We start from the raw sequence: 57,671 nt of genomic DNA, 5'->3' as shown, positions 1-57,671 counted from the left end.
GGTCGGCCGGGCTGCGCTGGGAGAAGAAGGTGACCGGCAGCCGCAGCAGATGGCGCAGGAAGCGGGCGCTGGAGAGGGTGGAGGAGATGATGCGGCCGTGCAGCAGGTTCGCCTGCTGCAGCCAGGTCAGCACGAGGGTGAGCAGCACGGACGCGCCCATCGCCGCGAACAGCACGCCCAGCAGGGACGTCTGACCGCCGATCAGGAACATGTCGATGTACTGCCGGCTCAGCGCGGGCACCGTGGCGCCGACCACCACCAGCAGCAGGCTCGCCAGCACCGCGGCCGGCATGGTGCCCGCGGTGCCGCGCAGCCGGGCCGGCATCGCGCCCAGCACGCCCGGCTTGCGCCCGCCCTTGGTGAAGCCCTCGCCGGGCTCCATGACCAGGACGACGCCGGTGAAGCTGCCGTCGAAGTCCTCCATCGGTACGAAGCGGCGGCCCTTGCCGGGGTCGTTGATGTACACCCCGCGACGGCCGAAGCGGCGGCCCATGCCGTCGTAGACGACGTAGTGGTTGAACTCCCAGAACAGCACGGCCGGCGTCCGCACCTCGGCGAGGGCGGCCGTGTCCATCTGCATGCCCTTGGCGGTCAGTCCGTAACTGCGGGCCGCCTTCAGCAGGTTGCTGGCCCGCGAGCCGTCCCGGGAGACACCGCAGGCGATGCGCAGCTCCTCCAGCGGCACGTGCCTGCCGTAGTGGCCGAGCACCATCGCCAGGGAGGCGGCGCCGCACTCGACGGCCTCCATCTGGAGCACGGTGGGCGTACGGACCGTCTTGACCCTGCCCTTGGGGACCGGTCGCTTGGGCGGGGCGGCCCGGCGCCTGCTTCTGGTGTCCTGGGCGGCGCTCACGGCAGCAGCCAATCGACGGGACGCTGGTCCGCCAGCCGGATCGAAGCGTCGGCCATGGTCATGGAGGTGAGGGAGAACGGCGGACCATCAGCCGAGGACCAGCGGTAACCGCTCTTCGTGCCGGCCGACTTGTCCAGCCTGACCAGCACGGCCACCGGCCGGCCGTCCTTGGTGAACTGCTCGCCGAACTGGCTGTCCCCGAGGAACGCGGAGATCTGCTGCGCCGACTGGGCGGAGCGGTCCACCGACTTCACATGGCCGCGCAGCACGCCGTACTCCTGCGTGGGCACCGACTGCACGGTCAGGTCCACGGCGGCGTTCTCGGGGATGGAGGCGGCGTTCTCGGCGGGGACGTACACCGTCGCGTACAGCGGGTCCGTGGCACGGGCGACCTTCTCGACGGCGGCGACGTTCGCGCCGGTCTGGATGATCTGGCCGATGGTGGCGGCGAGCGCGGTGATCCGGCCCGCGGCGACGGTACGGACGACGGTGTCACCCTCGGCCGTACGGACCTTCAGCACGGGGGAGTTGGCGGGCAGCCTGGCGCCCTCGTCGGCGACGACCGCGGTGACCTGCCCCGCGACCGGGCTCTGCAGGATGTAGCTGCCCTCGCCGTGGGTGAGGATCGCGGGCGCGCCGACCGTGGAGGCCACCGAGCCGGTCACCGCCCACACGGACGCGGCGGCCATCACGACCACGGTCACGGACAGGACGAGCCAGCCCTGGGGGCGGGCGAAACGCACCGGGAGGTCGAGCTCCTCCGGCGACTGGAGCTTGGCGAGGGCCTGTTGGCGGAACTGCACGGAACTTCCCTCACCTGTGGGAGAGATCTTTTACGGCACCCGAGAATCCCGGAGCCGGGATCCGGCTCCGGGACTCGAAGATCACGAAAGTGCGATCAGATACCGGCGACCAGGCTGGTGACCGGGGCGGTGTTCAGGCCGGTCGCACCCTCGACGGTGCCGACGGCCGTGTTGACCAGGCCGGAAACCGGGGCAATGCCGTCCACCAGGCCGGTGACGGTGCCCAGAGCGTTCACGGACAGACCGCCGGAGACGTTGTCGAGCTCGGCGTCGGAGATCTCGACGGTCGCAACCTGGGGGGTGGAGTTCATGATGGAACTTCCCTTCATATGGGTATTCACAAGGGGGGAGCGGCCCCCTCTGGGGGACAGACGGACGGCCGCGACCGCAGGCGCCGGACACCCGTTTCCGGAAAGCCCTTGGCGGCCCCTGCGGTGCGATGGATCAAAGCACGCAGCGGGTCCGGGCTTCCAATCAACCACCTGTCCCACCAGGGCATTTGTGCCTCATGAGTACCCGACGGTGCAGGATTGCGCACTACTTGGTGGCGACTTCTTCACACCTGGCACGCCGATGTGCCAGTACGGGCCCTTGCCCTCGCCGCCGCGAATCCGACACTCCGCGCCAATGACGTGAGGGGCACCTCGACTTGTGCAGATCCTTCGCGCGCGGTGACCTCGTTGGGCATTCGATGTGCAGATTCCCTGAAGCAAGGATTCGGCCCGGTGTTCACAACCGACCGTTGCCGACCAGTTGCCGAACGTGTCAGCCCAGCAGTGCGTAGACCGTGCTCGCCCGCGCCGCGATCCGACCGGACTCCTCGTCGGTCATCGTGATGTCGGCGAACGCCGTGCGGCGGCCGAGCTTGGTGACGACCGCTTCGATCAGGACATCCGAACCGGTCACCGCCCGCTGGAAGGACGTGGACTGCTGCACCGTCGTCATCGGTCCGTAGGCGCCCCGGGCGGACGACAACGCGATCACGGTCGCCGTGTCGGCGGCGGCCATCAGGGCCTGCCCGGACAGCCCGCCGCCCTCCCGGGACAGGCGGTCCGACCAGGGAAGACGCAGGGTCGCCCGGTCGTCTCCCAAGGCCTCGACCCGCAGGCCCAGTTCGAGAACCCAAGGGGCGAAGTTGTCGGTGAGGATCTTGTCGGCTTCGGCGGTGGTCATCGTCATATGGGGGATTGTTCCCGGCGCCGGGCCGCCGGGTGCGGGCCGTGGCCGATTCGGTGTTTCGCGCGGGGCGCACGGAAACGGAATTGAACGCCCCGTGCGCACCGTGCGTACCCACTGCCATCCAGGCGCCCTTAACAACTGCCGGACAGGCAGCAGACTCCGGTCCCTCAGGAGGTCGAGAAGTTTGAGTCACAAGCGAATTCCGAAGCGCAAGGTCGCGATAGCGGCGGGCAGTGTGGTCGCGCTCGGAGCGGCGGCGATCCTCTTGCCCAACGCCAACGCCTCCCAGGACGGCTCGTCGAACGACACCGCCGCCGCGCCCAGAACCCTCAAGGCGGGGGATGCCTCGGATCTCGCCTCGCAACTGGCCGGGCTGCTCGGTGACGCGTTCGCCGGTTCCTACTACGACTCCGACAGTCAGCAACTGGTCGTCAACGTCATCCCGGGCGACAACAACAACGTGATCGTCCAGGCGGAGAAGGCGGGCGCGAAGGTCCGCGAGGTCGAGAACAGCATCCGCGAACTCGAGGCCGGCGCCCAGACCCTCAAGACCGAGGCGACCATCCCGGGCACCGCGTGGGCCGTGGACCCCAGGACCAACAAGATCCTGGTCACCGCCGACAGCACGGTCACCGGCGCCAAGTGGGACACCCTGGAGTCGACCGTCGACAGCCTCGGCTCCGGCATGGCCACCATCAAGAAGTCGGCCGGCACCTTCAAGACGTTCCTCTCCGGCGGCGACGCCATCTTCGGAGGCGGCGCACGCTGCTCGGCCGGCTTCAACGTCACCGCGGGCGACGGCAGCCCCGCCTTCCTGACCGCCGGTCACTGCGGGGTCGCGGAGGCCGCGTGGTCCGACACGCAGGACGGCGAGCCGATCGCCACCGTCGACCAGGCGACCTTCCCGGGCGACGGCGACTTCGCGCTCGTCAAGTACGACGACCCCGCGACCGAGGCGCCCAGCGACGTCAACGTCGGCGGCGGTCAGACCGTCGCGATCTCCCAGGCCGCGGAGGCCACGGTCGGCCTCGAGGTGGCCCGGATGGGCAGCACCACCGGGCTGAACGACGGCCAGGTCCTCGGACTCGACGCCACCGTGAACTACCCGGAGGGCACCGTCACCGGGCTGATCCAGACGAACGTGTGCGCCGAACCCGGCGACAGCGGCGGCTCGCTGTTCACCCAGGACGGCCTCGCGATCGGCCTGACCTCGGGCGGCAGCGGTGACTGCACGGTCGGCGGCGAGACCTTCTTCCAGCCGGTCACCACCGCACTGGCGGCGGTCGGCGCGACCCTCGGCGCGGGCGACGCCGCGGGCGGCGGGGAAGCCGGCGCGGGCGAAGAGGCCGGAGCCGGTGAAGAGGCCGGGGCTGGCGAGGAGGCCGGGGCCGGTGAAGTCGGCGGCGAGGAAGCCGGAGCCGGTGAGGAAGCCGGCGCGGGTGAAGAGGCCGGCGCCGGCGAGGAGGCCGGCGCGGGTGAAGAGGTCGGCGGTGAGGAAGCCGGTGCCGGTGAGGAGACCGGGACGGGCGCCGAGGACGGCTCCGGCCTGACCGAGACCCACTGATCTCCGCGTCGAGAGCGGTTCGCCCCCACTGAGCCGCTCTCGACGCGGAACGACACGGACCGGTCCGGCCCCCCGGCGGGAGGGCCGGGCCGGTCCGTTGTGTCCCTGCGGCCCCGCGCCCTACGACGAGATGGACGCGGACGACCTGCGCATCGCGATCCTCCATGTCCTGGCCGCCCCCGGCAGCGGATGAGTGAGCCGCGCGGGGAGGCGCCGGCCGGGCAGGGGCCGGCCAAGTCCCTGGCCCGGCTGGGCCGCGACCGCGCCGAGACGGCGGCCGAACCGGCGCTTCTGACGCGCGTGTTGTCACCGGTGAGGCCGACGAGCTCCTCCTCGACGACGGCACCGTGGAGGAGCCGCGCGCTCGGCTCGAGAGACCGGTCACCGGATCGCTCAGGCCGATGCGACCGCGTCGTCAGCCCCCGGCCCGCGCCCTCAGCAGCAGCAGCGCCACGTCGTCGATCCGCTCCCGCGTGACCAGGCTGTGCCGGACGAGTTCGTCGGCCAGCTCGTCCAGGGGCAGGTCCCCGGCCTCGGCCAGCTGCCGACCGAGCGCGGCGAGCGCGTCCTCGATGTCGACGCCGGGCGACTCGATCAACCCGTCGGTGTAGAGGACGAGCACGGAGCCGGGAGCGAGGTCCACCTCCGTCGTCGGATACGTGGCCGAGTCGGCGATGCCCAGCAGCGGACCGCCGGCCAGGTCCAGCACCCGCACCCGCCCGTCGGGCCGGCGCAGCAGGGGTGGCGGATGCCCCGCCCGCGCCATCACGGCCCGCCCCCGGTCCGGATCGAGCCGCAGATACAGACAGCTCGCGAAGAGGTCCGAACCGAGGTCGATCAGCAGCCGGTTGGTGCTGCGCATGACCTCCCCGGGCGGCTGCCCGACGGTCGTGTACGCGCGGACGGCGGTACGGATCTGCCCCATCAGCCCGGCCGCGGTCACGTTGTGCCCCTGCACGTCCCCGATGACCGCCGCCGCCGGCCCCCGCATCGGCACCAGGTCGTAGAAGTCGCCGCCGATCTCCATGCCCTGGGTGGCCGGCAGATAGCGCGCGGCCGCCTCGATACCCGACAGCACCGGCAGCGAGTGCGGCAGCAGGGCTTCCTGCAGGCCGTGCGCCAGCTGGTGCTTGGCGTCGTAGAGCACCGCCCGCTCCAGGGCCTGGGCGATCAGGCTGCCCAGGCTCGTCAGCACCGCCCGCTCGTCCGCGGGGAAGGGGTGCGGTTCGGCGTAGGCGAGCACGCAGGTGCCCACCGGGCGGCCGGAGGCGATCAGCGGCAGATACGCCCAGGACGCGAAGCCGTCGGGTGTCGGGTGCTGCGCCGGATACAGCCGCTCCAACTGCTCCCGGGAGTCGAAGAACGCGGGCACCCCGCTGGTCAGGACGTGCGTGCCCGGGGTCTGTTCGGTCAGCGGCAGCCCGTCGAAGCGCTCCACGAGGTGCGGGTCCGGGTAGCCGCGGTGGCCCAGGACGTGCAGCCGGCCGGCCCGGGAACCGAGGACGACCAGGGCCTGGCCGCCCACGGCCGGGGCGATCTCGTCCGCGACCAGCTGCACCACGTCCTGCACGCTCACCGCCTCGGTGAGCGCCCCGGCCAGACTCAGCACCTGGGAGATGGTCACGAGCCGGGAAGGGGCGTCACCGGGCTGCGGTCCGGCCCGTCGCATCTCCGACACCGCCCGCGCCCGGCTGATCCGCACGCTCAGCCCGGTCGTGCTCGGATACAGGCGGAAGGAGAGCCAGTCGCCGGGCGGGCGCATCGCCACGAACGACGTGGTGTGCTGGCTGAGCAGCGCGGCCCGGTAGCGGTCCTCGTACGCCGGGTCGTTGAGCCAGGGAACCGCCGCCCACAGCTGGGAGCCGAGCAACTCGCTCACGGCCACCCCCATCAGCTCGGCTGCGGCCGCGTTGGCGAAGCCGATCCGCCCGTGCAGATCCAGTGAGCACAGCCCGTACGGCAGCCGGGCCACCATCCGCGCCGCCTCCACCGTGCCGAGCGTGCCGGCCACGCCGCCCACCGTCGGCGCGGCGAGCAGATCGGGTTCGGTGTGCAGCGGGACGCTCTCCTCGACCGCCCGCTCCAGCCGCAGCGCCAGCCGGTCGCAGGCCGCGGTGAGATGGTCGCGCTCCCGGTCGGACAGCTCCGGCGGATGCGATCCGGGCCAGGTCAGGAAGACCGCACCGTACTCGGCGGACTCGGTGGCGACGGGCACCGCCGCCATCGCGAAGGGATAGGGCAGCACGACCGCGATCCGTGGATAGCGGCGCGCCATCTCCTCCTCGCCGCCCACCCAGACCAGCCGTCGTTCGCGCACCGCCTCGGCCACCGGGATGGGCGCGCTCAGACCCACCCGCTCCCAGGGCGCCGCGAACGCCCGGGGCAGCCCCGCCATCACCGCCATCTCCAGCACCGACGCGTCGTCCGCCAGCAGGTAGACGGCACCGGCGTGCGCGTGCACCTCGTCCATCATCGACGCCAGAGCCAGCGACAGCAGGGGGCGGCCGACGCGGGTCCTGGCGGTCACCGGCGTCTTCGCGGACGTCTGCCCGTCGGACACGCCGACCACCTCCTCGCCCGGCCGCGGGACGGGTCCCTGGGGTCAAATCTCTCTCGTGACGGCCCACCGCGCACGGCGAGCGCCCGGACGGCGCCGACGCCGGCTCGCGTGCGGGCACACGAATGCCCGCGTCACGGTGAAGTCGACCGGGTACCCCGTGCGCCCCGGGTCATGCCCCCACAGTCGAAGCGCGCGGCGGCGTAAAGGCGCCGCGCGTGCGCCCCCGCGCATCCCGATGGCCGGTTCTCCGCGCCCGCGAACGGTCACGGGCGCGAACAATGGGGCACGCGTCAACAGACGGAATCGGCGTACGGCGAGCTGACAAGGGGTGGCAGTGATCCGGGTGCTTCTGGTCCACGACGAGTGTCTGGTCCGATCGGTCCTGGCGGAGTGGCTCCGCCGGGAACCCGACCTGATGGTGGACGACACCTCCTGGCGCGGGGCGCCCGGACGCGTGGGATCCGTACGGCCGGACGTCTGCGCGGCCGACCTGGAGTGCGCGGACGCCTACGGCATCCCGCCGCTCGGCGAACTGTGCGCGCGCGGCCCGGACCCGGCGCGGCCCCGGCTGCTGGTGTTAGCCGGCGCGAACAGGCCCGGCCTGCTGAAACGTGCCGTCGAGGCGGGGGCGCTCGGCTACGTCGCCAAGGAGGGCCCGCCGCAGAACCTGGTGCGCGCAATCCGCCGCGTCGCCGAGGGGGAACGTTTCGTCGACGACTCACTCGGCTTCGGTTTCCTCAAGGCCGCGCAGATGCCGCTGACCCGCAGAGAGCTCAGCGTGTTATCCCTGGCCGCCGAGGGGGCCTCCGTCGCCGAGATCGCCGGGAGCCTGCACCTGTCCCACGGGACCGTGCGCAACTACATGGCGGCCATCACCCGCAAGACCGGGGCCCGCAACCGCGTCGACGCGATCCGCATCTCGCAGGGCGAGGGCTGGCTCTGACCGCCCGGAGGGTACGGGCGTCCAGCCGCCGACGAGTTCGCGGTAGGGCGCGAAGCCCCGCACCAGCTCCTCGTGCGTGCCGTACGCCGTTCGCCTGCCGTCCATGACCAGCACCCGGTCGGCCCGCCGCGCCGAGCTGATCCGGTGGGCGACGACGACCAGCGTGCCACCCGGCCGGGCCGCGAAAGCCCGCTCGGCGCGTTCCTCCGCCGCCGGGTCCAGGTGACAGGTCGCCTCGTCGAGCAGGGCGAGCGGGGCATGGGACAGATACGCCCGCGTCAGCGCGATCAGCTGCCGCTCGCCCGCGGAGAGCGCCGCCGGATCCACCCGGGTGGCGGGCCCGCCCAGCGCTTCGAGCAGCGGGGTGAGCCCGACCGCCTCCGCCGCGGCGAGCAACTCCGGCTCGGGCACCGGGTCGGGCCGAAGATGCCCGAGGTTCTCGGCGAGCGTGCCGGTGAAGACGTACGCCTCCTGCGGGATGACCACGCGCCGGGCGGCGGCGCTTGTCACGGGCGTCCCGCCCACCCTGATCGTGCCGCTCCCCGGCTGGAGCATCCCCGCGACCAGCGCGGTGAGCGTGGACTTGCCGATGCCGCTGGGACCCACGACGGCGAGGTGGGTGCCGGCCGGGACGGTGAGGTCGAGGTGGTCGATGACGGGGGCGGCGGTGGGGCCGTAGGCGAAGGTGACGGCGGTGAGGGAGAGAGCGGGAGCGTCGGCGGTCGGTTCCGGGCCGGGCCGCGTGAGCGGCGCGACGGCCGGGGAGCCGGCCGGCTCGCGGACCAGGCGGCGCAGCACCACGACCAGTCGTGAGCCGCTCGTGCCCAGGCCGTGGACCAGGTTGCGCAGGGCGGGGAGCAGGGACTGGGTGACGTAGGCGAGGGCTCCGACCAGGGCGCCCGTGGTGACGCCGTGGGCGAGGAGCCAGGGCGCGGCGGCGAGCAGCAGCACGATCGGGAGCTGGCCGCCGACGGCGAGGGAGGCCCCCCGCACGACGCTCCAGCGGGCGAGGGTGCGGGCGGTCTGGAACTCCGCGTCGATCCGGCGCCCGGTGTCGGCGGCGACCCGTTCCTCCGCGCCGGCGGCGGTGATGTCCCGCAGTCCCGGGCAGACGGCGCCCAGGTCGTCGGCCAGGGCCTCGTCGGCGACGAGGAACTCCTCCTGCCGGCGGGCCAGCGGGCGCAGCGTCGCCGCGAACAGTGCCACGCCGGCGAGCAGCGGGGGACCCACGACGAGCAGGAGCAGCGGGTCCAGCGAGAACAGGCCGACCAGGGCGCCGACGGCGGTGAACAGGAACGAGCGCGACACCATCACCAGTCCGGCGAACGTGTCCCGGGCGATCTCCACCTGCTGGGTGAGCCCGGACAGCGCCCCGCCGTCCGCCTCCCGCACCCCGCGTGCGACGACCCTGGCGACGAGCCGGTCCCTGAGCGGTTCCACCAGCGCCGCCACGGCGGCGTACACGCGGGCGGTGCCGTACGCGCCGACGACCACCCCCAGCCCGGCCACCCCGAGCCACCCGAGCCCGGCTTCGGGGCGCCCGGCCAGAAACCCCTCGTCCAGGGCGCGGGCGGGCGCGTACCCGGTGAGGAAGGTCTGCCCGGTCTCCAACACCGACCAGCCGCCGAGCCGCACCAGCACCCGCCACCGCTCCCGCAGAAAACGGACCCCGAGCCGACCGATCCCCCCCTCCACGTCACCGACCCCCTCGGTCACGACCGCCCTCCTCCCCGGTGGACACTTCGGGTCCAACGGGTCCACCGGGTCCACCACCGGGCTCAGCGAATCCGCCGAATCCGCCGGGGCCACCGGACTTGCCGGATCCACGGGATCCACCTCCGGGCTCACCGGGTGCACCGGGCGCACCGGGTCCTCTCGGGCTACTGGGCCGACCCGGTCCTTGGGGACCACCGGGTGCACCGGACCCACCTCCGGGCTCACCGGGTCCTTCGGGGCCGTCGGGATTACCAGGCGGGTCGGATCCACCGGATCCGCCACCGGGCTTACTCGGTCCACCGAGTCCTCTGGGGCCATTGGGCTTACGGGACTTGCCGGATCCCGCGGATCCTTCCCCGGTCTCGCGCGGCCCGGTGGGCCCACCGGCCCCACCAGACGTACCGGGCTCCCCGAGCGCCGCCCGGTATCGCGCGTCGCGCCACAGCTCCTCGTGGGATCCCACCGCCCGGACCCGGCCCCCGTCCAGCCACGCCACCGCGTCCGCGCGGGCCGCTGTGGCCGCTCGGTGGGCGATCAGTAGCCGGGTGCTGCCCGAAGCGCCGCTCACCAGTGCGTCGGTGATGTGTGCCTCCGTCACCGTGTCGAGGCTGGAGAGGGCGTCGTCGAGGATCAGCAGCCGGCCGCCGTGGGCGAATGCCCGTGCCAGGCCCAGGCGTTGGGACTCGCCGCCGGAGCGGGGGGCGTCGGCGCACGGGGTGTCGTAGCCGTGGGGCAGCCGGCGGACGAAGTCGTCCGCGCGGGCCGTCCGGGCGGCAGCCCTGATGCGGGCGGGGGAGGGGGACGGCAGGCCGAGGCCGATCGCGTCCTCGACCGTGCCGGTCAGCAGGGCGGGGCGTTCGAAGGCGTGGGCGACGGCGCGGCGCAGCTCGTCGTGGGTCAGTTCGCGCAACGGCACTCCGTCGAGGAGCACCTCCCCGGCGTCCGGGTCGGCGAGCCGCCCGGCGACCGCGGCGAGCAGCGACTTGCCCGCTCCGGACCGGCCGACCACCGCGAGCGTCGTCCCGCCGGGTACGACGAGGTCGATGCCGTCGAGCACGGCCCGCCCGCCGCGCCGGGCGGTCACCCCGCGCAGGTCCAGCCGGCCTGGGCCGGGAGGCAGCCGGCGCGGGCCGTAGGCGGGGACGGGCTCGGTGAGGACCTCGCCGAGGCGTCCGGCGGCCGCCCGGGCCCGGGCGAGGCCCGCGAGCTGTCCGACCAGCACGCCGACACCCGCCGCGAGGACCGCGTACCGCCAGGCGGCGAGCATGTCGCCCACCGACAACCGGTGCCGGGTGAGCAGGACCCCGGCCACGGCCACGACCGCGAGCTGGAGCAGCGGTGCGACGGCGACGGCCTGGCCGGCCGCACGGCCCTGCACCTGCCACATGCGGTGGCCGGCCCGGGCGAGTTCGGGCAGCGGCCGCAGGATCCGCGCGGTCTCCCGGTCCGCCGTACCGGCCGCCGCGATGGTGCGGTGGCCGCCGACGGCCTCCGCCAGCGCGGACGCGATCCGCCCCTGCACCTCCTGGTACCGCGTCACGCACTGCGAGGTGTCCCGGGACAGGGTCCGCAGGAGCAAGGCCAGCACCGGCGCTCCGGCGAGGAACACCACCGCGAGCCACGGGTCGATCAGAGCCAGCGCGACGACGGCGCCGACCGGCCCGGCGAGCGCGGCGACCAGCGCGGCGCGGGCGCCCGGTGCCGTACCGGCCTGGGCGGCGTTGCCGACGAGGCGCGCCACGAGGTCTCCCGGCCCGAAGCGGGCGGCGGCCCGTGGCCCCACGTCCAGCACGTGCCCGGTCAGGCGCCGGCGCAGCCAGGCCGTGGTGCGGGCGTCGACCGTGCCGCTCAGCACGGTCTGGCCCGCGTCGAGCAGGGCGAGCAGCAGGACCAGCCCGGCGCAGTACAGCACCCAGCGGGTCGCCGGGGTGCCGGCCGCCAGCAGGTCCAGGGCCCGGCCCAGCGCGGCCGGCAGCAGCAGACCGGCGCCGGTCGCGGCCGTGCTCACCAGGCACAGGGCCACGCAGTGGGTGATGCTGTGCCGGGCGGCCGGCGCCGTCAGGCCCTTTTCGGCACAGGTGGTCATGCGGCCTCACATCCGGGGCTGGCGCACAGGGCCCCGGGCGGCCCTCCCGCGAGGGAGCGCATCGCCCGGGGCCGCGGTGGCACGGTGCTCGTCAGAGACAGAGCGTGATGCTGGCCGCGCTGACGCACGACAGCAGGCTCAGCGTGCTGTTGCCGCCGCCGCCGGTGTGCTCGTCGGACTCCATCGTCTGCAGGTCGAGAAGTGCCATCTCGTGTCCTTCCTCTAGGTCGTCCACCGTGGGGACGGGGTTGGGTCACGACTCCGTCAGGTTGCGGAGCCGCGTTCTGTGGGCCGCCCGAGCGGCGGCAGGAACGGCAGGTGTGCGGTCGGCCGGGCGTCGAGGGCCGCGCCGAGCGCGAGCAGGCACCCTGCCGTTCCGGTGCCAAGGTCCATCGACAGCCGCATCATCTGATGGCCGGGGAAGGCCAGTTGGCCCTGGTAGGACATCGCGAACCAGCCGAGCCCGGCGATCTGCTCGCCGAGCCGTTCGTCGCCGGCACCGGGCGTGCTGGTGCGGGCGAGGTGCAGGATCATCCCGGCGCGGCCCTGGAAGAGGCCGGGCTGCGCGTAGAAGCGGGAGGTGGCGGCGGTCAGCACGCCGGCGCGGGCCCGCTCCCACTCGCCGGTGTCGCCGGCGGCGGCGTGGGCGAGGTAGTCGTCGAGGACCATCCCGAGTCCCGCGCTGCCCTCGCCGAGGTACGGCAGGGTCCGCCAGCCCTCGTCGACCTCCAGCGAGCCGCCCTCACGGGTCACACAGCACTCCAGGTCCCGGCGCAGTGCCGCGCCGGCCGCCGCCAGCAGCTCCGGATCGCCGGTGTGCTCGTACTGCCGCAGCAGGAACAGCGCGGGCCCGGTCCAGCCCCGCAGGAGCCCGGCCCTGCGCCGAGGCGTCGCGGGAGGCGGCTCGGCAAGTCGCCGCAGGAGAATCCGAGCGGCCTCGGCGGCCCGCTCGGCGAGCTCCTTCTCGCCGGTCGTGTCGGCCAGGTCGCGCAGGGCCAGGCCGAGTCCGGCCAGCCCGCCGTGCAGGTCGGAGGAGAGGTTCTGCCAGCGCTCCTTCAGGATCCGGTCGACCAGATCGAGGGCGCGCCGCCGGTGGCCGAGCCGGTCCAGGACGTGGGCGACGCCCGCGAGACCGTCGTAGAGGCCGAGCGAGGTGCCGACCGGCGGTGGCGCGGTGTGGTCGAGGAGCCAGCGCTCGCCCTCGTCGTACCGCTCGCCGCCGACCGCGTCCAGCGCGTAGAGCACGCCGGCCGCACCGTGCGCGAGGCCGAGGCCGCCGCCGTCGGAGAACTGCGTGATGTCGCCGGGGAAGAGCCGGTCGTCGCGCTCGGGGGTGGCCGAGGCGAGGAGCGCCTTGACCATGGAGTCGCGGCTGTAGGGCCAGTCGCCGGGGTCCACGAAGGAGACCGGTGGTGACGAGGGACGCGCGGCCACGTCCCGGGTGATCTCCGCGACCGCCTCCTCCAGGAACTCCTTCGGTACGTCCGGGAACTGGCGGGCGACGACCTCGGCCAGGTGGGCCGCCTTGCCGCGGTCCACGACGAACAGCGTGGTGACGGGCAGGAAGAGGGCCAGGCGCAGGCAGGCCAGCGCATAGCGGTCCACGTCGATGCCCGTACGGTCCGGCGGGGCGAAGAAACCCGGGTGCGCGACCACCTGCCGGCCCTGTTCGGAGACGGGGGCGGCGGCCTCGAAGTCGAGCAGGGACACCGACTCCTCGTCCGGGCCGACCATGATGTTGAAGACGTGCAGGTCGTTGAAGACGATCCCGCGCGCGTGGACCGCCTCCACCGCCCGCTCCACCGCACCGTGGATGCGCACCGCCCACGCCGAGTAGGCGGCCACCGCCTCCGGATCCGGGTCCGGCGTCAGCAGCGGGTGCCGCTCGGCGAAGAACGAGTTGAGCGGCCGCCCCTCCAGGAAGTCCATGACCAGGAAACGGTGGTCGCCGAGCGTGAACCAGTCCCGCACCTCCGGCACCACACCGGTCCCCGACACCTGCTCCAGGGCGTACTTCTCCCGCTCCAGGCGGGCGATCGCGTCGGCTCCGTCGGAGGCCAGCCCCGCGTGCGGCCGCCCCTCCTTGAGGACGACCTTGCTGCCGTCCCGGGTGTCGGTGCCCGCGTACACCCCGCCGCCGTTGGAGAAGTGCAGCGCCTTCTCGATCCGGTACGGCAGTTCGCCCACCGTGGTGGTGTTCCGCGCCGCCAGATGCGGCTCCAGGAAGGCCGGGAGCGTGACCCAGTCCGGCACCTGGAAGGACGGTGCCCGCCGGTCCGGCACCAGCCGGCCCTCGCCGTCGCGCACCGCCGGCACGAGCGAACCGCGGTCGTCGACGACGAAGGTGCGCGCGAAGGCGCCGTAGCGGACGTACAGCGGACCGTCGTACCAGCGCAGGTCGGTGAGGATGTACGGCCCCTCGAAGCCCTCCAAAAGCCGGCCCAGGTCGCGCAGCACCTCGTGCAGCTGCTCCTCGTCGGCCGGGTAGACGGTGACGAACTTGCCGCTGGTGTCGCGGCCCGCGTACTTGGTGTTGCGCAGGTGCAGCAGATGCGGGCCCGGCACGAACTTGAACGGGATGCGGCGGGGCACGCAGTAGTCCCACACGATCGCGGCGATCTTCTCCGCGTTCGCCCGGACGGCCGAGGCGTGGATCTTCCAACCCTGCGCCGGACCCGCCACCGGGGAACCGTCCGGGCCGAGCGGTGTCAGCGTCAGCCAGTCGCCGATCCGTGCCGCGTCCCAGCCCTCGGGCACCGCGCGCCGCGCCGTCTCGTACAGCGGCGCCGACTCCTGGCCCTCCGCGGACAACCGGTCCGGCGTCTCGTAGAAGTGTCTGTCGGCGAGTGCGTACACCTCGTAGCGCTTGTCCATGCGTCCCCCTCCGTGGAGCCGGAACTGAGCCTTCCAGCAGGTCCGTGGCCACGGACAGTCACGCCTGTCACGAGATCGCCGTGCGGAACGCATGCGTAAAGACCTGTTCGGGGACTTTCGAGCGCGGACCGCCCGGTGGCTCCACGGAACGGTCACAGGGGCTGCGCAGGTGCCTCATAAGCGTTGTAATGGCGGACGTGGTCAGTCAGGGCGCGGCGGGACGCGGAACGAGAACGCTGCGTGCCGAAGCTGCCCTGGCCTCTCTCACGGACGAACCGGGCTCACCGCAACGGCTGCATCACCTCCTCGAACTGACGCTCGTTTTCGCGGGCGCGACCTTCGCCGCCGTGTACATCCCCGGCGAGGACGGCGATCTGCTGTGCCTGATCGAGTCCGCCGGTGTGCCAAGGACGCTGTACGGGCTGCGCGACACCTACGCCCGCTCCGGGGGCTCCCCGGTGGCCACCGCAGTCCGCGACGGCAGGCCGGTGGTGCTCGGCCCCGCGGAACTCGCCGCCTGCCCCGAGTCCCGGCGCGCGCTCTCCCGGGAGTTCCATCTGGCGGCCCTGCCCGCGCACGGTGACGACGGCGGAACCTGCCTGCTCGCCGTCAGCGAGGACGCGGCCGGTTTCGACACCGACGGCCGCATGTGCCTCGACCTGATCGCCGGCGCCGTCGTCCGCCCGGCCCCGGCCGAGCGGACCGAGGGCGGTGAACTGGCCGCCGGCGCCTTCAGCCTCGCCATGGACACCGGCCGCGTCGAGGTCGGCGACGAGATCCTGGAACTGTTCGGGATCGGCCCCGACGCGTTCGACGGCAAGGTCGAGACGCTGCTCGGCCTCACCGTGCCGGAGGACCTCCCCTCGCTGATGTCCGTGGTGGAGGCCGACCACATGTCCATCGGCGACCGGGAGCTGGAGTTCCGCGTCCTGCAGCCCACCGGACCGCCCAAGTGGCTCAGGCTGCGCGGCCGCCTCCTGCCCGGCGGCGACGGCCGCCCGGTCCGGCTCGTGGGCACCGTCGGCGACGCCTCCAAACTGCGCTCCGCCGTCACCGACGTGGGCCGCGTCCAGCGCCTGGCCGCCGCCCTCGCCATGGCGGGCACGGTCCGCGACGTCAGTCACGCCGTCGTCGCCGCGCTGCGCGGCCCGCTGCGGGCCGACCGGATCGCCCTGGCCGAACTGGAGGGCGACCGGCTCGTCGTCACCGTCCTCGACCCGCCCGAACCCGAGGCCTGGCCCGAGCTGTGGCGCCTGGAATGGCGTTCCGAATGGCCCGACGCGCCCGTGCGCGCCATGCCCACCCTCGCCGCCGCCCTGCGCGAGGGCCGCGCGCAGATCTGGCCCGCCGGCACCGCCCTGGAGCCCGCCCTCGCCGAGGTCGGCCCTGGCGGCCTCGCCGTACTGCCGCTGCCCGGAGCGGGCCGGATGGCGGGCGCCTGTCTCATCGGCTGGGACAGCCCACACGACTTCGGCACCGACGAACGCGCCCTGCTCACCGCCTCCGCGGGCCTCGCCGGGCAGGCCCTGATGCGCGCCCACGCCTTCGACGCCGAGCACGAACTCGTCGGCATGCTCCAGCGCCAGCTGCTGCCGCGCCGCCTGCCCAAACTGCCCGGCGCGGTGGCCGTCGCCCGCTACCTGCCGAGCACGGCGGGCCTCGAACTCGGCGGCGACTGGTACGACGTGATCCCCCTGCCCGACAACCACGTCGCCCTCGTCATCGGCGACGTCCAGGGCCACAGCGCGGCCGCCGCCACCCTCATGGGCCAGATGCGCACCGCCCTGCGCGCCTACGCCGTCGAGGGCCACCCCCCGGACGTGGTCGTCTCGCACGCCAACCGCCTCCTGATGGACCTGGAGACCGACCTCTTCGCCACCTGCGCCTACGTCGACGTCGACCTGGAGGAGGGCTCCGCCTGGTACGTGCGCGCCGGACACCTCCCGCCGGTGCTGCGTCACCCGGACGGCAGCACCGAGATCCCCGAGGCGGACGGCGGCCCACCGCTCGGGGTGGTGCGGCAGGCCGACTTCCCGATGAGCCCGATCAGGCTGCAGCCCGGCACGATCCTGGCCCTGACCACGGACGGTCTGGTCGAGACCCACGACGCCGACATCGACGAGGGCATGGACCGCTTCGCCCACGGGCTGGCCGTCTCCGACCCCGCCCACCTCGGCCTCGTCGCCGACGCCCTGCTCGGCAACGCCCGCCGCAGTGACGACGTCGCCCTGCTCCTGCTGCGCTACGACGGCATGGCCTCCCGCCCGCGGCGCGAGACCTGGACGGTGTGGCGTGTCCCCCAGGCCGTCGGGCAGGCCCGCCGCTACACCCGCCGCACCCTGCGCGCCTGGGGCATCCCGGCGGACGCCATGGACGCCGTCCTGCTCGTCGTCTCCGAACTCGTCACCAACGCCCTGGTCCACACCGACGGCCGGGTCCGCCTCGACCTCACCCTCGTCAACCACCGGCTGCGCGTCTCCGTCTCCGACTCCTCCCCGCGCAGCCCCGTCAAGCCCACCAGCATCGGCTGGGAGGCCACCGGCGGCCGCGGCATCCTCCTCGTCGAGGCCATGTCGGCCACCTGGGGGACCGTGCCGGTCAGCGGCGGCAAGCAGGTCTGGAGCGAGATCTCCCTGGAGGGGTACGACGTCCCACCCACCGGGGTACCCGGGGCGCACAACCCCGAGCAGAGAGGCATGCGATGACCCAGCACGTCAGCGACATCATGACCAGCGCGCCGGTCACCGTGGAACCGCAGACGTCCGTGACGGCGGTGGCCCGGATCATGCGCGACCAGGACCTCGGAGCCGTCATCGTCACGGACGGGGACGAGCTGCGCGGCCTGGTCACCGACCGCGACCTCGTGGTGCGCTCGCTCGCCGAGGGCGGCGACCCCGAGCAGACCACCGTCGTCGACGCCTGCAGCGGTGACCTGGTCACCCTGACCCCCGAGGACGACGTGGACCGCGCCGTCGAGCTCATGCGCGAGCACGCCGTGCGCCGGCTCCCGGTGGTCGAGGGCGGCCGCCCCGTCGGCATCGTCGCCCTCGCCGACCTGGCGATGGAACGCGACCCCGGATCGGCCCTGGGCGACATCAGCGCGGCCCGGCCCAACACCTGAGGATGACAGTCCGTACGAAAGTGCGAAACCGGCGCCCGGGAAGGGGGTGCCGGTTTCGCCGCGCCGTGTCAGGGGACTCGGAGGCACAGCTTGGAAGACGGAGCGCCGGGCCCGGGAGCGGGCCGAGAGCAGGACCGGACGTAGAAGGAAGATGAAGCGCTGTGACCGCGCAGACCAGTGAGAAACCCGTTGCCCGCAGGCCCGAGACGGGCTGGTCGAGGGCCCGCCGCCTGCGCGCCGGACGCGCCCTGCGGACCTGCCTGCCCGCCGTGGCGGACGAGACCACGCAGCGCACCGTGCAGCCGTACGGCGAGGGGAACATCTTCAGGGGCGAGGACTGACCGCCGTGCGCAGGCCGTAACGCGGGGCCATGCGCTCGCCACGGTCCGTTCCGCCGGGCTATGGTGACGCAGATGAAGGCTCTCGTGTTGTCCGGCGACGCCGGTACACGGTTGAGGCCGAACACGCACACGTCGGCCAAACAGCTGGTGCCCGTTGCCAACAAAGCTGTGTTGTCTCCCGGCCTGGAATCGATCGCCGAGGTCGGCGTCACCGACGTCGCAGTGACCGTCGGCGGCACCGCCGCCGAGATCCGGGAAGTGATCGGCGACGGCCCGGAGTTCGCCCTCGACGAGCGCGGGCACGTGACCGTCTCCTACGAGTTCTCCATAGTGCCGCGGGACCCCTCGATGCGCTCGGTGGCCAGGGTCGAGTCCTCACTCGTCGGCCGCCACGTCGAGGTGACCCCGGCACCCGGCGCGCCCAGCGCCCGCCGCCTCGTCCTCGGAGACCACAGCAAGGTGCAGATCCACGCATGAACCTCCTCGTCACCGGCGTCGCCGGGTTCATCGGTTCGACCCATGCCCGCATGCTGTTTGCAGACGAAGCGTCCGGCGCGCCCCGGACCACCGTGCTCGGCGGGCTCACCCACGCCGGCACCCTCTACCACCTCGAACTCGACCATCCCGGGTCGGAGTTCGGGCAGTCGCACCTCGATCACTCGCGTCGAGGACCACTGCCGGGCCGTCGGCCTCGTGCGCGCCAAGGGCCGCGCGGGCGAGGTACACATCCTCGGCGGCGGCACCGAACCGAGCGGCAGAGTGCCGACCGGCTTGCGGCCGGGGGCCTGCCGCGCCGACTGACACCACGTCGGCCACGTCACCGACCGCAGGGGCCACGACCCGCGCCGCCCGGTCGACTGGCCCAAGGCCCGCACCCCACTCGGCTACCGCCCCCGCCGCGACCTCGCCTCCGGCCTCGCGCAGACCCTCGCCCGGCACCGCGACCACCAGGCCTGGTGGGAGCCCTTGAAGCGACACGCGCAGGGCCTCTCATGAGGCAGCCGGTCACCGAGGCGGCCGGTGCCCCCGGCCGCAACCCCACCCGTACGACCACCGCCTTCGCATCCCCCCGCGCCGCGAGCGGATCCCCGCCCGCCCCCAGCTCCGGCGAGGCCACCTGGTACGACCCGGCCCGTGAGGCGTTCCGCCTCCTCGGCGCCGGCCCCGACCGGGTGCGCCCCGTCGGCGGCGAGGCCATTCCCCGGCCCGCACCCCGCCCCACCCTGAATCAAGTCCACGGATCCGCAAGGAGTCCCCTGCGTGAAACGCCATGAGTTCCTGCGGGAGCTGCACAAGGTCAGCGCCAACCGCAACTACCTCGAGATCGGGGTCAACGACGGACGCAGTCTTGCCCTCTCCCGCGTCCCCAGCATCGCGATCGACCCCGCGTTCAAGGTGGTCACCGAGATCCGGTGCGACGTCCACCTGGTGAAGGCCACCAGCGACGACTTCTTCGCCCGGGACAACCCGCTCGGTCACCTCAAGGGCGGCCGTCACCCGATGCGCAACCTGCGCCGGGGCCGCAGCCCGATCGGCTACTGGCGGCGCACCACCCTCGACCTGTCGTTCATCGACGGCATGCACCTGTTCGAGTTCGCACTGCGCGACTTCATGAACGTGGAGAAGCACTCCGACTGGTCGAGCGTGATCGTTCTCGACGACATGCTGCCCCGCAACATCGACGAGGCCGCCCGCGACCGGCACACCGGTGCCTGGACCGGCGACGTCTACAAGGTCGCCGAGATCCTCGGCCGTTACCGCCCCGACCTGGTCACCGTCTTCGTCGACACCCAGCCCACCGGTCAGCTCGTCGTGTTCGGCGCCGACCCGGACAACAGGGTCCTGGACGACAAGTACGACGAGATCATGGCCGAGTTCGACGTGCCGGACCCGCAGAAGGTGCCCGAGGCGATCCTGGAACGGGTTCGGGCGGTACCGCCGAAGGCTCTGGTGGAAGCCCCCTTCTGGGGTCCGCTGGCCAAGGCCCGCAACCTCGGCGTCGGCCGTTCCCGCGGCTGGGAGCCGCTGCGCACGGCCCTGGAGAAGGCCACCGGCACTCGCTGATCCCCGGGCCGCGCAGAACCTCGTAGAGAAAACGGAGCGGGTCCGGGACCACTGTGGTGGTCCCGGACCCGCTCCGCCTGCACGAGCGACGGTGCCGGGCGAGGTGCCCCGCTCCCGCGGGAAACCCCGGGGTCAGAACCCGGGCGCCCTCAGTCCGGCGAGCGCACGTCTCACGCCCGCCAGGCCCTGACCCGGGCGGCGGCCTTCCTCCGGATCCGNGGGCCCCCCCCCCCCGCTCCGCCTGCACGAGCGACGGTGCCGGGCGAGGTGCCCCGCTCCCGCGGGAAACCCCGGGGTCAGAACCCGGGCGCCCTCAGTCCGGCGAGCGCACGTCTCACGCCCGCCAGGCCCTGACCCGGGCGGCGGCCTTCCTCCGGATCCGTCCGAGCACGGGCCGCGCGCTGCGCGCCAGCCGCTCCAGGGCACCAGGCCCGGGCGGGCCCACCACCTGTACTCCGCCCGCCCCGACACGCAGCGCCAGGGGCAGCGCGAGGAAACGCGGCCGGCCGACAACCGGGGCCGGGCACAGCGTGATCCGCCAGGTCCTGCCCTTGAGGTCGGCGACCGGCAGTGCGGCCTCCAGCAGCGCGCCGCAGCCGTCCGGAGACGGTGACAGCGTGCCGGGGATGTCGCGGGAGGCCGGGCCGGTGAGCCGCAGCAGCACATCGGCGTGGCCGGGGACGTACAGCGGCACGGGCGCGCGCAGCCGGCCGTCGATGACGGTGACGTCCCCGGCGGCCACACTGCCGAGGCCCAGCCGCTTGTCCGCGCTGTCGACGGCCAGGGCGAGATGGGCGTGCGGATCGGTCCAGTACGGCAGCACGACCCGGCCGGCCACCACACCGCCGGACGCTGCCGTCCGGTCCCGGCGGGGGGCCGGACGGACCGGACCCAGGCGGCAGTCCTTGGTCCAGCCGCCCAGTTTGACCCGGACGAAGAAGTCCCACAGCCCGGGGTGCAGGGGAGCGCCGTCGGCCGCGGCGGCGGGGTCGACGACGGCCGTGACGCGCAGCACCAGCCGGACCTGCCCGCCCTCCTCCACCGGGATGATCTCCCGGGTGACCTCGCCCGGCTGGAAGTACTGTGCGGAGGTGGCGCGTTCGCGCAGCAGCAGGTCCGCCGTGGCCGTCCCGAACCGGGTGACGCTGTCGGCGGCCACCCGGGCGACCGCCTCGGCGACGTCCCGCGGCGGACCGGACGGCGCGGTACCGTCCGGGTCGGCCGGGAACGTCATCGGTTCGCCGCCGACCGTGTACTCGACGGCGAAGTCGACGCGCAGCGTCCCGTCCTCCCACCGCACGCCCGCGGGCTCCGCCTTGAGGGCGACGGAGGCCTCCCACTGGGCGAACGCCACCACGTCGTCGTAACGGTCGGCGGCGATCAGCGCGGCGACGATCTGCTGCGTCGGCTGGAGTCCCGCCGCGACACCGGGTCCGAAGCGCTCGACGACGACCCCGTGGATCTCGTCGAACAACTCCTTGCGGTAGTCCGCGGGCAGCTTGAGCAGCCGCCGGCCGCGCATGCGCTCGACCATCTCGTTGCGCAGCCAGCGCCGCAGCAGCCGATCACGCAGCGGTCCCGGCTCGGTGTACTGCTCGACGACGTCGAGGGCCTCGCGGAGGTTCTTGAAGTATCCGCCCGGATCGAAGCGCTGGAAGCCGGCGTTGGACGCGTCGTCCCGCCTGACGTGGTAGTAGCAGACGTAGTCGCTGAGCACGGAGACGTTCTCCGCGCGCAAATACGCCTCGGTGACGAAGACGTGGTCCTCGAGCCGCCGCCGGCCCTCGGGGAAGCGCAGCCCGATGTCGTGGAGGAACTTGCGGCGGAACATCTTGTGCGGGGTGAGGCTGTCGATCAGGGGAGCGTTCGCGACGCTCGCGCGCGGGTGGTTGCGGCGGAACAGCTCCACCGGAACCGGCCGGCCCTTGCCGGCCATCTTGCCGACGACGACGTCGGCGCCGTTGGCCACCCCGTAGTCGTACATCCGCTCGAGGGCCTCGTCGCCGAGGTAGTCGTCGTTGTCGACGAACATGACGTATTCGCCCTCAGCTGCGGCGATACCCACGTTGCGGGGCTTGCCCGACCAACCTGAGTTCTCCTGGTGGACGACCGCGACCCGGGGGTTCGCCGCGGCGACCTCGTCGAGTCGGGCGGGCGTGCCGTCGGTGGAACCGTCGTCGACGAAGATCACTTCGTATTCGTCGGGAGGCAGTGACTGCCTCAGCAACGAAGCGATGCAGTCCTCGATGTAGGTCCCCGGGTTGTAGACGGGAACGATGACGCTGACCTTCACCGGCATCGGGCTCCGGGCCCCCTCAGTTCGCTTGCCGTGGGTGATGTCGCTGGTACGCGTTGGCAGATGCTAACGCCACCGAGCCCCTTGTCCGTCTCAGGCCCACCGGGGGAGGACACGTGGCGTGTCCCGTCGACGGGGGCGCGGCGGGCCTGCGGAGGCCGTCGCCCTCGCGCGGGTAACCTGGCGCGGTGCGCCTCCTGTTGATGTCCGACACCCATCTGCCGCGACGCGCCAAGGAGCTCCCCGCGCCGCTGCTGGCCGAACTGCCGCGCGCCGACGTCGTGTTCCACGCCGGGGACTGGGTCGACACCGCCACGCTCGACCTGCTGGAGGCCCGCAGTGCCAGGCTCGTCGCCGTGTACGGCAACAACGACGGGCCGGACCTGCGCGCCCGGCTCCCGGAGGTGGCGTACGCCGAACTCGGTGGCCTGCGTTTCGCCGTCGTCCACGAGACGGGCGCGGCGCAGGGCCGGGAGGCACGCTGCGCCGCGCGCTTCCCCGACACCGACGTGCTGGTCTTCGGGCACAGCCACATCCCCTGGGACACCACCGCGCCCACCGGCCTGCGCCTGCTCAACCCCGGCTCGCCGACCGATCGCCGCAGGCAGCCGCACTGCACCTACATGACCGCGACGGTGGCCGACGGCCGCCTCGCCGACGTACGGCTGCACCGGCTTCCCCAACGGTAGGAACGGGGCGCCCGTCCGTGGTGCGACGCCCGCCTTCCGGAGTGGCCGCCCGCGCATATTCGTTGGACGTCCGGGCTGTCGCCCCGTTCAACTGGGCGACGTGCTGATCGAAACCCACCTCGTACGCCGTCTGATCGCCTCCCAGTTCCCGCGGTGGGCGCACCTGCCCGTCACCCCGGTGGAGCGGTCCGGCATGGACAACGCCACCTTCCGGCTCGGCACCGGCCTGTCCGTACGGCTGCCGCGCTACGCCCACTGGGTGGGCCAGGTGGAGCGCGAACACCGTTGGCTGCCGCACCTCGCCCCGCGACTGCCGCTGCCCGTCTCCGAGCCCGTCGCGAAGGGCGAACCCGGCGAGGGCTATCCGTACCCGTGGTCGGTGTACCGCTGGCTGGAGGGGGACACGGCGACGACAGAGGCACTGGCCGACCCCGTCCGGACGGCTCGTGACCTCGCGGGGTTCCTCAAGGCCCTCCGGTCGGTCGACGCCACGGGCGGGCCGGGTCCCGAGCAGAGCAACGCGTTCCGCGGGGTGCCGATGGGCGACCCACGAGATTCCGTGGCCGAGGATTCACTCGTACGAGTCAAGATCGAAGCCCTGAAGAAGGCGGGCCTGGTCGACACGGATGCGGTGACGGAGGTGTGGGAGGCGGCCCTGGCCGCCCCGGCGTGGGACCGGCCGCCGGTGTGGATCCACGGCGACCTCGACGCGGGGAACCTGCTGACCGTGGACGGCAGGCTCAGCGCCGTCATCGACTTCGGGACGCTGGCCGTGGCCGACCCGGCGGTGGACCTGCAGCCCGCCTGGAAGTTCCTGCCCGCCCGGGCACGGGACGCCTTCCGGGAGGCGGTCGACCTCGACGACGCGACCTGGGCGCGCGGGCGCGGCTGGGCGGTGGCCGGGTCGCTGCCGGTGCCGGACGACCCGTTCTTCCGGGCGGACCCCGCACGGGTGACGGCGGCGCTGCGTCACCTTGACGCGGTCGTCGAGGACCACCGCCGCCACGGTTCCTGACGAGGTTCCTGACGGCAGGAGCGCCCGCCAGGAGGCGCCGGCGCACGACCGGGACTAGGACCGCGTCGGATGGATCGCTCCCGCCGTCGCCGTCAGTGGGGCCCCGCTGCCGCCCCAGCGCAGCGCGACGATCTCCGCGGCGACGGACACGGCGACCTCCTCGGGAGTGCGGGCCCCGAGGTCGAGGCCCACGGGGGAGCGCAGCCGGGACAGCTCGCCCGCCGTCAGGCCGGCCTCCGTCAGTCGCCGCAGCCGGTCGTCGTGGGTGCGGCGGCTGCCCATCGCCCCGATGTACGCGGCCGGCCGGCGCAGTGCCTCCTCCAGCAGCGGCACGTCGAACTTCGGGTCGTGGGTGAGGACGCAGATCACCGTGCGGTCGTCGGTGTCGGTGCCCCGGAGGTAGCGGTGCGGCCAGTCCACGACCACCTCGGCGCTCTCCGGGAAGCGGTGGGGGGTGGCGAAGACCGGGCGGGCGTCGCACACCGTGACCCGGTAGCCGAGGAAGTCGCCGATGCGGGCGACCGCGGCGGCGTAGTCGATCGCGCCGAAGACCAGCATGCGCGGCGGGGGCGCGAAGGAGTGCAGGAAGACGGTGACCGCGTCCTCGCGGCGTTCGCCGTGGGGGCCGTAGTGCCGCAGGCCGGTGGTGCCGAGAGCGAGTTCGCCGCGCGCGTCGGCCGCGACCGCCACGTCCAGGCCCGGTGTACCGAGCGTGCCGGTGACCCGGTCCGGCCACACCGCGAGGGTGGCTCCGCGTGGCGCCGGCCCGTCGGTGACCGTGGCCACGGTGACCGGGCGGCCGGCGGCGACCGACTCGGCGACCGCCCCGAAGGAGGGATCCGACTCCGGGGTGACGGGCCGGAGCAGCAGGGTGATCTCGCCGCCGCAGGTGAGCCCGACAGCGAAGGCGTCCGCGTCGCTGTACCCGAAGGTCTCCAGACGGGCCTGCCCGCTCGCCACCACCTCCTGCGCGAGCTCGAAGACCGCCCCCTCGACGCAGCCGCCGGACACGCTTCCCACGACCTCGTCGGCCGGACCCACGGCCATGGCGGCACCGGGATCGCGCGGCGCGCTGCGGCTGACCGCCACCACCGTGGCCAGGCCGAACGGCGCCCCGGCCGCGTACCAGCCGCTCAGCACCGGGAGAATGTCACGCACGATCCGCTCCTTCCGCGCAAGCCACGTCGGCTCCTTCCACCCTGTCACCCGGGTGAGCCGGGCGCCGGTCGTGAACCTCCTGGTCGCCACCGGCCGAGCGTTAATTGCGTTGCCCGGGCGGCCCTGGATCTGTTGCACTTCAGATGACCTTGTCACCGCATCACCGCACGACTCAGGAGCACCCATGCGCGCACCGTTCATGTCCGCCCCGGAAGGAATGACCCCCTCTTCGAAGGACATGACGCTTCGTGCACTTGCTCAACCTCGGCATCCTCGCGCACGTCGACGCCGGTAAGACCAGCCTGACCGAGCGGTTGCTGCACTCGGTCGGTGTGATCGACGAGATCGGCCGCGTCGACGACGGCAACACGCAGACCGACACCCTCGCGCTGGAGCGCCGGCGCGGTATCACCATCAAGTCCGCCGTCGTCTCCTTCGCGGTCGACGACGTGATCGTCAACCTCATCGACACCCCCGGCCATCCCGACTTCATCGCCGAGGTGGAACGGGTGCTCGGCGTCCTCGACGGCGCCGTGCTCGTCGTCTCGGCGGTCGAGGGCGTCCAGGCGCAGACCCGCGTCCTGATGCGGACCCTGCAGCGCCTGCGCATCCCCACACTCGTCTTCGTCAACAAGATCGACCGGCGGGGCGCCGGGTACGAGGGCGTGCTGCGGGCGATCTCCGAACGGCTCACGCCGTCCGCGGTGCCGATGGGCACCGCCGCCGGACTCGGCACCCCCGGCGCCCACTTCATCCCCGGCCTGGGCCCGGCCGCGCTCGACGTCCTCGCCGACCACGACGACGACCTGCTCTCCGCCTACGTCGAGGGCACCGTCGGCGACGCCCGGCTGCGCGCCGCCCTCGCCGACGGGACCCGGCATGCCCTGGTCCACCCGGTGTACTTCGGCTCCGCCGTCACGGGCGCGGGCGTCGGCGAACTGATCGCCGGGATCAAGGAGTTGCTGCCCGCGGCGGGCGGCGACCCCGACGGCCCGCTCTCCGGCACCGTCTTCAAGGTCGAACGAGGCCCGGCGGGGGAGAAGGTGGCGTACGCGCGGATCTTCTCCGGAACCCTGCGCACCCGTGACCGGATCCCCTTCGGCGACGCCCGCGAGGACGGCAGGATCACCGCGATCAGCGTCTTCGACGAGGGCACCGACGTCCGCCGGGACACGGTCCCCGTGGGCCGCATCGCCAAGCTCTGGGGCCTTGCCGACATCAGGATCGGGGACTTCCTCGGCGAACCCCGCAAGGCACACGGCCACTTCTTCGCCCCGCCGACCCTCGAGACGGTCGTCGTCCCCGGCCCGGGCACCGACGGCGGAGCCCTCCACCTCGCGCTCACCCGACTCGCCGAACAGGACCCGCTGATCGGCCTGCGGCACGACGAGGTACGGCGGGAGACCTCCGTGTCCCTGTACGGCGAGGTGCAGAAGGAGGTCATCCAGGCCACGCTCGCCGACGAGTTCGGACTCGACGTCACCTTCCGGGAGACCACGCCCCTGTGCGTCGAGCGGCCGGCCGGCACCGGGGCGGCGGTCGAGTTCATCAAGAAGGACGCCAACCCCTTCCTCGCGACCGTCGGTCTGCGCGTCGACCCGGCGCCGCCGGGCACGGGGGTGGGCTTCCGTCTCGAGGTGGAGCTCGGCTCCATGCCGTACGCCTTCTTCAAGGCCGTCGAGGACACCGTGCGCGACACCCTCCAACAGGGCCTGCACGGCTGGCAGGTCACCGACTGCACGGTCACGATGACCCACCGCGGCTACTGGCCCCGCCAGAGCCACTCCCACCAGGGTTTCGACAAGAGCATGTCCAGCACCGGGGCCGACTTCCGCGGGCTGACCCCGCTGGTCCTCGTGGAGGCACTCAGGCGGGCGGGCACGCGGGTGCACGAGCCGATGCACCGCTTCCGCGTCGAGGCGCCGGCGGACACCCTGGGTGCGCTGCTCCCGGTGCTGGCCGCCCTGCGGGCCGTCCCGCAGACCACCGAGACGCGGAGCGAGACCTGTGTTCTGGAAGGTGTCGTTCCGGCGGACCGGGTACACGAACTGGAGCAGCGGCTTCCGGGGCTCACCCGGGGTGAGGGAGAACTGGAGAGCGCCTTCGACCACTACGCGCCCGTCACCCACGGCACGTTGCCGCGCAGGCCGCGCACGGACAACAACCCGCTGAACCGCAAGGAGTACCTGCTGAACGTGACGCGTCGGGTGGGCGGGTGAGGGCCCGGTCGTCGGCGCCGTCGCCAAAGTAGAAACTTACTCATCAGTCAGATGGTGTTGACGTTGTCAGGAAATCACCGGACTGTAATGGACATGCCGAATATACGCGCGCGTCTGCTCGTTGTTCTGGTGGTCCTCTCCGGATTCCTGACGGCGACGGGTGTCAGACCCGCCACCGCCGAAGCCCTGCCCGACTCCCTCTGGTTCGACGACACCCCCCTCACCGTGCAGGACGGCCGCTTCACCGACGGCCTCGGCCGCGAGATCGTCCTGCGCGGCTACAACGTCTCCGGAGAGACCAAACTGGCCGAGAACAACGGCCTGCCCTTCGCCTCCGTCGCCGACGCGAGGAAGTCCGCGACCGCGCTGCGCGCCCTCGGCGGCGGCAACTCGGTCCGCTTCCTGCTCTCCTGGGCCTACGCCGAACCCGTGCGCGGCCAGGTCAGCACGGCCTACCTGGCCGCCGCCACCGACCAGATGCGCGCCTTCCTGGACGCCGGGATCCGCGTCTACCCCGACTTCCACCAGGACCTGTACTCCCGCCACCTCTTCGACCCCGACAGCTGGTACACGGGCGACGGCGCCCCCAAGTGGGCCGTGGACGCCGGGAACTACCCGGACGAGAACTGCGGGATCTGCCTGTTCTGGGGCCAGAACATCACCCAGAACGAGGCCGTGAAGCAGGCGTCGTACGACTTCTGGCACAACGCGTACGGGCTCCAGGACGCGTTCCTCACCACCGCCCAGAAGACGATGACGTACGTCAAACAGCACGTCAGCGCCGCCCAGTTCGCGGGCCTCGTCGGCTTCGACCCGTACAACGAGCCGCACGCCGGCGTGTACGACTCCGGGCAGACCAGCCGCGCCTGGGAGCGCGACGTGCTGTGGCCGTTCTACGAGAAGTTCCGCGCCCGCATGGACACGGCCGGCTGGCAGGACAAGCCCGCCTTCGTCGAGCCGAACCTGTTCTGGAACGCCAACATCAGCTTCCAGAAGCAGGAGGGCGGACTCCTCGACTCCGGCACGCTCGGCCCGGACTACGTGTTCAACACCCACTTCTACGACCAGAAGGCCATCTCCGGGATCTTCATGCCGGGCAAGGCCGGGGACGGACAGTACTCGACCGACTTCGGCGCCGTCCGTGACCGGGCCGCGGCCACGGACACCGCCGGAATCATCAGCGAGTTCGGCCACCCCTTGGCCGGCAGCGTCTCCGACAAGGCCCCGACGGTCCTCAAGGCGATGTACCAGGCGCTCGACTCCCGCCTCCCCGGGTCCAGTTGGTGGTCGAACCCATCGGCGTCCGGGCTGGTCCTCTCCGGCTCGCAGTGGCAGTGGGACATCTACAACGGACGTCATCGCGAGCTGATGAACGGCAACCCCGACAAGGTGCTCACCACCGGCGACGCCTGGAACGACGAGGACCTGTCGGCCGTCCGCCTGAACGACTCCGGGACGGCCGAACTGCGCCAGGACGCCCGGCTCCTCGACCGCCTCTACCCGAGCGCCACCGCCGGTACGACCGTCGCCTTCACCTACGAGGACCGCTCCCGCGACGGCTCCACCACGCTGACCTGGAACCCGGTACCGAGCTCACTCCCGAACGTCTCCCGACTGGTCGGCTCCGGACAGTACGGGCTGCTGCTGTGGCGCTCCGACGGCACCTCGGCGCCCACCGAACTGCACCTGCCGGCGTCCTTCCCCACCTCCACCACCACGGTCGTCTCCGACCTGGGCACCTCCTACGCCCCGCCGGCCTACACCCGGACGACTCCGGTCGCGGCGGCCGCGGAACCGGGCGGCACGGGCAGCCGCCGCCTCCTGCTCACCGCACCCGACAACGGTGTCCTGCACTACGCGCTGGTGACCAACGGGACGACGGCACCCTCGTCGGCCCTGCTGAGCGCGGCCCGCTCGGAGCTGTCGGCGTGGGCGGCACAGCGCGTCGGCTGACCGCGCCTGATTCCTCGGCCCGGTCGTGAAGCGACAAGCCGATGCCCGCCCCGTCCTCGGTCGCCGCACAGCACATGGCGACCGAGGACGGGGCGGGCAGGTTGGTCAAAGCCCTTGAGCGGCTGACGGGTTGAGCTCAGGAGGTGGCACCCGTCCAGCCCGCGGTCACGTGGCCGAGGCGGACGCGCTGCGGGTGGTCGCCCACCGGGACGGACACCGTCTTGCGCCCGGTGGCGAAGTCGATGGCCGTGACCTGGTCGGCGCCGCTCTCGGAGACGACACAGCTCTTCCCGTCACCGCTGACGGTCGCCCAGTAGGGCTTGGCGACGGGCACGAGCGGGCCCTCCTGGAGGGTGGCGCGGTCCACGACGGTCGCGTAGTCGTCCATCGTGCCCGCCACGCACAGCTTGGAGCCGTCCGGCTTCATCGAAAGGCCGTGGTGGCGCGAGTCGTTGACGAACGTGGTGCGGTCGTCGCTGGTCGCGGGGTTCTTCGGCAGGGTCTTGGTCCGGGTGATCTTGTCGGTGGCGATGTCGTACTCGAAGAAGCCGTTGAAGAACGACACCTGGAAGTACAGCTTGGACTCGTCGGGCGAGAAGACGGCCGGCCGAACCGCGTCGGAGTAGTCCTTCAGGCCGATCGCGTCCAGCCGCTGCCGCATGTCGATGACCTTGACCTGCTTGTACGTGGTCGCGTCGACGACGGTGATGAGCCGGTTGCCCTTCGTCCAGTCCAGCCACGGCGCGTCGGTCGCCGTGTTCACGTCGCCGATGGCCATGTTCCAGATGTACTTGCCGTCGTTGCTGAAGATGTTCTCGTGCGGCTTGTCACCCGTGGCGAACGACCCGAGCTGCTTGCCGGTGACGATGTCCAGCACGTGCACGGTGTTCCCGGTCGAGGCCGACACCGCGACCCGCTTGCCGTCGGGGGAGACCGCCATGTGGTCCGAACGGTAACCCGACACGGGGAAACGCCAGTTGATGTCCCCGGTGGCCAGATCGATGGAGACGACGTCGGCGAAGCTCGGCCGCGAGACCACCACCGACGTGCCGTCCGGCGTGGAGTACATGTCGTCGACGAACTGGTCGTGGCCCTCGCCGACGCTGTTGCGGATGGTCATGTAGGCGATCCACCGGATCGGATCGGCGTTGATCTCCGCCATCCGCTGGTCCTTGTCGGGAATCACGTTGATCCGGCCGACCTTCGCGAAGTCCCCGGACGATTTGATGACGTCGGCGGTGCCCTCCCAGTTGTTGCCCACGAACATCACCTCGCGCAGGGCCGCGGCCGAGGAGTCCGAGGAGTCCGAAGCGGCGCCGGCGACGGTCGCGGGGGCGGTGACGGTCAGGACGAGGGCGGCGGCCATGGAGCAAAGGTGCCTGGGTCTGAAAGCAGGCATGAGCGCTCTCTCCTCTGGGGTGGGCGGGTGCCGGGGCGCGGCGAATGAATCTGAACACGGGTGCATTCAGAGTTGACTTACTCGAAAGTAAGGAAGGGGTGGCCTTCTCGACAAGACCGCGTACACGACAAACTTGGTGTCCCAGGACGGGGCGAGGCAGCGGGGAGGCACGGTGGCGGGCAGACTCAGGGCGCCGAGCGGCCGTTACGGCGGCAAGTCGGCCGAGGAACGGCAGGCCGAGCGCCGCCGCCGCTTCCTGGACGCCGCACTCCAGCTCTTCGGCGGCATCCCCGGCTACCGGGCCACGACCGTCGCCGCGCTCAGCGAGGCCGCCGGGCTCTCCACCCGCCAGTTCTACGAGGAGTTCCGCACCCTCGAGGACGTTCTCGCCGCCCTTCACCTCCAGGTCAACGACTGGGCCGAGGAGGCCGTCCTCGCGGCGGTCTCCGACGCGCAGCACCTGCCCATCGCCGAACGCGCCGCCGCGATCTTCCGCGCGTACGCCGCGAACGTCACCGCCGATCCGCGCCGCGTCCGCATCACCTTCGTCGAGATCATCGGCGTCAGCCCGCGCCTGGAGGAACAGCGCCTGGCCCGCCGCGCCCGCTGGGTCGACCTCGTCTGCGCCGAGGCGGAGGCGTTCGCCGCGCGCGGGGAGGCGGCGCCCCGTGACTACCGGCTCGCCGCGACCGCGTTCATCGGCAGTGTCAACGGCCTGCTGCATGACTGGAACGCGGGCTGGGTGGAGGCCACGCTCGACGAGGTGGTCGACGAGCTGGTCCGACAGCTGCTGGGGATTCTGCGACCGCCGGGATGGACGCCGGGCGGTCCGCTTGTCCGGCCTGCCGGCCCCGAGGCGGGCCATGCGGGCCCGGCTGGATACTTGTCCTAGTCCGCCTAGTCCGCCTAGTCCGCCTAGTCCGCCCAGTCGGCCCGATCCGCCTAGTCGGCCAGCCGGTTCACCGCGTCGAGCACCGGCGTGACCCCGTCCTCGCTCCGGATGCGGCCGCCCAGGTCCTGCGCCCGTTCCCCGTACCGGGGATCGCGGGTGGCCTGTACGAGTGCCGAGGTCAGCGTGTCGGCGGTCAGGCGGCGTAGGGGTACGGTGCGTGGGGCCACGCCCAGGCCGACCAGCCGTGCCGCCCAGAACGCCTCGTCGAACTGGATGGGCACCGGAACGGCCGGAACTCCCGCCCGCAGCCCCGCCGCGGTGGTGCCCGCGCCGGCGTGGTGGACGACGGCCGCCATCCGCGGGAAGAGCAGGGAGTGCGGGACTTCGTCGATGGTGAGCATGTCGTCGCCGGAGGCATCCAGCCCGGCCCAGCCCCGCTGGATTACCCCGCGCAGCCCGGCCGCCCGCAGGGCGCGCACGATCTCGGCGCCGATCCGCCACGGATCGGGCACGGTCGCGCTGCCCAGCCCGACGAAGACCGGCGGCGGTCCGGCGCCGACGAACTCCTCCAGCCGGGCCGGGAGCCGGTCCGTTCCGTCGTACGGCCACCAGTAGCCCGCCACGTCAAGTCCCGCCCGCCAGTCGCGCGGCCGGGCGACCACCAGCGGGCTGAAGCCGTGCAGCACCGGCCGGCCCTGCCGCTCCCGGGCCCGCAGCCCCGCGGTGATGCGGACCCGGGGCAGCCCCAGCCGGGCCCGCAGGGGCGGTACGGCCGCGGCGAAGACCTGCTCGACGGCCAGGCTCACGCCCAGCCCGGCGACGCGGTTGCCGACGGAGCCCAAGGAGCCGACGCCCAGCATCGGCGGCGCGAACTCCCGGGTGGGGGAGAGGGGTTGGAGATGGACGCCGATGCTCGGCAGGGTCAGTCCCTCGGCGATGGTGTGACCCAGCGGGCCGAGGGAGGCGGCCAGCAGCAGCGCGTCGCTCGTACGGGCCGCGGCCACCAGGTCGTCGGTCATCCGATCGGCCAGCGCCCGCGCCATCGCGACCACCCGGACCAGCTTGCCCACGCCGGACGCGCTGCGGTGCAGGCCCCGCCCGCGCGAGGACTCCAGCTCCGCCCGCGGGTCCACCGGCAGCGGATGGAACCGGAGACCCGCCCGCGCCGCGAGCGGCTCGAACCGGGCGTGGGTGACCAGGGTGACCTCGTGTCCGGCACGGGCCAGACCGTGCCCCAAGCCGGTGTAGGGGGCCACGTCGCCCCGGGATCCCGCAGTCATGATGGCTACGCGCACGACGGCCAGTATGGCGGCGCACCGTGCCGCCCCGGGTGAACGACCTGTGGGCGACGACGATTTCACGCCTGTCACATCCGTTGACTTGACTCCCCGCTGGCCCTACGTTCGGCGCGCACAGTGTTCGGAACACCGATCTTGGTTCGAGATATCGACCGTATTCGGGTTCCTCCCGCATGAAGGAGCCGCATGTACCCCCCGCCGCGATCATCCCGCCCGACCCTCAGAGGTCTCGCGCAGTTCTGCAGAGCCACCGCCGTCCGTGCCCTCGTCCTCGCCCTGACGGCGACCGCCGCGCTGCTGTTCGCCCAGCCGACCCTGGCGCAGGCGGCGACGACCCGTCAGATACCGGTGAGCACCGCCCCGATGGGCTGGGCCTCCTGGAACAGCTTCGCCGCGAAGATCGACTACAACGTGATCAAGCAGCAGGTCGACGCGTTCGTCGCGGCGGGCCTGCCCGCGGCCGGGTACAAGTACATCAACATCGACGAAGGCTGGTGGCAGGGCACCCGGGACGCCGCCGGCAACATCACGATCGACGAGACCGAGTGGCCGGGCGGCATGAAGGCCATCGCCGACTACATCCACAGCAAGGGCCTGAAGGCGGGCATCTACACCGACGCCGGCAAGGACGGCTGCGGCTACTACTTCCCGACGGGCCGGCCCGCCGCACCCGGCTCGGGCAGCGAGGGCCACTACGACCAGGACATGCTCCAGTTCTCGAAGTGGGGCTTCGACTTCGTGAAGGTCGACTGGTGCGGCGGCGACGTCGAGGGCCTCGACGCGAAGACGACGTACCAGGCCATCAGTGACGCGATCACGAAGGCCACGGCGACCACGGGCCGCCCGATGACCCTGTCGCTGTGCAACTGGGGCAGGCAGAACCCGTGGAACTGGGCCCCGGGGCAGGGCGCGATGTGGCGGACCAACGACGACATCATCCTCTTCGGCAACAAGCCGTCCATGACCAACCTGCTGGCCAACTACGACAGGAACGTGCACCCCACCGGCCAGCACACCGGCTACTACAACGACCCGGACATGCTGATGGTGGGCATGGACGGCTTCACCGCGGCCCAGAACCGCACCCACATGAACCTGTGGGCGATCTCCGGCGCCCCGCTCCTGGCCGGCAACAACCTGGCCACCATGACCGCGGAGACCGCCGGGATCCTGAAGAACCCCGAGGTCATCGCGGTCGACCAGGACGCGCGCGGCCTCCAGGGCGTCGAGGTCGCCGAGGACACCACCGGGGCGCAGGTCTACGGCAAGGTCCTGTCCGGCGCCGGCAACCGCGCGGTCGTCCTGCTCAACCGCACCTCCGCCGCCAGGAACATCACCGTGCGCTGGTCGGACCTGGGCCTGACCAACGCCAACGCCACCGTCCGTGACCTGTGGGCGCGCGCCGACGTCGGTACGTACGGCACGAGTTACACGACGAGCGTCCCGGCGGGCGGCTCGGTGATGCTCACGGTCACCGGCGGCACCGAGGCGGCGAGCAGCACGTACACCGGCACGTCGGGCTTCACCGGCGTGGTCGCCGGCAGCACGGGCCTGAAGACCGTCGACGTCTCCTACACCAACAACACCTCCACCGCCCGCACGGCCACCCTGCAGGTCAACGGCCAGACGCCGACCAAGGTCTCCTTCCCGCCGACCGGATCGAGCCCCGGCACGATCTCCGTCGCGGCCTCCCTGTCCAAGGGCTCCGCCAACACGCTCGCCTTCTCGGGAGCGTCCGGCATCGACTCGATCACCGTCCGGCCCCTGCCCGGCGCGAACGGCACCCTCGCCGTCGGCAAGCAGTCCGGCCGCTGCCTCGACATCTACGACAACACCATCACCAACGGCACCCAGGCCGAACTGTGGGACTGCAACGGCGGCCCCAACCAGTCCTGGGCCTACACCTCCCGCAAGGAACTCGTGGTGTACGGCAACAAGTGCCTGGACGCCTACGACCGCGGCACCACCAACGGCACCAAGGTCGTCATCTGGGACTGCAACGGCCAGAGCAACCAGCAGTGGAACGTGAACAGTGACGGCACCCTCACCAACGTCAACGCCGGTCTCTGCCTCGACGCGAACAACAACGGCACGGCCAACGGCTCGCTGCTCGTGCTGTGGTCGTGCAACGGCGGCGACAACCAGAAGTGGACGCTGACCTAGCACCCGCCCGGGCGAGACACCCCCGCGACACCACCGCGGCGCCGCCCGCCAGGCCAGTAGGCCGGCAGGCGGCGCCGCACGGGCCGGAAAGAATTGCCCCTCGATGTCGTAGCGAGCGACGAGGGTCACGAAGGACGGGTGTGACGATCACGAAGGTGCCGGACACGAACGGAACATGAGCAACGACGAAAGCTTCGCCGCTGCCTGTCGCGAGCACTACTGGGCGGTCAGCCGCTACGTCGCGCGGTGGTTGGACGGGCGGACCAGCGAGGTGGAGGAAGTGGTGGCCGAGGTGTTCACGGTCGCCTGACGCCGCCGGGCCGACCTGCCGGTGTCCCCACTGCCCTGGCTGTACGGCGTGGCACGCAACTGCCCGGCCAACGCCGTACGCGGCCACGGGCGCCGCCGTCGAGGGGCTGCGGCCGGTCGGTCAGGTCACCGACCGTCTCGGCCGGCGCGGTCAGGCGTACGTGGACGACGGGGACGGCGCCCGCCGGATGCTGATCATGGAGCAGGCCACCGGTGCCGTCCTCGGGCTGGAGGCCACCTTCACGGTCGACGAGCCCGAGTACGGCGTCCGGGCGGGCGACGTCATGGAGTACAGCGCGTGGACGCGCTGATCACTGCCCGAGTTGCCGGGTGGCGGCGTCCACGGTCTGCTCCAGCAGGGTGGCGATCGTCATCGGTCCGACGCCGCCCGGCACCGGCGTGATCAGCGAGGCCCGTTCCGCGGCGGACTCGAAGTCGACGTCGCCGACGTTCCCGGCGTTGTATCCGGCGTCGACGACCACGGCGCCGGGCTTGATGTCCTGGCCGCGGATCAGTCGCGGCCGGCCCACGGCGGCGACCACGATGTCCGCCTCGCGGACGGCCGCGGACAGGTCCCGGGTGCGGGAGTGGCAGTAGGTGACGGTCGCGTCGCGGGCGAGCAGCAGCATGCCGACCGGCTTGCCGAGGATCGCGCTGCGGCCGACGACCACGGCCCGCCGGCCGGCCGGGTCGACGTCGTACTCGTCGAGCAGTCGCATGATCCCGCCGGGCGTGCAGGACACGAAGCCCGGCAGGCCGAAGCTCATGGTGGCGAAGGAGGCGAAGGTGACGCCGTCGACGTCCTTCTCGGGCGCGATCGCCTCGAACGCGGCCCGTTCGTCCACGTGCGCCCCCACCGGGTGCTGGAGCAGGATGCCGTGCACGGAGGGGTCGTCCGACAGGGACCGCAGTGTGCCGACCAGTTCCTCGGTGGTGGTGGCGGCGGGCAGCGCCACGTGCCGCGACTCGATACCGGCCGTGCGGCAGCGGTTCCGCTTCATGCGGACGTAGGTGACGGAGGCGGGGTCCTCCCCGACCAGTACGGTTGCCAGGCAGGGCGCCTGCCCGGTGCGTGCGGTGAGGTCGGCCGCCCGCTTGGCGGTGTCCTCCAGGATGCGCCGGGCGAGCGCGGTGCCGTCCATGAGCCGGGCCTGAGACATGATCCACTCCTGAGCTGAGTCGACGGGATGGCCCAGGCGCACGGCAGCTGCTCGCGGGCCGCTCCCCGGTGGTGCTCCACCTCAGCGCCAGTCACGGCCCGCCATCAGCGTAACCTCCGGCTCCCGGCTACTCGTCCCAGGCCTGGATCATGGTCTGTTCGACGATCTTCCCGTCCCGCAGCGACATCATCGACTCGGCGAACACGCGTACCCCGTCGGAGTACTCGCAGCTCTCGGTGAAGGCGACGCGGTCCTCCTGGACGAGGCACTGTTCGAGCTTGTGCGCCTTGATGTCGCGGCTGTACACGTCCTCGAGCATCTCGCTGATCTCGTCCCGGCCGTGCAGGACCTTGGGGTTGCTGGGCTGGGTGTTGCGGTCCACGACGCGTATCTCCGCGTCGTCCGCGTAGAGCGACAGAAGACTCGCCGCAGTGTGTCCTTCAATGGCCCGGCGCAGGGTTTCGGCGTCGAACCCGGAGCGTGCCGCACTGCCCATGGTGACCTCCTTCGAAGGCCGCGGCCCGGCGAGGAGCGGGCCGCGAGGGGCCTCTCCCTTCGAGACTCCTCCGCCCCGGCGGGGTCGGCAAGCGCAGTCCGCGCGCTGCGGCTGACGGGTGAGTGGTGGCGGCCGCGCCTGAACGAGCTGCACCGGCTCACCGATCTGGTCGCCCGGTCACGAACGTGCTGCCCGGCCTCAGCCAGGCACCCGCGCACCGTCCAGGGCCGCCCGTGACCGGGCGGCCCTTTCCGTTGCCCGATGTCACTCGACCTCTGCCTCGACCTTGCCCTCGGCCCGGACCTCGTTCTCGTTCTCGTTGCCGGCGTCGAGGAAGTGGAAGCCGGGCCGCGGGTGCATCAGGAAGTCGTGATGCGAGATGTTCCAGGCGTAGGCACCCGCCAGCGCGAACGCCACCCGGTCCCCGGCTCTCAGCCCGGGAGCGCGCACATGTCGTGCCAGCACGTCCTTCGGTGTGCACAGCTGTCCGGCCACGGTGATCCGCTCGCCCTCCGCCACCGGCCGTGGCCACGGGTGCGGCCAGGCGTCCACCGTCAGTACGGAGCAGGGCTGGTCGTGCCCCTTCGTCGCCGGGGTCCGCAGATGGTGGGTGCCGCCCCCCACGACGGCGAACTCCTCGCCGTGGCTGTGCTTCACGTCCAGCACCTGAGTGACGTACCAGCCGCAGTACGCCGTCAGCGCCCGCCCCGGCTCCGTCCGCAGCGTCAGGCCCGGGTGCGCCTCGGTCAGCCGGGCGAGGCCCTTGCCGTAGGCGGCCCAGTCGAAGCGGCGCTCCGGGTGGGCGTAGTCGACGGTCATGCCGCCGCCGACGTTCACCTCGGCGATCGGCACGCCGAGGCCCGTCGCCCACGAGACGACGGTCTCGGCCACTGCCAGTTGCTCGGCCGCTTCCAGGCCGCTCGCCAAGTGGGCGTGCACGCCCCGCAGTTCGAGGTGGGGATAGGTGCCGTCGGTGAGTGCGTGGACGGCTTCGACAGCTTGCGCGGGGTCCATGCCGAAGGGCGTCGGCCGCCCTCCCATCGCCAGTGAACTGCCCGCCAACGAACCGTCGGGGACGGGCAGGTTGACGCGCGGCAGCACCGCCACCCGCCGCCCCGGCGCGTACCGTCGCGCCAGCTCGGCCAGCATGCGCAGTTCGTACGCGCTCTCCACGTGGAAGCGTTCGACGCCCCGTTCCAGCGCGGCCGTCACCTCGTCCGGCGTCTTGCCGGGGCCTCCGATGGCGAGCGGGCGGCCCGGGACCGCCTCGGCGACATGGGCGAGTTCGCCGCCCGAGGAGACTTCGTAGCCGTCGACGTACGGACCGAGGGCGGCGAGGATCTCCGGTTCGGGGTTGGCCTTGGCGGCGTAGTACAGCTCGACGCGCTCGGGGAGGGCTTCGCGCACGGTGGTGGCGTGGGCGCGCAGTGCCGCCAAGTCGTAGACATAGGCCGGGAGTTCGGTGGAGGGAAGCGAGAGGGCGCGGTCGTGGACCGCGGGCGTCGGGTCGGTCATCGGATGCTCCCGGCCGGGTCGCGCAGGATGTCCTCGACGAGGGGGGACGGCAGCCGGACGTATCCGGCCTCCCGGTCGGCCTTGCGCTCCCAGCGGGTGAGCAGGTTGGCCTTGGCGGGCAGCGGCACCCCGGCGAGCAGGGCGGCCAGGCGCGGCGGACAACCGCTGCGGTCGGCGTACGCCCGCAGGGTGTCCCGCACCCGGCCCCACAGTTCGGCCTCGGCCCGTGGATGGAGGTCCGCGAGGGCGGCGAGCAGCTCGGCGACATGATTGACCAGCAGGCAGTACACGACCCGGTCCCAGCCGCGCTGGGCGTCGTACGTCATCGGGCCCGCGACCTCGGCAGGCAGGGCGGCCAGGACCTCCGCGTGGTGCTCGGGGACGAGCTTGGTGCCCTCCAGGTCGCGGAAGAGGACCTGGGCGGGCATGCCGTCGCCGTCGACGCAGATCAGGACGTTCTGCAGGTGCGGTTCCAGGACCAGGCCGTGATCGAAGTAGGCGGCCAGGACGGGCGGCACGAGGAGGCCGAGGTAGGCCGACCACCATGCGAGGGCCCGCTGTTCGTCCGCGCCGTCGAGGAGGCGGGAGATGTGGGCGGGGCCGGTCGGGTACTCGTCGGCGACGGCACCGGCGAGCAGGGGAGTGGTGCCCGGAGCGAGCCGGCGCGGCAGTCCTTCGCGGACGATGACGCCGAAGCCCTCGAACAGCGCGCGATCCGGTGTCCCGTCGGGGCCGGGCAGGGCGAGGGTGCGGTAGGCGGGCTCGCGGAGCACGGCGCCGGCGGGGAAGCGCCGGGCGAGGTCGGCGAGTGCCGGGGCCAGGGCGCGGGTGAGGGCGACGGCGCCGGACAGCTCGTAACTGCTGTTCTTGCGCAGGCAGTTGGTGATCCGCACGTTCAGGCTGAACTTCAGGAACGTCCGGCCGTCGTAGAGGGTGCGCACGGACGCGGTGGCGGCGAAGGGCCGTCCGCCCGGCCCGAGGTCGAGGACGTCGCCGTCGGCGAGGGCCGCGCGCAGGGCCGGGTGCTCGCTGAGCGTCTCGTACTGCCAGGGGTGGGCGGGCAGCAGCCGGTAGCCGTCCGGGACGTCCGCGCGCTGCCGGTCCAGCGGGGCGACGGCCGCGGGGTCGGTGTACTCCTCGGCGATCAGGTGGGTGCGGACGGCGAGGTGCCGCAGCGGGAACGTGGCTCCGGCCTCGGGGGCGTACGCGGACCAGGCGCGGGGGTCGCCGGTGCGGGCCTTGGGCGTGGGGTGGAAGCGGTGCCCGAACAGCAGCGACTGCTCGGACGCGAGGTACGCCGAGAGACGGTCGTCGGGGGCCGGCTCGGCTCGTACGGTGTTCAGGGAGGCCCTGACGGTCTGGTGGCTGGAGGCGATCTGCTCCAGGAACTCCTCGTTGCGCACGCCGGTGCGCAGCCACAGCTCGTCGTGCGTGTACTCGGCCAGGCGTCGCCAGTCCAGCTCTGTCCAGCCGCCCTCGCTCTGCTCGCTCACCGGGCCGGTGAACCGGTGCGCGCCGAGCAGCGAGCTGCGGCGCAGGGCGACGCGCAGCAGGACCCCGCGGCGCGGCAGCCGCAGCAGCAGACGGCCGTCGGAGACGACGCACTGGTGCTCGGGGCCGGACACCTCACGCAACAGGCAGTTCAGGAGGGTGTGGGCCACCACCTCGTCGGCGGTGGGCAGTCCCGCGGGGGCGGCGGTGCGGGCGGGTGAGTGGGTCAGCAAGGACATCAACGGCTCCAGCGGGTGCGGAACTTCAGCGGGGGGAGGGTGACAGCGAGGACGGCGACGGCGCCGCCGGTGGGCACCGGTGCGGCCGGGCCGGGATACGGCGGCGGGGCGGGCGCCACGAAGGACGCCACGAAGCAGCAGCCCGCCACCGCGTGCACCCGGCCCCGGCCGAACGAGGAGCGCGGCATCCGCGGGGCCTCGGCGCTCATGCCGAACCCGGAGCGGAGCGAAGGTAGTTGGGGCCGGTGGTGTAGTGCTTGTTGATGTCGGCGGCGCCCGAACGCTCCTTGGTCAGCAGCGTCCCGGCGGTCACCATCGCCTTCACCGGCAAGGTCGGCGCGTCCAGGACCCGGGCGCGCAGCACGGCCCCCCTCTCCCCGCCGAGCCGGTCCACCGCCTCCGCCAGCCGGTCCCGTACCAGCCCCAGCAGCGCGGGCAGCGGGGCGCGACCCCGCCGGGCCAGCCCGAACGCGTAGGCACCCGCGCACAGATGGACGGTGATGGTGGCGAACAGGTCCGCGACCGCTCCGTCGCCCAGGCCGAAGGTCCGCTCGTCGTCGAAGGCCCACGGCCCCGGGAGCAGGGCGTCCAGCCGCTCGGTGTTGACCCGGGGACCGTCGTTGTCCTTGAACAGCAGCCGCACGCTGCCCCGGCGCAGGACCAGTGAGATGTTCTGCTGGTGGGACTCCAGCGCGATGCCGTACCCGAACAGGGTGGTCTGCCAGTCGAACAGCAGCGTGAGGCAGGCGTCGAGGAGGGCGAGCGGATCGCCGTCGTGGAAGCGGTCGGCGAGGTGGTCGACGACCGGCCGTCCGTCGGGGGCCTCGGCGAGGAGTGCCGCCATCGGTACGACCGCCGCGTCGTCGAGCCCGGCCGGGTAGCGGCGGCACAGGACGGCGAGCAGTTCGTGCCCGGCGTGGGCGTACGTCGTCTCGTCGGCGTGCAGGACGGTGTCCCGGAAACGGGGTTCGCGGGCGATCACCGCTTCCAGGAGCCGCTGGCCCACCGCTCCGTCCACGAGCGTCCCGGGCTTGATGGACCGCTTGTTGCGCAGGCCCAACGTGGCTGTGGCCAAGGGGAGTTTGAGGTGCACCGACGGGTCCGCGGCCGTCGCCACCGTGCGCATCGACAGCGTCGGTACGACGTCGAGGTGGGCCGGGCCGGCGAGCACGGCGCTGTCCGCGAGGCCGGCGTCTCGCAGCGCCGCGTCGAGCGGGGCGCCGACGGTCGACGGGTGCACGGGCAGCGCCATGTGCGTGTGCTCCACCTCGGGCAGACCGAGCGCGTTCGGCGTCGGCCAGAACCGCGGGAGTGTGCCGGTCAGGGCGACCGCGTCGCGCGGCACGGCGAGCCAGCGCAGTGCGAACCGCGGATGGAACTCCGGGGCGTACTCGCGTAGTTGCCCCTCGCTCAGTCCCGAGCGTCCGCGTGCCGTGGGGTACACGGGATGGTCGAGCCGGGCGGCGAGCGTGTCGTACGCCAGGGATGCGGTCAGGCCGGTCCAGCGGGCCGGGTCGGCGCCGTACCGGGCGGTCAGCCGCTCGGCCACCTGCGACCGGGTCGCCGCGTGCAGCCGCAGTGTGGCCAGCGTCTGACGGCACTCCTCGGCGAACGCGTCGAAGCCGACCCGGTCCTCCGGGTCGGCGAGCGCCCGCAGCGCGCCCAGCACGCTGTCGTACGAGGTCAGCTCGGTGCCGGCCGGGTCGCGCACGAGCAGCGGCAGCCGTGCGGCGTACGCGCACTGGTAGCCGTCCTCGGCGACGGGCAGCAGCAGCGCGTCACCTTCCGGTGTCGTCAGCCGCAGCCAGTCGCCGTCCGGGCGGGTCACGAGTGCGCTGCGGGTGCGCAGGCCCACCACGTCCTCGCGCAGCAGGGCGCTCAGTACCCGGGTCAGCAGTTCCGCCTCGCAGGTGTCCGTGGTGCTCGGCGCGGTCACGGCTGGAACTCCCAGCGCCGGGCGGCCAGGAACTCGGCCGAGACGCGGTCCACCGTCAACTGGTCGGTGCCGGTGGCCCGCAGGACGCCGAGGTAGTCGCGGTTGGTGCGGTACAGCTCGTGCCGCTCGCCCACCGCGCGCAGCGGACGGTACGTCAGATGGACGCCTTCGACGGCGAGTTCGGTGGCTGCCGGGGCGCCGACGAGGGTGCCGGGGCGGTCGGCGCACGGGTACTCCAGGCGTGCGGCCCCGTCGCGACGGGCGCCCAGGTCGGCCGGCAGCGGCTCGCCGAGGTGGGTGCGCAGGATGTGCTCGAAGAGCGGTATCTCCAGCAGCCGGGCCAGGAGGAGGTCGCACTGGTCGCCGATGGCACGGTAGTTGACCTCGATGATCCGCGCCCGGCCCGTGTGCACCACGAACTCGGTGTGGCAGGCGCCGAACCCGACGCCCAGCGCGTCGAGTTGCTCCAGGACCTGCGCGACCACCGGCTCGGGATGCGCCGGGACGAAGGTGAGCCTCTCCTCGACGAAGTACGGCGGCGGCGACAGCTCGGTGTGGAAGCCGCCCAGGACATGGCGGGCGGTGCCGTCGCCGAGGGTCTCCAGTGTGTACAGCTCACCGGGGAGGTACTCCTCCACGACCAGCACGGCACCCGGGCGCCGCGCCAGGATCTCCTCGGAGCACGACACCAGTTCCTCGGCGCTCGCGACGAGGACGACGTCCTCGCTGGCCACGCCTTCGCGCGGCTTGAGCACGCAGGGGTAGGGCGCGTCGAGTGCGGCGGCTTCGGTGAGCGCGGCGGGTGCGGTGAGTTCGGCCGACCACACGCTGTCCAGGCCGGCCGAGGCGAGCCGGCGGCGCATCTCGGCCTTGTCCTTGGTGCGCAGCGTGGCCCGCCAGTCCTTGCCGGGCAGGCCGAAGTAGGCGGCGGTCAGGGCGGCCTGGGTCTGGAGGTGGTCGCTGTTGGTGAAGACGGCGTCGGGCCGGTGGTGCGTGGAGATCCGCGTGATCGCGGCCCGGAAGTCGCGGACGTCGCACGCCAGGATCTCCACGTCCGGATACGTGGCACGGTGTGCGTCGGGCTGGTCCGTGAGGACCGTGACGTCCAGGCCCAGCCGGGCGGCGGCCGGCAGGAAGCCCTCGGTGACGGAGTCGGTCGGGTTGAGGGCGAGCAGGTACAGGCGCATGACGGGGCAGGAACTTCCGCTAGCGGGCGGGGGGTCGAAGGGGGTGCGGGCCGCGCTCGTGGGCTGCGGCCCGACCGCGAGAGGTCAGGCGGTGGCGGCGCGGTGCCGTATCGCGCTGCCGCTCGCGACGACCAGCGGGGTGCCGGTGAGCTCCGGCGCGAGAAGGGCGGCGAGCGCGTCGGCCACCCGGGCCCAGGGCACGGCGCGGGCGCCGAGGGCGGTTCTCGGCGCGGCACGGAGCATCGCGGCTCCGCGGCGGGCGAGGAAGGGAGGTCCGTGCCTGGTCGCGGTCACGGGGCGTGAGCTTAGGTGAGGCTTGCTTTGGTGACCAAATGGCTGTGGCGCCGCTGTGACGTGCGGCTTCTTCGGTCGTGCACGGGAACCCCCTTGATCACCTCTCCAGGATCTTACAGATAAGGTAAGCCTTGCCTACCTCGATTCCGCTGATTTCCCTGCCCTGGAGCGTCGATGTCCGTGGCCCTGAAGACCCCTCCGGACGGTGCCCTCGCCCACGCCCTGTCCGGTGCCTACCGGCGCCTGACCGGCGTCTGCGAAGCGCTCGACGTGCGGGTCGAGGAGCCGGACGGCGCGGGCGACGCGGCGGCTGAAGGGGGCGTGACGGCACGGGAACTGACGTCGGATCAGCAGGTTCTCGACGCCTTCGTCGACGCCGAGGCCGCCCGCATCGAGGAGCGCTACGGAACCGCCCCGCGCCGCCACGTCGCCGCCTCCCGCGCACTGCACGACTACGCCTGGACCGTCGGGCTGCTGATGAGCGGCGTCTGGTACCTCGAGCGCCGGGTGCCCCGGATCCGGCCCGAGGATCTCCGGCTGGACCTCGCCTCCGCCACGTACGTGATCACCCCGGGCACCGAGCTCGCCTGTCTTCCCGGCGACCCCGTGGCCGGTCTGCCCGGCGTGCTGACGCTCCCTCAGGAGGAGCAGCTGCGGGCCGCGTTGCGGATGGCGGTCGCCGATCACATGCGTCCGCTGCTGGCCGCGATCGGCCCGACGGCACGACGCGGTGCGCGCACTCTGTGGGGGATGGTCTCCGACGACCTCGTCTCCGGCATCTGGTACCTCGGCCGGATGCTCGGCCAGGAGGGCGAGGCCCTGCGGGCCGCCACCGAGGTCCTGCCGGCCCCCGTGCCGCCGTACTCCTCCGGCGCCGGCTTCCGCCACCTGGTGGGCGACGACGGCCGACGGCACGTCACCCGCACCCGCGCCGGCTGCTGCATGTTCTACGCGATCCGGCCCGCCGAAGCATGCGTGACCTGCCCGCGCACCGGCGACGCGGAACGGCTGCGCCGCCTGGAGAACTGAGCGGCCGGGCGGCTCACCCGGCGGTCGCGAGGAACTGCGTGGCGGCCAGCTCCGCGTACAGCGGGTCGGCGGCGACCAACTCCCGATGAGTGCCCACCGCCCGTACCCGCCCCGCGTCCATCACGACGATCCGGTCGGCCATCGTCACCGTCGACAGCCGGTGGGCGACCACGAGCACCGTGGTCGTCCGCGCGACGTCGGCGACCGTGTCGCGCAGCGCCGCCTCGTTCACCGCGTCCAGCTGCGACGTCGCCTCGTCGAGCAGGAGCAGCCGCGGGCGGCGCAGCAGAGCGCGGGCGATGGCGACCCGCTGGCGCTCACCGCCCGACAGCCTGGTCCCGCGATGACCGACGAGCGTGTCGAGACCGGCGGGCAGGCGGGCGACCAGTCCGTCGAGCCGGGTCGTCTTCACCACCCGGGTGACGGCCTCCTCGTCCGCGTCCGGGTTGCCCAGCAGCAGGTTGTCCCGCAGCGAACCCGACAGGACGGGGGCGTCCTGCTCCACGTATCCGATGGCGGAACGGAGGCTGGGCAGATCCCAGTCCGCGAGGTCCCGGCCGTCGAGCGTCACCGTCCCGGACTCCGGGTCGTAGAACCGCTCGATGAGCGAGAAGACGGTGGTCTTGCCCGCCCCCGACGGGCCGACGAACGCCGTCATGCCCCGGGCGGGCACGGTGAACGTCACCCCGTGATGGACGTACGGCAGATCCTCCGCGTACCGGAAACGCACGTCCTCGAAGGCGACGGACGCAGGCTGCGCACCCGCGGAGGGCAGCGGCGCGGGCGCCGCCGCGGGCTCGGCGGGCAGCCGCATCGCCTCCTGGATGCGGGTGAGGGCAGCGGCGCCCGTCTGGTACTGCGTGATCGCGCCGACCACCTGCTGGATCGGCGACATCAGGTAGAACACGAACAGCAGGAACGCCACCAGCGTGCCCACGTCGATCGCCCCGGTCGCCACCCGCGCCCCGCCGGCCGCGAGCACCGTGATGAACGCGATCTGCATGGCCAGGCCCGCCGTGTTGCCCGCCGCCGCCGACCACTTGGCGGCCCGCACGCTCTGCCGCCACGACTCCTCGGCCGCCGCGTGCAGCGTCCGCTCCTCACGATGTTCGGCGCCGGACGCCTTCACCGTGCGCAGCGCGCCGAGTATCCGCTCCAGCGAGGCTCCCATCACGCCGACCGCGTCCTGCGCCTGCCGGCTCGCCTTGTTGATGTGCGGCACGATCACCCCGAGGACCGTGCCCGCGCCCGCGATCACCGCCATCGTGACCCCGAGCAGCACCGGATCCACCAGGCCCATCATGACCACCGTCGCGACGAGGGTGAGCCCGCCGGTGCCGAGGCCCACCAGCGAATCGGTGGTGACCTCCCGCAGCAGCGTGGTGTCCGAGGTGATCCTGGCCATCAGGTCGCCCGGCTCGCTGCGGTCCACAGCCGTGATCCGCAGTCGCAGCAGGTACGACGACAGACTGCGCCGCGCGCCGAGCACCACCGACTCTGCGGTGCGCCGCAGCACGAACGAACCCAGCGCCCCCAGCGCCGCGTTGGCGATCACCAGCCCCGACATGAGGACCAGCCAGCCGGTGATGGCCCGGTCGTGCGACAGGTCGTCGATCAGCTCCCGCGCCACCAACGGCAGCATCAGCCCTGTCGCCCCGGTGACGAGCGAGAGCACGGCGCCCGTCAGCAGCGCCCACCGGTGCGGCCGTACGTATCCGAGGATCAGCCGCCACGCGGGCGGCCCGGTCTCGGTCTCTGCGATGGTCACGACGCTCCCTGGGGCCTGCCTGCGGGCGGAGCGTTCAGGCTACGTCGGCCCCGACCCGAGGCGCCTCCCCGTTGGCGTCGCCCCGTGATGTCGTCCCGTTACTGATCAGTCAGACGTAGGGTCGGGGGCAGGGACAGACACGAGCCGAGGAAAGGGGCCGGCACCATGGCGCAGGAAGTACGCGGCGTGATCGCACCGGGCAAGGACGAGCCGGTGCGGCTGGAGACGATCGTCGTACCGGACCCCGGTCCCGGTGAGGCCGTGGTGCAGGTGCGGGCCTGCGGGGTCTGCCACACCGACCTGCACTACAAGCAGGGCGGCATCAGCGACGACTTCCCCTTCCTGCTCGGGCACGAGGCGGCGGGTGTCGTCGAGTCGGTGGGTGCGGGAGTCACGGACGTCGCCCCCGGTGACTTCGTGATCCTCAACTGGCGTGCGGTGTGCGGACGTTGCCGGGCCTGTCTGCGCGGGCGGCCGTGGTACTGCTTCGACACCCACAACGCCGAGCAGAAGATGACCCTCGCCTCGACCGGCCAGGAGCTGTCCCCCGCCCTGGGCATCGGGGCGTTCGCCGAGAAGACGCTGGTGGCGGCCGGGCAGTGCACCAAGGTCGACCCGTCGGTCTCGGCGCAGGTGGCGGGTCTGCTGGGCTGCGGAGTGATGGCCGGCATCGGTGCCGCGATCAACACCGGCCAGGTCGGCCGCGGGGACACGGTCGCCGTCATCGGCTGCGGCGGCGTCGGGGACGCGGCGATCGCCGGAGCGAACCTGGCGGGCGCGGCGAGGATCATCGCGGTCGACATCGACGACCGCAAACTGGAGACCGCCCGCTCCATGGGCGCCACCCACACCGTCAACTCCCGCGAGAGCGATCCGGTCGAGGCGATCCGTGAACTGACCGGCGGGTTCGGCGCGGACGTGGTCATCGAGGCGGTCGGCCGCCCGGAGACGTACAAGCAGGCCTTCTACGCCCGCGACCTGGCCGGCACGGTCGTCCTGGTCGGCGTGCCCACCCCCGAGATGAAACTCGAACTGCCGCTCCTCGACGTCTTCGGCCGCGGCGGCTCCCTCAAGTCCTCCTGGTACGGCGACTGCCTGCCCAGCCGCGACTTCCCCATGCTGATCGACCTGCACCTGCAAGGCCGCCTGGACCTGGGGGCGTTCGTGTCCGAGACGATCGGGATCACCGACGTGGAGAAGGCCTTCGAGCGCATGCACCACGGCGACGTCCTGCGCTCGGTGGTGGTGCTCTGATGGCCCTTCGTATCGAACGCCTCGTGACCTCCGGCCAGTTCGCGCTCGACGGCGGCACCTGGGACGTCGACAACAACGTGTGGATCGTCGGCGACGACCACGAGGCGATCGTCATCGACGCCGCCCACGACGCCGACGCCATCGCCGAGGCCGTCGGCGACCGCCGGCTGACCGCCATCGTGTGCACCCACGCCCACAACGACCACATCGACGCCGCGCCCGCCCTCGCCGAGCGCACCGGAGCCACCATCTGGCTCCACCACGACGACCTGCCGCTGTGGAAGCAGACCCACCCGGACCGGGACCCCGACGCCTGGCTGGAGGACGGCCAGGTCATCGTGGCCGCCGGCGCCGACCTGCGCGTCCTGCACACGCCCGGGCACGCGCCCGGCGCGGTCTGCCTGTACGACCCGGGCCTCGCCACGGTCTTCACCGGCGACACCCTCTTCCAGGGCGGCCCCGGCGCCACCGGCCGCTCCTACTCCCACTTCCCGACGATCATCGACTCGATCCGCGACCGCCTGCTGGCGCTCCCGCCCGAGACGAAGGTCCTCACCGGTCACGGCGACCCGACGACCATCGGCGCGGAGGCCCCGCACCTTCAGGAGTGGATCGCCCGCGGCCACTGACGAAGCCGCCGAAAAGCGCGCGACCGGGTGACCTCGTCCTCAATGACGACAGGAGGTGTCCGGTTTACCCGTCAACCTGGTGGCGAGACCGATCGCAGCCACAGGGAAAACGGGAGGCCGGACATGCCGGAACAGCTGACGGGCAAGGTCGCACTGGTCGCCGGGGCGACCCGGGGAGCCGGGCGGGGCATCGCCGTGGAACTCGGGGCGGCCGGCGCCACGGTGTACGTCACCGGCCGCAGCACCCGGACCCGCCGCTCGGAGTACGACCGGCCCGAGACCATCGAGGACACCGCCGACCTCGTCACCGAAGCCGGCGGTCACGGCATCGCCGTACCCACCGACCACCTGGACCCGGCGCAGGTCCGCACGCTCGTCGACCGCGTCACCGACGAGCAGGGCCGCCTCGACGTCCTCGTCAACGACGTCTGGGGCGGCGAGCACCTCTTCGCCTTCGACACCCCCGTCTGGGAACACGACCTCGACAAGGGCCTCAAGCTGCTCCGGCTCGCCGTCGAGACGCACGCCATCACCAGCCACCACGCCCTGCCGCTGCTCCTGCGCCACCCCGGCGGACTGGTGGTGGAGATGACCGACGGCACCGCCGAGTACAACCGCGACACCTACCGCAACAGCTTCTTCTACGACCTCGCCAAGACGTCCGTCCTGCGGATGGCCTTCGCGCTCGGGCACGAACTCGGACCGCGCGGGGCCACCGCCGTCGCCCTCACCCCCGGCTGGCTGCGGTCGGAGATGATGCTCGACACCTTCGGCGTGCGCGAGGACAACTGGCGCGACGCCACCGCCGACGTCCCCCACTTCGCCATCTCCGAGACGCCCCGCTACGTGGGCCGCGCCGTGGCCGCCCTCGCCGCCGACCCCGACGTGACGCGGTGGAACGGCCAGTCTCTCTCCAGCGGCCAACTCGCCCAGGTCTACGGCTTCACCGACCTCGACGGCAGCCGCCCGGACGCCTGGCGCTACCTCGTCGAGGTCCAGGACGCGGACAAGCCGGCGGACACGACCGGCTACCGCTGAGGTTCCGTGTCCCGCACCGGTGCGGGCGGCTCCGTGTCCCGCACCGGTACGGGCAGCGGCCAGCGCTCCGAATGCCCCGGAGGCAGCGCCAGATCGTCGCGTACGGCCGCGTAGTAGCCCTCGCGTCCCCGGCGCTGCCGCTCCAGCAGCGCGTGCCACGCCTGCGGATCACGGGTTTCCTCGCGCAGGAACCGCTCCATCTCCATCACGGTGACCACCCACGTCCGGGCCCGCTCCACCACCTGCTCACTGCCCAGCAGGATCAGCGCCTCCCCGGACGGATCCCGGGCGACCGTGGCCTCGGCCATCAGCGGCGCCGCCTCCCGCGGGGACAACGGGTGGGGGTGCGGGTCGTTGCCGAGATGCGCGGCGACCCGGTACGTCAGCGTGACGGACTTCTTCAACGTCCGTGCGTACTCGGCGTACACGGAGAGCTTGCGCTCCTCCCAACGGGCCGCCTGCTCACGGTGGAACCGGGCCCGGTCGCTGCGCACGACCGCGACGTACGAGCCGAGCGCGCCGATCACGACACCGAGCAGGGCGGGGAGTTGCTGCAGGAACGCGGACATGGCCGCACGGTACCTGCCCGGTTGATCGTTCCGGCACTGCCTTCGGCATCATGACGCACACACAGCGCTTCGAGGGGTACGGAGTTCTCGTCACCGGCGCCGCCCGCGGCATCGGCGCGGCCATCGTCCGCCGGTTCGCCGAGGAAGGGGCACAGGTCCTGGTCACCGACGTGGACCTGCCGGCAGCGGAGAGGACCGCCGCCGCCCTGCGCCGACCGGGCCTGACGGCGCAGGCGTTCCGGTGCGACGTGGCGGACCGGGCGTCCGTCGACGCGGCCGTCGCGCACGCCGTCTCTGCCTTCGGCACGCTCGACGTCCTGGTCAACCGCGCCTACCGGACGCCCCGCTCTTCGAGGACGAGTCCGAGGAGGTGTGGGCGGCCGACCTGGACGTCACGCTGACCGGCGCGTACCGCTGCGCCCGCGCCGCCCTCCCGCACCTCGCGGCCTCCGGTCGCGGCGCCGTCGTCAACATCGGCTCGGTCAACGCACTGCAGGATCACCGGTAGCCCGAACGGACCAGAACGCCGCAAGCCCGCAAGTCGACCATCACATGATCGAGTTGAACCGTCCTCGTGCACATTCCCCTGCCGACAGCCGGCAACCCCCTCGTCCGGATCGGCGAACCCGAGGACATCGCGGGGGCCGTCACCTTCCTCGCCTCTCGCGACGCGGCGTGGATCACCGGGACGACGTTCACCGTCGACGGCGGCCTCACCGCGGTCAACACGGGGTTCCGCCAGGCGACCGGGACAGCGTAGGAACACTTAACGGTCTCCGGAGATCTTTTCACTTGTCCTGCGAGGACGGTGTCGTGCACCGTTCTTCCGTGCTGTCCGACTCCCCATGGCGCAACGCCGACTTCCGCAATCTGTTCGCCGCGAGCACGCTCAGCCAGCTCGGCGTGAACGTCACCTACGTCGCCGTCCCCCTGTTCGCCGTTGCCGCGCTCGACGCCGGACCCGGCCAGGTCGGGGCCCTGGCGACGCTGAGCACCCTCGCGTTCCTGCTCATCGGGCTCCCCGCCGGGGCCTGGGTGGACCGGATGCGGCACCGCCGGGTACTCATCGGGGCGGACCTGGCCCGCGCGGTCCTCTTCGCCTCCGTCCCGCTCGCCTGGTGGGCGGACACGCTCACACTCGGCCAGCTCTACGCCATCGTCCTGCTGAACGGGTGCGCGACCGTCTTCTTCGACGTCACCTCACAGAGCACCCTGCCCCAACTGGTCGGCCACGGTGCCCTCGTGCGGGCGAACACCGCCATGGTCAGCCTCCAGGCGACGGGCAACGTCGCCGGACGCGGCGCCGGCGGTGCCCTCGTCCAGTTGCTCGGCGCGCCCGTTGCCGTGTTGTGCGCGGCGGCCGCCCACCTCGCCTCGGCGCTCCAGCTCACCTTCATCCGCCGCGAGGAGACCCCGCCCGGCCGCCACACCGGGCAGGCCGGACTGCGCGCCCAGATCGTGGAAGGCCTGCGGCACGTCTTCGGCAACCCGGAACTGCGCGCCCTCGCCCTCACGGCCGCTCTGACCAACCTGGGCATGCAGATCGTCAACACCATGCTGCCCGTCCTCTTCGTGCGCGAACTCGAGCTCCCCGCCAGTGCGTTGGGCCTGTTCTGGGCGGCGGGCGGTCTCGGCCTGCTCTTCGGCGCCCGCTGCGCCCGAGCCGTCTCCGGGCGCCTGGGACACGGCCGTACCCTCGGGCTGGCCGGAGTGTGCCTGGCGCCCGCCGGACTCCTGGTGCCGCTGATCGGCCATGGTCCCTGGCTGTGGCTCGCCGGTGCGGGCTGGGTCCTCGCACTGTTCAAGACCGGCATGGACAACGTCCTCGGCGTGAGTCTGCGGCAAGGGATGACGGCCGACGGCCTGCTCGGCCGCATGAACGCCACCTTCCGGTTCGTGCTGTCGGGCTCCCTCGCCCTCGGCGCCGCCGTGTCGGGCCTGATCGGTGAGCTGGCCGGCGTACGCCCGGCGCTCTGGGTGGGCGGGGTGGTGCTGGCGACGGCGTTCCTGCCGGTCTACCTCTCCCCGGTGCGCACCCGCCGCGAACTCCCGGTCCGGCGGCAGGCACCGACCGCCGGCGAGCCGGCACCGAAGTGACAGCGCCCGGTCCACGAGCGAATGTCACCGTTTCGTCGCAGCGTGAGCGGCGCTACAACCGATCGCACCGGGCACGGGTCTAGCTGGCGAAGAACGTAGAACCGCTTGAGCAAAACCGAGCAGATCCATGCAAAAGGGGAAGGACCGCCATGGGGGACGTACGTAGACGGGGAGCCGTCGCACTCGGGATCGCCGGACTGGTGGCACCGCTCACGCTCGCGCTGGGTGCCACGCCCGCGCAGGCCGCGAGCTGCACCACACAGACCGGCCCCTACCAGAAGCAGGTGGAGAAGTTCCTCGGCCGGCCGGTCGACGGCAAGCAGTCCGCCGCCGACTGCAAGGCCATCCAGGGCTTCCAGACCAAGCACGGCATCACGCCGAACGCCGGGTACGCGGGGTCGGTCACCTGGGGCGTGATGGACCTCATGAACAAGCAGAAGGCCGTTGGCACCAACCCCAACAAGGACGGCAAGTGTCCGGTCAACAAGGGCCGCATCGCCTGCGTGAACCTGACCCTCCAGCTGAGCTGGATCCAGGACGGCAAGAAGCTCGTCTACGGTCCCGTCCCGGTCCGCACCGGCCGCAACGGGTACGAGACCCGCACCGGCCTGAAGAAGATCTACTGGCGGGACATCGACCACGTCTCCAGCATCTACGACGTGCCGATGCCCTACAGCCAGTTCTTCGACGGCGGCCAGGCCTTCCACTCGGTCGGCGTCAGCATGTGGAACCCGCCCGGCTCGCACGGCTGCGTCAACATGACCTCGGCCACCGCCAAGAAGTACTGGTCCTTGCTGAAGAACGGCGACGACGTCTTCGTGTACGGCCGCAAGCCGGGCACCTGACCGAGGCACCCGGCCCGCACACGCCCCGGTTACTGAGGAGCGTCACCGAAGTCCGGGATCTCCAGCCTGGCCCCGCCCTGCCGCGCGGAATCGTGGGCGACGATGCCCGGCAGGGTGTAGCGGGCGGCCACCCACGCGTTCACCGAGGGCAGCGTCCGCGTGTTCACGGCGGTCACGAAGTCGTCCACCAGGAAGTGGTGGCTGCCCTCGTGACCGTTGTGGAGGTTGTCGAACTCCCGCGGCAGCCGCGACCGGTCGTGCACCGGCGCCGATCCCGAGGTGAAGGCGGCCCGAAGGTCCGGCGCGATGTGCTGCAGGGACGGATCGTCGGGGGACATGGTGGGCTTGGGCTCCAGCAGTTCGCTGATGTCCTTGACCCCGTTCTTGTCCTGCCACATGGCCACGGTGGCGAGCTGTTCCATGCTCCCCTCCGTCCCGAAGAACCGGAAACGCGACTCCCGGATGTGGGAGGGGTAGCCGACCCGCCGGAACTCGTTGGTACGGAACGATCCGCCGCCCGCCACCTCGAACAGGGCGGTCGCGTTGGAGACGTTGTTGCCGAACTGGCTGACCTCCTTGTCGAACACCCCGTCCCCGCGGTCGTCGACCACCCCGATCGCCGACACGCTCACCGCGTGGGTCTGCCAGGCACCCAGCACCCCGCCGATCGAGTGCGTCGGATAGAGCAGCGGGGGATAGCTGGCGGTCGCCTTCCATCCCTCGCCGCCGCTGTACTGGTACGCCTCGTAGAAGCCCAGGTCCATGTCGTGGACGTAGTCGCCCTCGGCGTAGAAGAGCCGCCCGAAGGCGCCCTCGGCGATCTGGTTGCGGGCGTGCACGGTCGCCGGGTTGTACTGGCTGGTCTCGCCCATCATGTACGTCAGCCCGGTCGCCTTGACCGTGTCGATGATCGCCGCGATCTCCTCGGCGGTGATCGCCATCGGGACCGCCGAGTACACGTGCTTGCCGGCGTTCAGGCCCTTCACGACCAGGGGCCCGTGCGTCCAGCGCTGGGTGAAGATCGCGACCGCGTCGACGGCCGCCGACTCCAGCATGGCCTCGTACGACGGGAAGGTGCCGGCGAGGCCTTCGGCGGCGGCGAGCTGCTCGGCCCGTTCGGGGAGCAGGTCGGTGACGTAGACGTCGCGGACGCCGGGATGGGCCAGGAACAGCTTGGCGAACTGGCCCGAGAACTGTCCGGCGCCGACGATGCCGAGGGAGAACGTCATGGATGGCGTGCCCTTCAATGGTCGATTGACTGGTCGGTTCACTGATCGAGAATCAGGTTGATCTGGTCGCTGGTCCGGTCGAGGCTGCTCACGGACTTGTTGTTGCCGTAGATGTCCTGCATGGCGGGGTGCATCAGCGCGAACATGTCCGCCGAGTAGTTGGTGATCGGGAAGGAGAAGGTGGTGAAGTCCTTCTTGTCGGCGACCGGCTCGGTGAAGGCCGTGACGTCGATGCCCTTCTTCTTGTAGGCGGCCACCGCGGCCTTCGTGCCGTCGGGCGTGGCCGGGAAGACGATGCCGTAGCCGCCCACGGTCTTCTGGCACGCGTCGGACGACAGGTACTTCACCCACTTCAGAGCGCCCTGCTTGTTGGGAGCGTTCTTGGTGACGGAGTCGGCGAGGCCGTTCATCATGGTGGCCCGCTTGCCGGTGGGGCCGACGGGTGTGAAGGCGGTGCCGACCTTCAGGCCCTTGACGCCGTAGTACGTGGAGATCATCCAGGCGCCGTCGAAGGCTGCCGCCGCCTTGCCCGAGGCGACCTGTGCGTTCGCCGGATTGGCGCCCGCGCTGTAGTCCGTGAGGGGAGCCAGGTAGCCCTTCTTCGCCAGTCCGAAGTACCACCTGACGACGGACTGGAAGGTCTTGCTGTCGTACTGGTACTTCGTGCCCCACCGCTTCTTGTCGGTGTAGCTCCAGCCCGCGGACGCGGCGAAGTTGCTCCACTGGGTCTGGCCGTCGCCGTCCCCGCCGCCACCCGTCGCCAGGCCGTACACCTTGACATGGTGCCTGTCGAAGCCCGGTTCGTCACCGCGCTTGCCGTTCCTGTCGACGGTGAGATGGGCGATGGCCTTCTCGAAGGTGCCGCCGTCCTTCGGGTTCCAGGAGAGGGTGTTCAGCTCCTGCGCGGTGAGCCCGGCGGTCTTGGCCATCTTCTGGTTGTAGAAGAGGGCGACCGTGTCCCAGTCCTTGGGAGCGCCGTAGCTGTGCCCGTCCTGGCCGGTCCAGTTGCCGGCGAGCCCGGCCTGGTAGTCGGACTGGTCGATGCCCAGGTCGTCGAGGGGTTCCAGCACCTTGAGATCGGCGAACTGGCCGAACTTCTGGATGTGGTCGGTGAACACGTCCGGTTCGGTGCCCGCGATGAAGCTCGCGGTGAGCTTGGTCCAGTAGTCGTCCCAGCCCAGCTGGGTGATCTTGACGTTCAGTCCCGGGTTCTCCGCCTCGAAGCCCTTCGCGCAGGCCTGGTAGGCGGGCAGTTGGTTGGCGTCCCACAGCCAGTACGACACCGTGTTCGCGGACGACCCCGCGCCGCCTCCCTTGGCGCAGCCGGCCGTCAGGGACAGCGCCAGCGCTCCGGTCAACGCCACGACCGTACGAATTCGCATGCCGGTCCCCTTACTTGATTCCGGTGAAGCTGATGGAACTGACGATGCGGCGCGCGAAGACGCCGAAGAGCACCACCATGGGCAGCGCGGCGATGAGTGTGGCCGCCATCAGGCCGGACCAGTCGTAGCCGGTCTGCGGCGTCTGCGCGCGGAAGATGGCCAGCGCCACGGTGAGCACGCGCGAGCTGTCGCTGTAGGACACCATCAGCGGCCAGAAGTAGTCGTTCCAGGAGGTGATGTACGTCAGGACGCCCAATGTGAGAACGGGGGTGGACGCCATCGGCAGCATCACCCGGAAGAAGATCCGGATCTTTCCGGCGCCGTCGAGCAGGGCCGCCTCCTCGACCTCGCGGGGCACGTTCATGAAGAACTGCCGCAGGAAGAACACCGCGAACGGCGTCATGAACATCGTCGGCAGCGAGATGCCCAACAGGGTGTCCACCAGGCCGAGTTGCTTGATGAGGACGAAGTTCGGGAGCAGGGTGAAGATCGCGGGCACCATCAGCCCGGCGAGGAAGAGTCCGAACATCTTGTCCCGGCCGCGCCACCTGAGGCGCGCGAAGGCGTACGCGGCCATGGCGGAGAGGAAGATCTGGCAGACGGTGATCAGGGTGGACACGATCACCGAGTTGATCAGGTAGCGCCAGAACTTCAGGCCGCCGCCCGCGCCGCCCTGCGCTATCGCCTCCTTGGTGGACTGCAGACCCAGGGCACGCTCGAAGCCGCCGGACGTCAGGTCCACGGGCAGGGGATCGCCCGGGTGCGCGGCGAGCGCGGTGTTGGTGGACAGCGCGGTCCGCAGGATCCAGTAGAAGGGCAGCAGGGTGATGAGCACGATCGCGGCCATCGCCGCCCAGGCCATGATCCGGCCAAGGGAAGGCCGGCGCCTCGTGGTGGGCCGTACGGTCGTCGTGGTTGCCACGGCAGCCATGTCGGTGTCTCCTTCCCCGTCAGCCGAGGTCGGTCTGGCCGGCCCGGGTGAGCCGGTACTGGACGAAGGTGATCGCGCTCAGCACGACCAGCAGGGCGACGGACATCGCCGAGGCGTAGCCGAACTGGAAGCGGCCGAAGGCGGCGCCGTAGATGTAGTACTGGAGCACGTTGGTGGCGTTCGCCGGTCCGCCCAGGGTCGTCACGGCGACCGTGTCGAACACCTGGAACGAACCGATCACCGTCATGATCAGGACGACCGCGAGGACCGGCCGCAGCAGCGGCATCGTGATCCGCCAGAACATCCGCCACTCGCTCGCGCCGTCCACCCTGGCGGCCTCGTACATGTCGCCCGGGATGGCCTGGAGCCCGGCGAACAGCAGCAGCGCGGTGTAGCCGACGTGCCGCCACACATTGATCAGGGCGATCGTCGGGATCGCCCAGGTGTCGTCCGCGAGGAAGGGGATGCGGTCGAAACCGAGCCCCGAGATGATCTCGTTGCCGATGCCGAGCTGGGTGTCCAGGATCCAGAGCCAGACGATGCCCGCGACGACGTTCGCCATCAGGTACGGCGTGAGCACGATTCCGCGCAGCACCGCCGACTGCGTCAGCCGCTGGAGCAGGACCGCGATGGCGAGCGCCGAGACCGTCTGCACCCCGATGTTGATCAGCACGTACTCGACGGTGACCCTGAGCGAGGCCCAGAAGATCGGGTCGCGCACCATGCGTACGTAGTTGTCGAGGCCCACCCACTCGGGCGGTGTGAGCAGGTTGTAGCGCGTGAAGCTCAGGTAGATGCCCCGCAGCGTCGGCCAGAGCAGGAAGACCAGGAAACCCAGCAGGGCGGGCGCGATGAACACGGCGGCGAGCCGCCCGTCGCCCCCACGTTCGTGGACCTTTGCCCGGCCCGTCCTCGGCTTGGTCCGTGCCCTCTCGGTGCTGCCCAGTGGCAGACGCGACGGAGGGCTGCTGGAGGCGATGGTCATCGGGAGACTCCCTCGTCTGCGGTGGCTCGTCCTCGGCCATTTACTTTCGTCACGGAAGAATCCAGGCGTCAAGGGGCGTGCAAACATCTTTTCCGGGCTCGG

Annotated in this window: 45 protein-coding genes, 6 pseudogenes and 1 riboswitch (1 of these 52 running past the window's edge); of the genes and pseudogenes, 24 read left to right on the top strand and 27 right to left on the bottom strand. The window is 72.0% G+C overall.

Annotated elements, in window-relative coordinates:
- The 4 genes from ACWBNA_RS10930 to ACWBNA_RS10915 form a co-directional block, all read right to left on the bottom strand.
- Positions 1-853: the 5' portion of an NHLP family bacteriocin export ABC transporter peptidase/permease/ATPase subunit gene (locus ACWBNA_RS10930; RefSeq protein ID WP_482704080.1), read on the bottom strand. 1,370 nt of this gene lie to the left of the window's left edge; 853 of the gene's 2,223 nt are visible here — the first part of the coding sequence; its start codon is at positions 851-853; its stop codon lies off the left edge, out of view.
- Complete coding sequence (locus tag ACWBNA_RS10925; protein WP_482704079.1) at positions 850-1,656, bottom strand: hypothetical protein; 807 nt, start codon at positions 1,654-1,656, stop codon at positions 850-852. The genes ACWBNA_RS10930 and ACWBNA_RS10925 overlap by 4 nt, the downstream gene beginning before the upstream one ends.
- A 95-nt stretch (positions 1,657-1,751) precedes the next feature.
- Positions 1,752-1,967 carry a type A2 lantipeptide gene (locus tag ACWBNA_RS10920; RefSeq protein WP_383862922.1) on the bottom strand — a complete coding sequence of 72 codons (216 nt, stop codon included), beginning with the start codon at positions 1,965-1,967 and terminating at the stop codon, positions 1,752-1,754.
- A 454-nt stretch (positions 1,968-2,421) separates the two neighbouring features.
- Positions 2,422-2,835, bottom strand: a complete 414-nt coding sequence (locus ACWBNA_RS10915; protein WP_482704078.1) for a PaaI family thioesterase — start codon at positions 2,833-2,835, stop codon at positions 2,422-2,424.
- A 184-nt stretch (positions 2,836-3,019) separates the two neighbouring features.
- Between ACWBNA_RS10915 and ACWBNA_RS10910 the strand changes: the two genes are divergently transcribed.
- A complete protein-coding gene (locus tag ACWBNA_RS10910; protein WP_482704077.1) occupies positions 3,020-4,399 on the top strand; it encodes a S1 family peptidase in 1,380 nt (459 codons plus the stop codon).
- Positions 4,400-4,814: 415 nt separating this feature from the next.
- Here the strand turns inward: ACWBNA_RS10910 and ACWBNA_RS10905 are convergent, their stop codons facing one another.
- On the bottom strand, positions 4,815-6,968 hold the full coding sequence (locus ACWBNA_RS10905) for a PP2C family protein-serine/threonine phosphatase (RefSeq protein WP_482704076.1): 2,154 nt from the start codon (positions 6,966-6,968) through the stop codon (positions 4,815-4,817).
- A 406-nt stretch (positions 6,969-7,374) separates the two neighbouring features.
- Here ACWBNA_RS10905 and ACWBNA_RS10900 point away from each other — a divergent pair.
- Positions 7,375-7,818: pseudogene (locus ACWBNA_RS10900) on the top strand (LuxR C-terminal-related transcriptional regulator); the annotation flags it as partial.
- On the opposite strand, the gene ACWBNA_RS10895 reads toward ACWBNA_RS10900, so the two are convergent.
- From ACWBNA_RS10895 to lanKC, 4 genes and pseudogenes are all read right to left on the bottom strand, one after another.
- Positions 7,741-9,618, bottom strand: a complete 1,878-nt coding sequence (locus ACWBNA_RS10895) for an ATP-binding cassette domain-containing protein (RefSeq protein WP_482704075.1) — start codon at positions 9,616-9,618, stop codon at positions 7,741-7,743. The pseudogene ACWBNA_RS10900 and the gene ACWBNA_RS10895 overlap by 78 nt on opposite strands.
- 376 nt (positions 9,619-9,994) lie before the next feature.
- Positions 9,995-11,704: pseudogene (locus ACWBNA_RS10890) on the bottom strand (ABC transporter ATP-binding protein); the annotation flags it as partial.
- A 91-nt stretch (positions 11,705-11,795) separates the two neighbouring features.
- Entirely contained in the window at positions 11,796-11,912 is a 117-nt protein-coding gene (locus ACWBNA_RS10885) for a SapB/AmfS family lanthipeptide (RefSeq protein WP_383862910.1), read from the bottom strand.
- 56 nt (positions 11,913-11,968) lie between these two features.
- Complete coding sequence (gene lanKC / locus ACWBNA_RS10880) at positions 11,969-14,578, bottom strand: class III lanthionine synthetase LanKC (RefSeq protein WP_482704074.1); 2,610 nt, start codon at positions 14,576-14,578, stop codon at positions 11,969-11,971.
- A 188-nt stretch (positions 14,579-14,766) separates the two neighbouring features.
- Here lanKC and ACWBNA_RS10875 point away from each other — a divergent pair, with 188 nt between their 5' ends.
- The 6 genes from ACWBNA_RS10875 to ACWBNA_RS10850 all read left to right on the top strand — a co-directional run bounded on the left by ACWBNA_RS10875 (position 14,767) and on the right by ACWBNA_RS10850 (position 20,104).
- A complete protein-coding gene (locus tag ACWBNA_RS10875) occupies positions 14,767-17,283 on the top strand; it encodes a SpoIIE family protein phosphatase (protein ID WP_482704073.1) in 2,517 nt (838 codons plus the stop codon).
- Positions 17,280-17,699 carry a CBS domain-containing protein gene (locus ACWBNA_RS10870; RefSeq protein ID WP_482704072.1) on the top strand — a complete coding sequence of 140 codons (420 nt, stop codon included), beginning with the start codon at positions 17,280-17,282 and terminating at the stop codon, positions 17,697-17,699. The genes ACWBNA_RS10875 and ACWBNA_RS10870 overlap by 4 nt, the downstream gene beginning before the upstream one ends.
- A 161-nt stretch (positions 17,700-17,860) precedes the next feature.
- The gene (locus ACWBNA_RS10865) at positions 17,861-18,040 is read left to right on the top strand and encodes a hypothetical protein (protein WP_482704071.1); all 180 of its coding nucleotides are present in this window, start codon (positions 17,861-17,863) and stop codon (positions 18,038-18,040) included.
- Between the two features lie 72 nt (positions 18,041-18,112).
- Complete coding sequence (locus ACWBNA_RS10860) at positions 18,113-18,517, top strand: sugar phosphate nucleotidyltransferase (RefSeq protein ID WP_482704070.1); 405 nt, start codon at positions 18,113-18,115, stop codon at positions 18,515-18,517.
- 515 nt (positions 18,518-19,032) lie between these two features.
- A complete protein-coding gene (locus ACWBNA_RS10855) occupies positions 19,033-19,314 on the top strand; it encodes a hypothetical protein (RefSeq protein WP_482704069.1) in 282 nt (93 codons plus the stop codon).
- Entirely contained in the window at positions 19,301-20,104 is an 804-nt protein-coding gene (locus tag ACWBNA_RS10850; RefSeq protein WP_482704068.1) for a class I SAM-dependent methyltransferase, read from the top strand. The genes ACWBNA_RS10855 and ACWBNA_RS10850 overlap by 14 nt, the downstream gene beginning before the upstream one ends.
- A 334-nt stretch (positions 20,105-20,438) precedes the next feature.
- On the opposite strand, the gene ACWBNA_RS10845 is transcribed toward ACWBNA_RS10850, so the two are convergent.
- On the bottom strand, positions 20,439-22,403 hold the full coding sequence (locus ACWBNA_RS10845) for a glycosyltransferase family 2 protein (RefSeq protein WP_482704067.1): 1,965 nt from the start codon (positions 22,401-22,403) through the stop codon (positions 20,439-20,441).
- 185 nt (positions 22,404-22,588) lie between these two features.
- On the opposite strand from ACWBNA_RS10845, the gene ACWBNA_RS10840 reads away from it, so the two are divergent.
- Together ACWBNA_RS10840 and ACWBNA_RS10835 are read left to right on the top strand one after the other, a co-directional pair.
- Positions 22,589-23,089, top strand: coding sequence for a metallophosphoesterase family protein (locus ACWBNA_RS10840; RefSeq protein WP_482704066.1), 501 nt, complete (start codon positions 22,589-22,591; stop codon positions 23,087-23,089).
- A gap of 100 nt (positions 23,090-23,189) precedes the next feature.
- A complete protein-coding gene (locus ACWBNA_RS10835; protein WP_482704065.1) occupies positions 23,190-24,104 on the top strand; it encodes an aminoglycoside phosphotransferase family protein in 915 nt (304 codons plus the stop codon).
- 54 nt (positions 24,105-24,158) lie between these two features.
- Here the strand turns inward: ACWBNA_RS10835 and ACWBNA_RS10830 are convergent, their stop codons facing one another.
- The gene (locus ACWBNA_RS10830; RefSeq protein ID WP_482704064.1) at positions 24,159-25,262 is read right to left on the bottom strand and encodes an XdhC family protein; all 1,104 of its coding nucleotides are present in this window, start codon (positions 25,260-25,262) and stop codon (positions 24,159-24,161) included.
- Positions 25,263-25,510: 248 nt separating this feature from the next.
- On the opposite strand from ACWBNA_RS10830, the gene ACWBNA_RS10825 reads away from it, so the two are divergent.
- Positions 25,511-27,481: a GTP-binding protein gene (locus ACWBNA_RS10825; protein WP_482704063.1), complete on the top strand. Its 1,971-nt coding sequence runs from the start codon at positions 25,511-25,513 to the stop codon at positions 27,479-27,481.
- A gap of 87 nt (positions 27,482-27,568) precedes the next feature.
- Entirely contained in the window at positions 27,569-29,434 is a 1,866-nt protein-coding gene (locus ACWBNA_RS10820) for an endoglycosylceramidase (protein ID WP_482704062.1), read from the top strand.
- Positions 29,435-29,570: 136 nt separating this feature from the next.
- Here the strand turns inward: ACWBNA_RS10820 and ACWBNA_RS10815 are convergent, their stop codons facing one another.
- On the bottom strand, positions 29,571-30,833 hold the full coding sequence (locus ACWBNA_RS10815) for a YncE family protein (protein WP_482704061.1): 1,263 nt from the start codon (positions 30,831-30,833) through the stop codon (positions 29,571-29,573).
- A 172-nt stretch (positions 30,834-31,005) separates the two neighbouring features.
- Here ACWBNA_RS10815 and ACWBNA_RS10810 point away from each other — a divergent pair, with 172 nt between their 5' ends.
- Positions 31,006-31,725, top strand: a complete 720-nt coding sequence (locus ACWBNA_RS10810; protein WP_482704060.1) for a TetR/AcrR family transcriptional regulator — start codon at positions 31,006-31,008, stop codon at positions 31,723-31,725.
- A 50-nt stretch (positions 31,726-31,775) separates the two neighbouring features.
- Here the strand turns inward: ACWBNA_RS10810 and ACWBNA_RS10805 are convergent, their stop codons facing one another.
- Complete coding sequence (locus ACWBNA_RS10805) at positions 31,776-33,005, bottom strand: glycosyltransferase (protein ID WP_482704184.1); 1,230 nt, start codon at positions 33,003-33,005, stop codon at positions 31,776-31,778.
- 204 nt (positions 33,006-33,209) lie between these two features.
- On the opposite strand from ACWBNA_RS10805, the gene ACWBNA_RS10800 reads away from it, so the two are divergent.
- The 3 genes and pseudogenes from ACWBNA_RS10800 to ACWBNA_RS10790 all read left to right on the top strand — a co-directional run.
- Complete coding sequence (locus ACWBNA_RS10800; protein WP_482704058.1) at positions 33,210-35,186, top strand: ricin-type beta-trefoil lectin domain protein; 1,977 nt, start codon at positions 33,210-33,212, stop codon at positions 35,184-35,186.
- A 175-nt stretch (positions 35,187-35,361) separates the two neighbouring features.
- A pseudogene (locus ACWBNA_RS10795) lies at positions 35,362-35,598 on the top strand (RNA polymerase sigma factor); the annotation flags it as partial.
- Positions 35,588-35,806, top strand: a pseudogene (locus ACWBNA_RS10790) (CU044_5270 family protein); the annotation flags it as partial. The pseudogenes ACWBNA_RS10795 and ACWBNA_RS10790, both read left to right, overlap by 11 nt.
- Here ACWBNA_RS10790 and ACWBNA_RS10785 read toward each other — a convergent pair.
- The 8 genes from ACWBNA_RS10785 to ACWBNA_RS10750 form a co-directional block, all read right to left on the bottom strand.
- A complete protein-coding gene (locus tag ACWBNA_RS10785) occupies positions 35,807-36,655 on the bottom strand; it encodes a bifunctional 5,10-methylenetetrahydrofolate dehydrogenase/5,10-methenyltetrahydrofolate cyclohydrolase (RefSeq protein WP_482704057.1) in 849 nt (282 codons plus the stop codon).
- A 23-nt stretch (positions 36,656-36,678) separates the two neighbouring features.
- A riboswitch (ZMP/ZTP riboswitch) is annotated at positions 36,679-36,760 on the bottom strand.
- Between the two features lie 22 nt (positions 36,761-36,782).
- Positions 36,783-37,151, bottom strand: a complete 369-nt coding sequence (locus ACWBNA_RS10780) for a nuclear transport factor 2 family protein (RefSeq protein ID WP_482704055.1) — start codon at positions 37,149-37,151, stop codon at positions 36,783-36,785.
- 264 nt (positions 37,152-37,415) lie between these two features.
- A complete protein-coding gene (locus ACWBNA_RS10775; RefSeq protein ID WP_482704054.1) occupies positions 37,416-38,666 on the bottom strand; it encodes a type III PLP-dependent enzyme in 1,251 nt (416 codons plus the stop codon).
- Positions 38,663-40,396, bottom strand: a complete 1,734-nt coding sequence (locus ACWBNA_RS10770) for an IucA/IucC family protein (protein ID WP_482704053.1) — start codon at positions 40,394-40,396, stop codon at positions 38,663-38,665. Before ACWBNA_RS10770 ends, ACWBNA_RS10775 begins: the two co-directional genes overlap by 4 nt.
- Entirely contained in the window at positions 40,396-40,605 is a 210-nt protein-coding gene (locus ACWBNA_RS10765) for a hypothetical protein (protein ID WP_482704052.1), read from the bottom strand. The genes ACWBNA_RS10770 and ACWBNA_RS10765 overlap by 1 nt, the downstream gene beginning before the upstream one ends.
- On the bottom strand, positions 40,602-42,332 hold the full coding sequence (locus tag ACWBNA_RS10760) for an IucA/IucC family protein (RefSeq protein WP_482704051.1): 1,731 nt from the start codon (positions 42,330-42,332) through the stop codon (positions 40,602-40,604). The genes ACWBNA_RS10765 and ACWBNA_RS10760 overlap by 4 nt, the downstream gene beginning before the upstream one ends.
- Positions 42,329-43,519, bottom strand: coding sequence for an ATP-grasp domain-containing protein (locus tag ACWBNA_RS10755; RefSeq protein ID WP_482704050.1), 1,191 nt, complete (start codon positions 43,517-43,519; stop codon positions 42,329-42,331). The genes ACWBNA_RS10760 and ACWBNA_RS10755 overlap by 4 nt, the downstream gene beginning before the upstream one ends.
- 84 nt (positions 43,520-43,603) lie before the next feature.
- Complete coding sequence (locus ACWBNA_RS10750) at positions 43,604-43,813, bottom strand: hypothetical protein (protein WP_482704049.1); 210 nt, start codon at positions 43,811-43,813, stop codon at positions 43,604-43,606.
- Positions 43,814-43,987: 174 nt separating this feature from the next.
- Here ACWBNA_RS10750 and ACWBNA_RS10745 point away from each other — a divergent pair, with 174 nt between their 5' ends.
- On the top strand, positions 43,988-44,842 hold the full coding sequence (locus tag ACWBNA_RS10745; protein ID WP_482704048.1) for a (2Fe-2S)-binding protein: 855 nt from the start codon (positions 43,988-43,990) through the stop codon (positions 44,840-44,842).
- A gap of 13 nt (positions 44,843-44,855) precedes the next feature.
- Here ACWBNA_RS10745 and ACWBNA_RS10740 read toward each other — a convergent pair whose 3' ends face one another.
- Positions 44,856-46,610 carry an ABC transporter ATP-binding protein gene (locus ACWBNA_RS10740; protein ID WP_482704047.1) on the bottom strand — a complete coding sequence of 585 codons (1,755 nt, stop codon included), beginning with the start codon at positions 46,608-46,610 and terminating at the stop codon, positions 44,856-44,858.
- A 165-nt stretch (positions 46,611-46,775) separates the two neighbouring features.
- Between ACWBNA_RS10740 and ACWBNA_RS10735 the strand changes: the two genes are divergently transcribed.
- The 3 genes from ACWBNA_RS10735 to ACWBNA_RS10725 all read left to right on the top strand — a co-directional run bounded on the left by ACWBNA_RS10735 (position 46,776) and on the right by ACWBNA_RS10725 (position 49,531).
- A complete protein-coding gene (locus ACWBNA_RS10735; RefSeq protein ID WP_482704046.1) occupies positions 46,776-47,864 on the top strand; it encodes an S-(hydroxymethyl)mycothiol dehydrogenase in 1,089 nt (362 codons plus the stop codon).
- Positions 47,864-48,493 (top strand): MBL fold metallo-hydrolase, encoded by a 630-nt coding sequence (locus tag ACWBNA_RS10730; protein ID WP_482704045.1) that lies wholly within the window; start codon positions 47,864-47,866, stop codon positions 48,491-48,493. Before ACWBNA_RS10735 ends, ACWBNA_RS10730 begins: the two co-directional genes overlap by 1 nt.
- Before the next feature lie 123 nt (positions 48,494-48,616).
- Complete coding sequence (locus ACWBNA_RS10725) at positions 48,617-49,531, top strand: SDR family oxidoreductase (RefSeq protein WP_482704044.1); 915 nt, start codon at positions 48,617-48,619, stop codon at positions 49,529-49,531.
- Here ACWBNA_RS10725 and ACWBNA_RS10720 read toward each other — a convergent pair.
- A complete protein-coding gene (locus ACWBNA_RS10720) occupies positions 49,522-50,100 on the bottom strand; it encodes a hypothetical protein (RefSeq protein WP_482704043.1) in 579 nt (192 codons plus the stop codon). The two genes, ACWBNA_RS10725 and ACWBNA_RS10720, sit on opposite strands and share 10 nt — an antisense overlap.
- A 50-nt stretch (positions 50,101-50,150) precedes the next feature.
- Here ACWBNA_RS10720 and ACWBNA_RS10715 point away from each other — a divergent pair.
- The 4 genes and pseudogenes from ACWBNA_RS10715 to ACWBNA_RS10700 form a co-directional block, all read left to right on the top strand.
- Positions 50,151-50,599 (top strand): annotated as a pseudogene (locus tag ACWBNA_RS10715) (SDR family NAD(P)-dependent oxidoreductase); the annotation flags it as partial.
- Between the two features lie 105 nt (positions 50,600-50,704).
- Positions 50,705-50,860 (top strand): annotated as a pseudogene (locus ACWBNA_RS10710) (SDR family oxidoreductase); the annotation flags it as partial.
- Between the two features lie 53 nt (positions 50,861-50,913).
- Positions 50,914-52,197, top strand: a complete 1,284-nt coding sequence (locus tag ACWBNA_RS10705; protein WP_482704042.1) for an MFS transporter — start codon at positions 50,914-50,916, stop codon at positions 52,195-52,197.
- Positions 52,198-52,346: 149 nt separating this feature from the next.
- Positions 52,347-53,042 carry a L,D-transpeptidase gene (locus tag ACWBNA_RS10700; RefSeq protein ID WP_482704041.1) on the top strand — a complete coding sequence of 232 codons (696 nt, stop codon included), beginning with the start codon at positions 52,347-52,349 and terminating at the stop codon, positions 53,040-53,042.
- Between the two features lie 29 nt (positions 53,043-53,071).
- On the opposite strand, the gene ACWBNA_RS10695 is transcribed toward ACWBNA_RS10700, so the two are convergent.
- The 4 genes from ACWBNA_RS10695 to ACWBNA_RS10680 are packed head-to-tail and all read right to left on the bottom strand — an operon-like array spanning position 53,072 to position 57,569.
- Complete coding sequence (locus tag ACWBNA_RS10695; RefSeq protein WP_482704040.1) at positions 53,072-54,271, bottom strand: Gfo/Idh/MocA family protein; 1,200 nt, start codon at positions 54,269-54,271, stop codon at positions 53,072-53,074.
- 38 nt (positions 54,272-54,309) lie between these two features.
- Entirely contained in the window at positions 54,310-55,653 is a 1,344-nt protein-coding gene (locus tag ACWBNA_RS10690) for an ABC transporter substrate-binding protein (protein WP_482704039.1), read from the bottom strand.
- 10 nt (positions 55,654-55,663) lie between these two features.
- Positions 55,664-56,584 (bottom strand): carbohydrate ABC transporter permease, encoded by a 921-nt coding sequence (locus tag ACWBNA_RS10685; RefSeq protein ID WP_482704037.1) that lies wholly within the window; start codon positions 56,582-56,584, stop codon positions 55,664-55,666.
- A gap of 19 nt (positions 56,585-56,603) precedes the next feature.
- Positions 56,604-57,569 (bottom strand): carbohydrate ABC transporter permease, encoded by a 966-nt coding sequence (locus tag ACWBNA_RS10680; RefSeq protein WP_482704036.1) that lies wholly within the window; start codon positions 57,567-57,569, stop codon positions 56,604-56,606.
- Positions 57,570-57,671: the final 102 nt, after the last annotated feature.

This window comes from Streptomyces sp. Q2 (genome assembly GCF_056820935.1).
Note: the sequence above shows the minus strand (reverse complement) of the source record. Positions and strands in the feature narration are given on the sequence as shown.

Coding starts and splice junctions, on each gene's coding strand:
- ACWBNA_RS10920 (WP_383862922.1), bottom strand. CDS start 1,967: ATGAACTCCACCCCCCAGGTTGCGACCGTCGAGATCTCCGACGCCGAG.
- ACWBNA_RS10915 (WP_482704078.1), bottom strand. CDS start 2,835: ATGACGATGACCACCGCCGAAGCCGACAAGATCCTCACCGACAACTTC.
- ACWBNA_RS10885 (WP_383862910.1), bottom strand. CDS start 11,912: ATGGCACTTCTCGACCTGCAGACGATGGAGTCCGACGAGCACACCGGC.
- lanKC (WP_482704074.1), bottom strand. CDS start 14,578: ATGGACAAGCGCTACGAGGTGTACGCACTCGCCGACAGACACTTCTAC.
- ACWBNA_RS10875 (WP_482704073.1), top strand. CDS start 14,767: ATGGCGGACGTGGTCAGTCAGGGCGCGGCGGGACGCGGAACGAGAACG.
- ACWBNA_RS10870 (WP_482704072.1), top strand. CDS start 17,280: ATGACCCAGCACGTCAGCGACATCATGACCAGCGCGCCGGTCACCGTG.
- ACWBNA_RS10860 (WP_482704070.1), top strand. CDS start 18,113: ATGAAGGCTCTCGTGTTGTCCGGCGACGCCGGTACACGGTTGAGGCCG.
- ACWBNA_RS10855 (WP_482704069.1), top strand. CDS start 19,033: ATGAGGCAGCCGGTCACCGAGGCGGCCGGTGCCCCCGGCCGCAACCCC.
- ACWBNA_RS10845 (WP_482704067.1), bottom strand. CDS start 22,403: ATGCCGGTGAAGGTCAGCGTCATCGTTCCCGTCTACAACCCGGGGACC.
- ACWBNA_RS10820 (WP_482704062.1), top strand. CDS start 27,569: ATGGACATGCCGAATATACGCGCGCGTCTGCTCGTTGTTCTGGTGGTC.
- ACWBNA_RS10815 (WP_482704061.1), bottom strand. CDS start 30,833: ATGCCTGCTTTCAGACCCAGGCACCTTTGCTCCATGGCCGCCGCCCTC.
- ACWBNA_RS10805 (WP_482704184.1), bottom strand. CDS start 33,005: ATGACTGCGGGATCCCGGGGCGACGTGGCCCCCTACACCGGCTTGGGG.
- ACWBNA_RS10800 (WP_482704058.1), top strand. CDS start 33,210: ATGTACCCCCCGCCGCGATCATCCCGCCCGACCCTCAGAGGTCTCGCG.
- ACWBNA_RS10785 (WP_482704057.1), bottom strand. CDS start 36,655: ATGTCTCAGGCCCGGCTCATGGACGGCACCGCGCTCGCCCGGCGCATC.
- ACWBNA_RS10780 (WP_482704055.1), bottom strand. CDS start 37,151: ATGGGCAGTGCGGCACGCTCCGGGTTCGACGCCGAAACCCTGCGCCGG.
- ACWBNA_RS10775 (WP_482704054.1), bottom strand. CDS start 38,666: ATGACCGACCCGACGCCCGCGGTCCACGACCGCGCCCTCTCGCTTCCC.
- ACWBNA_RS10770 (WP_482704053.1), bottom strand. CDS start 40,396: ATGTCCTTGCTGACCCACTCACCCGCCCGCACCGCCGCCCCCGCGGGA.
- ACWBNA_RS10765 (WP_482704052.1), bottom strand. CDS start 40,605: ATGAGCGCCGAGGCCCCGCGGATGCCGCGCTCCTCGTTCGGCCGGGGC.
- ACWBNA_RS10755 (WP_482704050.1), bottom strand. CDS start 43,519: ATGCGCCTGTACCTGCTCGCCCTCAACCCGACCGACTCCGTCACCGAG.
- ACWBNA_RS10745 (WP_482704048.1), top strand. CDS start 43,988: ATGTCCGTGGCCCTGAAGACCCCTCCGGACGGTGCCCTCGCCCACGCC.
- ACWBNA_RS10735 (WP_482704046.1), top strand. CDS start 46,776: ATGGCGCAGGAAGTACGCGGCGTGATCGCACCGGGCAAGGACGAGCCG.
- ACWBNA_RS10730 (WP_482704045.1), top strand. CDS start 47,864: ATGGCCCTTCGTATCGAACGCCTCGTGACCTCCGGCCAGTTCGCGCTC.
- ACWBNA_RS10725 (WP_482704044.1), top strand. CDS start 48,617: ATGCCGGAACAGCTGACGGGCAAGGTCGCACTGGTCGCCGGGGCGACC.
- ACWBNA_RS10720 (WP_482704043.1), bottom strand. CDS start 50,100: ATGTCCGCGTTCCTGCAGCAACTCCCCGCCCTGCTCGGTGTCGTGATC.
- ACWBNA_RS10700 (WP_482704041.1), top strand. CDS start 52,347: ATGGGGGACGTACGTAGACGGGGAGCCGTCGCACTCGGGATCGCCGGA.
- ACWBNA_RS10695 (WP_482704040.1), bottom strand. CDS start 54,271: ATGACGTTCTCCCTCGGCATCGTCGGCGCCGGACAGTTCTCGGGCCAG.
- ACWBNA_RS10690 (WP_482704039.1), bottom strand. CDS start 55,653: ATGCGAATTCGTACGGTCGTGGCGTTGACCGGAGCGCTGGCGCTGTCC.
- ACWBNA_RS10685 (WP_482704037.1), bottom strand. CDS start 56,584: ATGGCTGCCGTGGCAACCACGACGACCGTACGGCCCACCACGAGGCGC.
- ACWBNA_RS10680 (WP_482704036.1), bottom strand. CDS start 57,569: ATGACCATCGCCTCCAGCAGCCCTCCGTCGCGTCTGCCACTGGGCAGC.